Raw genomic sequence first — 55409 nt, 5'->3', positions numbered from 1 at the left:
CCGCTCGTGTGGACCATCGACCGGCGCGAGATCATCGAGCACCTGTACGTGCTGCGCGACGGCGCGCTGCATCTCGTTCCCGATTTTTATGACGTCGCAGGCTGGCCCGACGGCGAAGCCGACCACTACACGCCGATCCTGCTCGACTGCCACGATCGCGGCGGCTGGTGCATCGGCATGTTCGACGGCGCGCGGCTCGTCGCGGCGGTCATCGTCGACAGCCAGCCGCTCGGCCCGCACGGCGACATGCTGCAGTTGAAGTTCCTGCACGTGAGCCACGACTGGCGCGGCTGCGGGCTCGGCGAGCAGCTTTACCGCGCGGCCCGCGAGCAGGCGCGCGCGATGGGCGCTGCGCGCCTGTATGTGTCCGCGACGCCGTCGCAAAACACGATCGACTTCTACCTGCGGCTCGGCTTCACGGTCAGCACATCGCCCGACCCGGCGCTGTACGCGCTCGAGCCGGAAGACATTCACCTGGAAGGACCGACGGCCTGACGCACCGGCGCGCGGTTGAAGCGTGGAATTTCCCGCTTTGCCACGGCCGCTATCGGCCATCGCCGCATCACGGAGAGCGAAATTGCAGAACGAAGCGCGGCCGCAAGCCATGCCGAAGATCCTCGTCAGCATGTGCGTGATCGGTCATCCGGTCCGTTACAACGGCTCGGCCAAGACCGCCGCGCACGAGGCGCTCGAACGGTGGCAGCGCGAAGGGCGTCTCGTCCCCGTCTGCCCCGAACTGGCCGGCGGCTTCAGCGTGCCGCGCCCGCCCGCCGAAATCGCCGGCGGCGAATCGGGGCAGCGGGTGCTGGCTGGCGCCGCGCGCATCGTCGACGTGAACGGCACCGACGTGACGGCGCCGTTCGTGTTCGGCGCGCACACCGCGCTGGCCCTCGCGCGCACGCACGATTGCCGCTTCGCGATCCTGGCCGACGGCAGTCCGTCGTGCGGCAGCACGTTCATCTATGACGGAAGTTTCGAGAACCGGCGGCACGCGGGCGCCGGTGTCACGGCGGCGTTGCTGCGCGAGCACGGCATCGAAGTGTTCGCTGACACCGAGATCGACGCGCTCGATGCGCGCCTCAAGCAGTTGTCGCAGGCCGGTTAGCGACGATGCGCGGCACGAGAACCCTCGTGCCGCGCATCGATTCGGATAGCGCGAAGCGGCGCGTGCGCTGCCGCTTCGCCGTGTGACGCAGGTCAGACGCGCTCGATCGCGATCGCGATGCCCTGGCCGACGCCGATGCACATCGTGCACAGCGCAAAGCGGCCGTTCGTGCGATGCAGCTGATACATCGCGGTCGTCACGAGACGCGCGCCCGACGCGCCGAGCGGATGGCCCAGTGCGATCGCGCCGCCGTTCGGGTTCACGCGCGGATCGTCATCGGCCACGCCGAGCATGCGCAGCACCGCGAGACCTTGCGACGCGAACGCCTCGTTCAGCTCGATCACGTCGAACTGGTCGATCGTCATCCCGAGCCGGGCGAGCAGCTTCTGCGTGGCCGGCGCGGGGCCGATGCCCATCACGCGCGGCGCGACGCCGGCCGTCGCGATACCCAGCACACGAGCGCGCGGCGTCAGGCCGAAGCGCTTCGCGGTTTCCTCGTTCGCGAGCAGCAGCGCGGCGGCGCCGTCATTGACGCCCGACGCATTGCCGGCCGTCACCGAGCCGTCCGGGCGCACGACGCCCTTCAGCTTCGCCAGCGTTTCGAGCGACGTCTCGCGCGGATGCTCGTCGCGCGACACGACCAGCGGATCGCCCTTCTTCTGCGCAATCGTGACCGCGACGATTTCCTCGGCCAGCGTGCCGTCCTGCTGCGCCCGCGCGGCCTTCTGCTGGCTGCGCAGCGCGAACAGGTCCTGGTCGGCGCGGCTGATGTTGTAGTCGACCGCGACGTTCTCGGCCGTCTCGGGCATCGAATCGACGCCGTGCAGCTGTTTCATCAGCGGATTGACGAAGCGCCAGCCGATCGTCGTATCGTAGATGTCGGCCTGGCGCGCGAACGCGCTCGCGGCCTTGCCCATCACGAACGGCGCGCGCGTCATGCTCTCGACGCCGCCCGCGACCATCAGCGCGGCCTCGCCGGACTTGATCGCACGCGCGGCCACGCCGACCGCATCCATCCCGGAACCGCACAGGCGGTTGATCGTCGAACCCGGCACGCCCTGCGGCAGCCCTGCGAGCAGCGCCGACATGCGCGCGACGTTGCGGTTGTCCTCGCCGGCCTGGTTCGCGCAGCCGTAGATCACGTCGTCGATCGCCGTCCAGTCGACGTCGCGGTTGCGCTCGACGAGCGCCTTGAGCGGCACCGCGCCCAGATCGTCGGCGCGCACGCCGGACAGTGCACCGCCGTAACGCCCGATCGGCGTACGGATCGCATCACACAGAAAAGCTTCGGTCATCAGTGTCTCCGGTCCCAGGACAGGCTGGGGGAATGAACAGGGCGCGCCCCTTGCATTGCCCGTCGGGATGCGCTTAAATGTTCTATATACGAACATAAGATCGTGTATCGAACGTTCACCGCATCATAGGGAGTGCGGGGACGACCTGTCAAGCGCGCGGTCCGCCGCGCGGTTGGCGTGTCAGGCCCCATGCGCTATCTTCTCGGCTGCACGATATTCCAGGCGCTCATGACAACCGAAGACACTCAGACGAAACCCGGCGACTCCTATGTCCAGTCGTTCGCGCGCGGCCTCGCGGTGATCCGCGCATTCGACGCGGCCCGTCCCGAGCAGACGCTCACCGAGGTTGCCTCGGCCACCGGGCTCACGCGCGCGGGCGCGCGCCGGATCCTGCTCACGCTGCAGACGCTCGGCTACGTCGAGGCCGACGGCCGGCTGTTCCGGCTCACGCCGAAGATCCTCGAGCTCGGCTTCGCGTACCTCACGTCGATGCCGTTCTGGAATCTCGCCGATCCCGTGATGGAGCAGCTGTCCGCGCAGATCCACGAAAGCTGCTCGGCGGCCGTGCTCGACCGCACCGAGATCGTCTACGTGCTGCGCGTGCCAACCCGCAAGATCATGACGATCAACCTGTCGATCGGCAGCCGGCTGCCCGCGTACTGCACGTCGATGGGCCGCGTGCTGCTGTCCGCGCTCGATGACGCCGAGCTCGACGAGACGCTCGCGCAAAGCGGCATCCGCGCGCATACGCCGCGCACGATCACCGATCTCGGCGAACTGAAGGCGGCGATCGCGCAGGTGCGCCAGCAGGGCTGGGCGGTGGTCGACCAGGAACTCGAAGTGGGCCTGATGTCGTTGTCCGCGCCGATCCGCAACCGGCGCGGGCAGATCATCGCGGCGATGAACATCAGCGGCAACGCGCAGCGGCATACCGCGAAGCAGATGGTGAAGGAGTTTCTCGGGCCGCTGCAGCAGGCCGCGCAGACGGTGTCGGAGCTGGTGGCGCGGCGGGGGTGAGTACAAGCCGCCACGCACGGCGACGATGAAGCCGTTGCCGCCCTGCTGGTTCTTCGACATGGGCGGAGCGGCAACGCTGTGGGTATCGTCGTCAACACTGCGCCGGCGGAGATGGCGCTCCGATGCAGACCGAGACACTCCCGCCAAGCCGACGCGGCCGCCCGTATCGGCGTGCTCCGCTATCTTCGGAGCGGCTTGACGCGAGACTCCAGCATGCGCCGCGTGTTCTCCAACTCTCGTTGCAACAACTCCGCATCCGGTAGCACGGTTCGATAGTTTGCTGCCATGACCTTGGTGGGCAAACCCTCTAGCGCATACCGCGCAAGTGCGTGCCCCTTGTCGGCGCAAAGGATCAGACCCACCGGCGGGTTCTCGTCAGGAAGCGTCCAGTGCGCCTTGGCGTAGTTGCAATACAGATGCATCTGGCCCACGTCCGCGTGGGTCAGGCTGCCGAGCTTCAAGTCGACGATGACGAGACAGCGCAGCCGACGATGGAAGAACAGCAAGTCCACCCGATACCAGGTCTGGTCGATACGCAACCGGCGCTGACGCCCGACAAAAGCAAACTCCTCGCCGAGCTCGATCAGAAGATCTTCCAGCCGCTCGATCAGCGCAGCTTCGAGGTCCGACTCCGAGTACTCGTCCTTGAGGTCCAGAAACTCCAGCACATAAGGGGCCTTGATCGCGTCGTCGGGGGTAACGGCGTCCGCCGGCTTGCGTACCGCGCCCTTGACCAGCATCGCAGCCTTGTCCCGGGACAGCGCCGTGCGTTCGTAGAACTGGCTGCCGATCTGCCTGTCGAGCTGGCGCACGCTCCATCCACCACGCAGGGCTTCGGCCTCGTAGAACCGACGGGCCTGGTCGTCCTTGACCGACAGCAGCCGCACATAGGCCGACCACGGCAGCGTGAAGCACTGCGCCAGTTCGTCGAGCCGCCTCGGGTGTACCGGTGCCGGGGAAGATTCGCCAGACACTGTCTGGCGAATTGGCCAGGTCACGAAGAACGACCGCATTTGCTGCAAGTTCTGGCGACTGAACCCGCGACCGAACCGCCCGGTGAGATCGTTCGCGAGGCGCTCGATCAACTGCTCGCCATATCCTGCGCGCCGCCTTCCCTGCTGCTCAGCCTCGACGATACGGCGACCAATTTCCCAATAACTCGCCGTCATCAGCGCATTGACCTTGCGGGCCGCCGCATGGCGTGCGGCCTCGAGCAATTCGACGATGCCACTATGGATGCCGGCATAGCCGGCCGGCACGACAGATCTTTTCGCGGTTGTCATAGAAAGCGTCCTGTTGCCCATGCGATCCCCTCCGCGGAACACGGAGATGACCGCGCAACACAATTTAGTGACGGGGCAAGACTCGGTCTATCTGACACGAACGAAAATACGCTGCACCTGTACGCGAAGCAGATGGTGAAGGAGTTTCTCGGGCCGCTGCAGCAGGCCGCGCAGACGGTGTCGGAGCTGGTGGCGCGGCGGGGGTAAACAACGGGCCGGCATGACGTGCGGCTTCCCGAATGACCGGGGCAACGACGCATCCGGCTCGAATTGTCGTATCAGCAATACGACAACTCGAGCAAAAAAACGGGCAGCCCAGGGCTGCCCGTATCAACTCCACTTGGTTACAACGTTCTTCTCACGGAACACGGAGCAAACTCCGCGCCGCACAATTTAGTGACGCACGGAACCGCAGTCAATTTGACAAGAACGAAACCGCGTCGCACACGGGTAGGACACCGCGCCGCTCACGCGCCCAGCAACATCCCCTTGCGCACCGGCACCGTGCCTGTCACGCGGCCCAGCGGTGCGCCAGCCGTGACGAAACGAATCGCGCGGCGCATGTAGAACACACCATCAGTGCCGCTCGAGATCGTCGTGCTCGCATCCGTCAACGGATCAACGATGTCGAACAACGGATCGCCGGCGCGGATCGTCGCGCCGATCGCCGCGCGGTGCACGAGGATCCCGCTCACCGGCGCGTAGAACTGCTCGCTGCCCGCGAGCGGCGTGGCCGGTGAGGCGAGCGGCGGCAGGGGCGTGCGCTCGCCGCGTACCGCGCCGCGCCACACGAGATAGTCGACGAGCGCATCGGCATCGCGTTCCGCATATTCGTAGGTCACGTCGCGCTGGCCGCGGCACTCGACCGTCACGGCCACGGTGCCCGCCGCCATCGGCGTGCCTGCCGGCAAGTGCTGCCGCAATTGCGTCCACAGCAGGTGATGCGCATCGTCGAACGCGTGCCCGCCCGAATCCTCGGCGAGCAGCGACACGTCCGCACCGAGATAACGCGCGAGCGGCTCGACCTCCGGCCATGCGGTGTCGCTCGTGTACACATGCATCACCGCTTCAAGCGAACAATGCAGGTCGATCACCACATCGGCGTCGAGTGACAGCTTCAGCAGCGCGAGCTGCAGCGCATCGAACTCCGTGCGCGGCACGATCTCGTCGAGCGCCGCGCCGACGCATTCGCGCACGATCGCGCGATTGCGCTCGCCGTCGTCGCCGAGCCGGTCGCGCGCATGCGCCGCGATCTCCGCGAGCGGCAGGAAGCCGCGATTGAAGTTGCGGCCGCTCGCGAGATCGAAACGGCCGATGAACTGCCCGAGCAGATGATGATTGAGGCCGACCGGGTTCGCCACCGGCACGAGCACGATCTCGGCCGCGAGCCGGCCTTCGGCATCGAGCTGCGCGAGACGCTGCTTCAGTACGAACGCCGCGAGCATCGCGGGCGTCTCGTCCGCGTGCAGCGCGGCCTGCAGGTAGATCTTGCGGCCGGTGTCGGCCGGCCCGAAATGAAAGCTCGTCAGCGTGCGCTGCGTGCCGATCGACGGCGACAGGAGCGGCGTGGTGCGAATCTGCATCGATGGTCTCGAACGAAATGAAAACGAAGAAGCCGGCGAAACGTCGAGGTGACTCGGCGCTCAGTCGCCGTACGGGTTGAAGTCGAAATACTTCTTCGCGATCCGGTCGTACGTGCCGTCCTTCAGCATCGACGCGATCGCGCCGTCGATCGACGCCTTCAGCGCGGTATCCGACTGCCGCATGCCGATGCCGACGCCGCGATCGCCCAGGTCGAGCGGCGCGCCGACGAACGCGAAGCCCTTGCCCTTCGGCGTGCGCAGGAAGCCGTAGTCGGCTTCCACGGTGCCGAGCAACGCCGCGTCGAGGCGGCCGTTGACGAGATCGGCAAACACGTCGTCCTGGCTCTTGTACGGCATCACGCTGACGCCGGCCGGCGCCCAGTGCGCGAGCGCCCACGATTCGAACTGCGTGCCCGACTGCACGCCGACGCGCTTGCCCGCAAGCGACGAGGTCGTGCTGTCGACGCCGCTCCCGGGCCGGGCGACGAGCCGCGACTTGAAGCGGAACAGCTTCGACGAGAACAGGATCTGCTTCTCGCGCTTCTCGGTGATCGCCATCGACGACAGGATCGCGTCGATCTTGCGCGCCTGCAGCGCGGGAATCATCCCGGAGAATTCGAGCTCGACCCACTGGCAGCGCAACTGCGCGCGGCGGCAGATCTCGTTGCCGAGATCGACGTCGAAGCCCTTCAGGCTGCCGTCGGGCGCCTTCGAATCCATCGGCGGATAGGTCGGATCGATGCCGAGGCGCACGGGGCGCGCATCGAGTGCGTGCGCGGAACCAGCCGCGAGCGCAAGGCATAGGGAAACGAGCGGCAGGAAGGGACGTTTCATGGTCGACGAAGGCGGGACGATGGGCAAACGGCACGAGCCGGACTGCCTGCGATCGTAGTGCGCACACGCCGCCGCCGGAATCGCCCGCTGCCTTATCATGATCACTTTTCCCGATCACCGGCCCCGCGCTTGCCCATGGCGTTCACGCTCTCCCAGCTCCGCATCTTCCAGGCCGTCGTCGAGCACGGCAGCCTGCGCGCGGCCGCACGCGCGCTCGACCTCGCGCAGAGCGGCGTCACGCAGCAGCTGCAGAGCCTCGAGGCGACGCTCGGCGCGACGCTGTTCACGCGCACCAATCGCGGGATCGTGCCGACGGCCGTCGGCCAGCGGCTGCTCGCGCGCTCCGGGTCGATCCTCGGCGAATGCGAGCAGGTCGAGCGGGAAATCCGGCAACTGAGCGGCGCGTACGAGGGCACCGTCACGCTCGGCCTCGTGGCCGAACCGCTGATCGATGCGTTCGCGCCGGTGCTGAGCGCGTTCCGCGCGCGCTTCGACAAGGTCGACGTGCACCTGCGCACCGGCACGTCGCGGATGATGATTGGCTGGCTGCGGGAAAGCGCGGTCGATTTCGCGATCGCGCTGGTCGCGAAGCAGACCGACACGACCGATCTCGCGGTTACGCCGCTGCGTGCATCCGCGCCGGTGGTCGTGTGCCGCAACGGGCATCCGGCGATGCATGCGCAATCGCTCGCCGAACTGGCCGACTACGCGTGGGTGTCGACACGCTCGCCGAATCTCAGCGCCGATCCCGTCGTCAACCGGCTGCTCGCGTACTTCGACGTGCACGGCCTGCCGCCGCCGAAGATCCTCGCCACCGTCGAAGGAATGTTCGAGACGCTGCAGCTCGTCACGCAGACCGATTGCCTGTCGCTCGAAACCGAAGCCGTGACGCGGCACGGGCCGTTTGCCGGCGCGCTCGCGAAGGTGCCCGTGCGCGAACAGGCCGAATCGCAGGACATCTGCCTGCTGCAGCGCGCGGCCGTGCCGCTGACGCCGGCCGCGCAGGAACTCGCGACGATGCTCGCGTCGTACCTGAGGGTGGTGCGCGGGCGGTAAGCGCGTATTGCCGCCGGCCGCCCGTCGTGCTGCGCTGCGCCGCGAATCAGTCGATCGAATCCCCCGCCGTTTCGCGCAGCATCGCCACCGCGATCAGCGACAGCACCACGCATGCGGCCACGTAACCGGCCGGCGCGAGCTTGCTGCCGGTCGTCTTCACGAGCCAGGTCGCGATCAACTGCGCGGTGCCGCCGAAGATCGTTACCGCGAGCGCATACGCGATCGAGATGCCGGTCGCGCGCACGTGGCGCGGCAACGACTCGCACATCAGCGCCATTTCCGACGCCGAGCCGAGCGAATAGAACAGCAGCATCAGCGCGGTCAGCGGCAGGATCACCGACAGCGTCGGGTGATGGTTCATCAGCCAGAACGCCGGGAACAGCAAGGCGACCAGCACGCCGCGGCCGACGAAGATCGGCAGGCGCCGGCTGCCGAGCCTGTCCGACAGCCAGCCGAACAGCGGGCACGTGACCAGCATCACGCAGCCCGATGCGACGCCGACGAACATCGACAGCTTCATCGGCAGGCCGAGCGTGTGAATCGCGTAGGTCGGCATGTAGAACGTCAGGATGTAGGTCGACACCGTACCGCCCATCACCGTGAGCATCAGCAGCAGCACCGTGCGCGTGTGCTTCGAGAACAGCTCGTGCAGCACGCCGCGTTCGATGCCGTGATGGCTGTCGCCGGGCGCATCGTCGGCGAGCCGGCGGCGCAAGAACATCCCGACCGGCGCGATCAGCACGCCGACGAGAAACGGCAAGCGCCAGCCCCAGCCTTCCAGCGCATCCTTCGTCATCGTGTTCGACAGCAGCGCCGCGAAACCCGAGCCCATCAGCGCGGCGCCGCCCTGCGTCGCGAGCTGCCAGCTCGCGCGGAACGCGCGGCGCGACGTGCCGCCCTGTTCGAGCAGCGTCGACGTCGCCGCGCCGAATTCGCCGCCCTGCGAGAAGCCCTGCATCAGCCGCGCGAACACGACCAGCAGCGGCGCGGCCACGCCGACCTGCGCATACGTCGGCGCGATCGCGATCAGGCCCGTGCCGAGCGCCATCAGCATGATCGTCAGGTTCAGCGCGGCCTTGCGCCCCTTGCGGTCCGCGTAGACGCCGAGCACGACGCTGCCGAGCGGCCGCGTGAAGAAGCCGGCGGCGAACGTCGCGACCGACAGCAGCAGCGACGTGGTCGGGTCGCTCGACGGGAAGAACAGCTTGCCGATCAGCACCGCGAAGAAGCCGTACACGGTGAAATCGAAGAATTCCAGCCAGTTGCCGATCACGGCCGCGGCAATCGCACCGCGCCGCGTGACGGCCGGTGCGCCTGGCGCGGGACTGACTTCGGCCGCCCCCGTCGATGCGTGGTGCAGCGCGAGATGGTCTTTCTGCATCGCTATCCTCTCCTGTCAATGCACCGGAAGCGCCGGCCGCTCGCTCGCGCCGCCGCCGGCATCACTGCCCCAGGTAACGCTCCACGAGACGCGTCCAGTACGCCGCGCCGATCGGCAGGTTGCGATCGTTGAAGTCGTATTTCGGGTTGTGCACCATGCAGCCGTCCTCGCCTTCGCCGTTGCCGAGCCGCACGAACGAGCCCGGCCGCTGCTGCAGCATGAACGCGAAATCCTCGCTGCCCATCAGCAGGTCGGTCTGCTCGACCACATGCGCGTCGCCGACGAGTTCGCGCGCCACCTGCGCGGCGAAATCCGTTTCGGCATCCGTATTGACGACGACCGGATAACCTTCGATGTATTCGACGTGCGCGGTTGCGCCGTAGCTCGCGGCCTGCGTTTCGGCCAGCTCGGTGATGCGGCGCTTGAGCAGCGCGCGCACGTCGGGGCTGAACGAGCGCACGCTGAGTTCGAGGCGCGCGCCGTTCGGGATCACGTTGTTCGCGGTGCCCGCGTGCATCGAGCCGACCGTGACGACCGCCGGTTGCGACGGATCGACGTTGCGCGCGACGATCGTCTGCAGCGCCATCACGATGCTCGCCGCGACGACCACCGGATCGACCGTCAGGTGCGGCCGGGCCGCGTGGCCGCCGACGCCTTCGATCGTGATGATCGCCTTGTCGCCAGCCGACATGAACGGGCCGCGCCGCGTGAGGAACACGCCCGGTGCCGCGCCCGGATGGTTGTGCATGCCGAACACCGCGTCGCACGGGAAGCGCTCGAACAGGCCGTCGTCGATCATCTTCTTCGCGCCGCTGTCGACGCCATGCTCCTCCGCCGGCTGGAAATACAGGTGCACGGTGCCGGAGAAGTTGCGGGTCTTCGCGAGGTGCTGCGCGGCGCCGAGCAGCATCGTCGTGTGGCCGTCGTGGCCGCACGCGTGCATCTTGCCGTGCGTGCCGCTCGCATAGGGCAGCCCCGTCGCCTCGATGATCGGCAGCGCATCCATGTCGGCGCGAATGCCGATGCTGCGCGTGCCGTCGCCCACGCGCAGCGTGCCGACCACGCCCGTCTTGCCGACCCCGCGCGTCACCTGCCAGCCCCACTGTTCGAGCTTCTCGGCGACGAGCGCGGCCGTGTCGTGCTCCTCGTACGCGAGTTCGGGGTGGTGATGGATGTGGTGACGGATCTCGCGCAACCCGCCGGCGGCGGGCAACAGATCCTCGACTTCGGTGAATCGGGTATCGGTGGGCATCAAGAGGCTCCTGCTGTTGGTCTGCGCACGCAACGGTGCGTGCGGGAAAGCGAGCCACTATAGCGAGCCGATATCGGTTCAATAAGATGCGGAATTTTTCACCGCGATAAGGTTTTTTAATCAGGGTTAGTACGGACGACACACGACCCATTGATTTTCGAGACGAACGGTCTATTATTCCGCCATGGACGCTCGAATCGATCCGCCTCGCCGCCGCGGCAGGCCACCCAAGCAGCACGACGATCTCGTCGCCACGCGTGACATGCTGTTGCGCACCGGGCTCGAGATCCTCACCGAAAAGGGCTTTTCCGCCACCGGGCTCGACGAGATCCTCGGGCGCGCCGGCGTGCCGAAGGGCTCCTTCTATCACTACTTCGACAGCAAGGAAGCGTTCGGCCTTGAACTGATCGACCGTTACGCCGAGTTCTTCGCCCGCAAGCTGGATCGCCATTTCAGCCAGCCAGAACGCTCGCCGCTGGCGCGCGTGCGCGCGTTCGTCGACGACGCCCGCGACGGCATGGCCCGCTACGCGTACAGCCGCGGCTGCCTGATCGGCAACCTCGGGCAGGAAATGGGCACGCTGCCGGAAAGCTTCCGCGAACGCCTGCGCACCACGTTCGAGGACTGGCAACGGCGCCTCGCCGAATGCCTGGCCGCCGCGCAGCAAGCCGGCGAACTGGCGGGTTCGGCCGATCCCGCCGAGCTGGCCGCATTCTTCTGGATCGGCTGGGAAGGCGCCGTGCTGCGCGCGAAGCTGGAGCGCAGCGACGGGCCGCTCGTGCTGTTCGCGCAGTTTTTCTTCAATGGATTGCCTCGCCACTGAATTTTTTTACCATTTATTAGACGATCGGTCTAGAAAGGAGGACGCATGTTCCAAGGCATCGTGATCGACAAGGACGAAACCGGCCAGCACGCGCGGCTGCAGACGCTGGACGACGCGCAGTTGCCCGCGGGTAACGTGACGATCCGCGTCGCCTATTCGACGCTGAACTACAAGGACGGGCTGGCGATCACTGGCAAGAGCCCGGTGGTCCGCACGTTCCCGATGGTGCCCGGCATCGATCTGGTTGGCGAAGTCGAAGCGAGCACGCACCCGGACTATCGCCCCGGCGACCAGGTCGTGCTCAACGGTTGGGGCGTCGGCGAAACGCATTGGGGCGGCCTCGCGCAGAAGGCTCGCGTCGACGGCGACTGGCTGGTGCCGCTGCCGTCCGCCTTTTCGCCGCAACAGGCGATGGCCATCGGCACGGCGGGCTACACCGCGATGCTCTGCGTGATGGCGCTGGAGCGACACGGCGTGCGCCCGGACGACGGTGAGATCGTGGTGACCGGCGCGGCAGGCGGGGTGGGCAGCGTCGCCACCGCCATCCTCTCCAAGCTGGGATATCGCGTGGTCGCAGTGACGGGCCGCCCCGCCGATGCCGACTACCTGCGGCAGCTCGGCGCGGCGGAGATCCTCGAACGGTCGCAATTCAGCGAGCCCGGCAAGCCGCTGGGCAAGGAGCGCTGGGCCGGCGCGGTCGACGTGGCAGGCAGCCACGTGCTCGCCAACGTGTGCGCGACCACGCGCTACCGCGGCGTCGTGACCGCCTGCGGCCTGGCCGCGGGCTTCGATTTCCCCGCGACCGTCATGCCGTTCATCCTGCGCGGCGTCACGCTCGTCGGGATCGACAGCGTCATGTGCCCGCGCGCCGACCGCCTGGAAGCGTGGCGCCGGCTCGCGTCCGACCTCGACGTCGGGAAGCTGGGCGCGATCAGCCACCAGGTCGGCCTGGGCGACGTCATCCCGCTTGCCGAGGAATTGATCAACGGCAAGGTGCGCGGCCGCGTCGTCGTCGACGTCAACGCGTGACGCCGCTGACGATCACCCGCGCTGCTTCATCCGGGCGGCGGCTCGCGCAGCGAGTACGCCCGCGCCACGTTATCCAGGAGACCTCATGACCGCCGCACACACCGCCCCCATCAGCCGCTTTCCCGTGCCCGCGCTCGAAGACTTGCCCGAGGACATTCGCGAACGCATCTCGACCGTCCAGGAAAAATCGGGCTTCATCCCGAACGTATTCCTGACGCTGGCGCATCGTCCCGACGAGTTTCGCGCGTTCATGGCCTACCACGACGCGCTGATGGACAAGCCGGGCAACCTGAGCAAGGCCGAGCGCGAGATGATCGTCGTGGCCACCAGCAGCGCGAACCAGTGCCAGTACTGCGTGATCGCGCACGGGGCGATCCTGCGCATTCGCGCGAAGGATCCGCTGATCGCCGACCAGGTCGCCACCAACTACCGCAAGGCCGATATCACCGCCCGGCAGAAGGCGATGCTCGACTTCGCGATGAAGGTGTCGCAGGCCGCGCAGGGGGTGGGCGAAGCGGACTTCGACGCGCTCAAGTCGCACGGCTTCGTCGAAGAAGACGTGTGGGACATCATGGCGATCTCGGCTTTCTTCGGCATGTCCAACCGCATCGCGAACGTGACGAACATGCGGCCGAATGCGGAGTTCTACGCGCTGGGGCGCTGAGCGCACGCGACGCTCGGGGACGCGGCGCCCGCGCCCCGCCCCTAGCGACTGCGGTAAACGACGCCCTCGCCCGGCTTCGGCGCCGCATCGGCCGCCTCGTCGAAACGCTCGCGCGCTTGCGCGATCGGCTCCTTGTTTTGCTCCGCCCACCTGACGAGCGCCATGACGGGCTCCAGCAGCGTTGCGCCAAGCGGCGTGAGCGCATAGTCGACGCGCGGCGGAATCGTCGGGAACACCGTCCGCGTGACCAGCCCGTCGCGCTCCAGTCCGCGCAACGACAGCGTCAGCATGCGCTGCGAAATCCCTTCGATCTCGCGTTTCAGCTCGTTGAAGCGCCGCGAACCGTCGTTCAGCGTCGCGATGATGTAGAGGCTCCACTTGTCGCCGATCCGGTCGAGGATCTGGCGGGTCGCCTGGCAGCCGTCTTCGCTGGGTCGGGGCATGGTGGCAGGAACATCGATGTGACTGGGGCACAAGCCTGTGCGTTCTTGTAGGGCCCGGGCGCGAACCCTAGCATTCCACATGCTTTTCGGTAACTGAGTTATCAAAAGTTACCAGGTTCTCATCTTATCCCGAAAGGAACGCTCATGAGCCGCATCCTGCTGATCACCTCCAGCCCCCGCAGCACCGACAGCCTGTCCACGCGCGTCGCGCACGACCTCGCGCGGCAACTCGCGGCGCGCAACGCAAACAGCACCGTGACGTTGCGCGACCTCTCCACCGATCCGCTGCCGCATATCGACGATGCCTACATCGTCGGCCGCATGCTGCCGCCCGACGCGCGCAACGCCGAGCAAGTGCAGGCCGTCGAGCTGGCACAAGCGCTGGTCGACGAACTGCGCGCCGCCGACATCGTCGTGATCGGCTCCGCGATGACCAACTTCGGCCCGTCCACGCAGCTGCGCGCGTGGTTCGACCGCGTGATCTGGCCGCAGGTCACGTTTCGCTATGGCGAAAGCGGCGTCGCCGGCACGGTGGAAGGCAAGCAGGCCTATCTGGTCACCGCCAGCGGCGGCGTCTTTTCGGAAGGCCCGTATGCACCGTTCGACTACCAGTCCGGCTATCTGAAGCATCTGCTCGGGTTCATCGGGATCACCGACATCCGCGAAGTCCGCATGGAAGGCACCGTATTGGGCGCCGATGCGGTGCAAGCGGCCATCGCGAAGGCCGGGCAGGACGTGCAGGCGCTGGTGGAACAGGCGGGTTGAAACAACGGCAGCGCCCGTCGATCGCCGCACGCGGGCGGCGCCAGCCGACGCCCGCCCTCACGCGCTGGGGCCGAACGGCCGCTTGCCGCTCCCGGCGAGCCAACCCGATGTCAGCACTCACTCCTGTCCCTTCGACGGCACTACGCCCCCCGCCGCTTCGCGACCGTAAACGGACACGCACGCAATCCATCAAAAGCGTGCACTATTAGGGTTTTGCCGTACCGGCGCCCGACGCCTCCGACGTTCGTTTCACGTTCCCCGTTTCACACCGCGAACCTCCCATGACGAATCAGCCTACCCAGACCGGAGCCGACCGGCCCGTCGACATGATCATCTTCGGCGGCGGCGGCGACCTGGCCGCCCGCAAGCTGTTGCCCGCGCTGTACATGGCGCACCTGCACTGCAACCTTCCGCCCGAGACGCGCATCATCGCGGTCGGCCGCCGCGACTGGGGCATCGACGGCTATCGCAAGTTCATGGACGAGCAGTCGCGTCCGTTCATCGACGAAAAGGCGTTCGATCAAGCGGCCTGGAGCCGTTTCCTCGACCTGTTCAAGTACGTGCTGATCGACGTGAACGCGCCGGACGACTACCTGCGGCTCGCGGAAGCGGCGCGCGGCGATGCGATCCGCGTGTTCTACCTGTCGACGTCGCCGGAGCTGTTCACCACCATCTGCGACAACCTGTCGGCCGCGCATCTCGTCGACAAGCACTCGCGCGTCGTCCTCGAAAAGCCGCTCGGCCACGATCTCGCGTCCGCGAAGGCGATCAACGATGCGGTCGGCAAGCACTTCGAGGAATCGCAGATCTATCGGATCGACCACTATCTCGGCAAGGAAACCGTGCAGAACCTGATGGTGCTGCGCTTCGGTAACCCGATCTTCGGGCCGCTGTGGCAAGCGCCGAGCATCCGCAGCGTGCAGATCACGGTGGCGGAGACGGTCGGGGTCGGCAGCCGCGCGGGCTTCTACGACCATACCGGCGCGCTGCGCGACATGGTGCAGAACCACCTGCTGCAGCTGCTGTGCATCGTCGCGATGGAGCCGCCGGTGTCGCTCGACCCGGACGCGGTGCGCGACGAGAAGCTGAAGGTGCTGCGCTCGCTGCGACCGATGGCGGTGGCCGACGTCGCGCGCGACACGGTGCGCGGCCAGTACACGGCCGGCGCGGTCGACGGCCAGCCGGTGAAGGGTTATCTCGAGGAAGACAACGTGCCGGCGGACAGCCGCGCGGAAACCTTCGTCGCGCTGCGCGCGCACATCAACAACTGGCGCTGGGCGAACGTGCCGTTCTTCCTGCGCACCGGCAAGCGGCTGCAGCGCCGCCAGTCGGAAATCGTGATCGAGTTCGCGGACATGCCGTTCTCGATCATCCCGACCGGCCCGCGCCACTACAGCAACCGTCTCGTGATCCAGCTCCAGCCGGAAGAGTCGATCCAGCTGCAGATGCTCGCGAAGGAACCGGGCAGCGGGATGAACATGGTGCCCGTCAGCCTGAACCTCGACCTGCAGCAGGCGATTCCGGAGCGGCGCGCGGAAGCGTACGAGCGTCTGCTGATCGACGTGATCCGCGGCCGCCTCACGCACTTCATGCGCCGCGACGAGCTCGAAGCCGCGTGGTCGTGGGTCGAGCCGATCCTCGACGGCTGGAAGCAGCTCGGCGACCGGCCGCGCCTGTACACGGCCGGCACGTTCGGGCCCGCGGCTTCGTCGGCGCTGCTCGCGCGCGACGGGATGTCCTGGTCCGAAGAGGCGTAACCGCCATCCGACGGCGTGCCGGAGTACGGCACGCCGGATCGCACATCAAATCGCATGGGGCGTAACCCGCCCCGTCGTCCCGGCCGCCGCCTAGCGCGGCTCCATCCACGACGCCGCCTTGCGCCGCCCCGGCGCATCGTTGCCACTTCCGCTGCCGCCCAGCGCTTCGATCAGGTAATCGACGAACGACGCGATCCGCGACGAGATCGCGGTATTGCGGTAGTACACCGCGTGGATCGGCTGCTCGACCTCGAGCGTCTGGCGTGCGAGCACCTGCACGAGCCGGCCCGCGTCGCGATCCGGCGCGGTCATGAAATCCGACAGGCAGACGACCCCCGCGCCGTCGAGCGCAAGCTGCCGCAGCGTCTCGCCGCTCGACGAGCGGATGCCCGGCTCGATGCGGCACGGCTCGCCGTCGCTGCCGAGGATCGGCCACACGTTCAGCGATTCGGGCTGCGTGAAGCCGAGCAGCGTGTGCTTGTCGAGATCCTCCACCTTGCGCGGCTGGCCGTGCGCCGCCACATACGCGGGGCTCGCGAGCATGCGGATCCGGCTGGTGCCGATGCGGCGGCTGTGCAGCGTCGAATCCTTCAGCCGGCCGATCCGGAACGCGACGTCGGTGCGCCGCTCCAGCAGGTCGATGATGCCCTCGTTGCTGTTCAGCTCCAGCTCGACTTTCGGGAAGCGTTCGCGGTAACCGCGCACGAGCGGCACGATCACGTGCAGCATGAACGGCGTCGCCGCATCCACGCGCAGCCGCCCCGACGGCATCTCGCGCCGCGCGAGCATCTGCTCTTCCGCCGTCTCGACCGATTCGATGATCGCGCGCGCATCCTGCAGGAACGCGCGCCCTTCCTCGGTCAGCTCGAGCCGGCGCGTGGTCCGGCGCAGCAGCGTGGTCTTCAGCTTCTCCTCGAGCCGCCCGAGCGTGCGGCTCGTCGCCGACACCGTGAGGTCGAGCTGCTGCGCGGCTGCCGTGATCGAACCGGAATCGACCACGGCGGCAAAGGCCTGGAGTTCGTCGAGCGTAATCTTCATCGCTGCATTCTTGATTTCAAATCAAAACAATTTGGTTTATAGACCTGTTTTTCAGCAAAAGTAAAGTCGGCACACTGCGCTCCATCCTCACCGGACCCTGGAGCACCCGTCATGCCACTCGCCCTGCTTGCGCTGACCATCAGCGCATTTGCCATCGGTACCACCGAATTCGTGATCGTCGGGCTGATCCCGACGATCGGCGCCGACCTCGGCGTCAGCCTGCCGTCCGCCGGCCTGCTCGTCAGCCTTTACGCACTGAGCGTCGCGATCGGCGCGCCGCTCCTCACCGCGCTCACCGGCCGCGTGCCGCGCAAGACCCTGCTCGCCGCGCTGATGGCGCTGTTCACCGTCGGCAACCTCGTCGCGTGGCAGGCGCCCGGCTACGAATCGCTGATCGTCGCGCGCATTCTCACCGGCCTCGCGCACGGCGTGTTCTTCTCGGTCGGCTCGATCATCGCGACCACGCTCGTGCCGAAGGAGAAGGCCGCCAGCGCGATCGCGACGATGTTCAGCGGGATGACCGTCGCGTTCGTCGCCGGCATTCCGCTCGGCACCTTCATCGGCCAGCACTTCGGCTGGCGCGCGACGTTCCTGGTCGTCGCGCTGTTCGGCCTCGTCGCGTTCGTCGGCGCGGTGGCCTTCGTGCCGCGCGGCTTGCCGCAAACGGCGCCCGCGCCGCTCGCCCGCCAGTTCCGCGTGCTCGCGCAGCCGCGCCTGCTGCTGGTCTATGCGATGACGGCCGTCGGCTACGGCGGCTCGCTGATCGCGTTCACGTACATGGCCCCGCTGCTCGAGCAGATCGCCGGCTTCACACCGTCGCAAGTGAGCCTCGTGCTCGTCGGCTACGGCATGTCGGTCGCGTTCGGCAACGTGTGGGGCGGCAAGCTCGCGGACGCCGTCGGCCCCGTGAAGGCGCTCAAGCGGATCTTCCTGCTGCTCGCGATCGTGCTGCTCGCGCTCACCTTCACGATCCACGTCAAATGGCTCGCCGTGCTGACGATGCTCGCGTGGGGCGCGGTGGCATTCGGCAACGTGCCGGGCCTGCAGGTGTACGTCGTGAAGCAGGCACGGCACTTCGCGCCCGACGCCACCGACGTCGCATCCGGCTTCAACATCGCCGCGTTCAACCTCGGCGTCGCGGGCGGCTCGGCACTCGGCGGCGTGATCGTCGCGCACGTCGGCCTCGGCCATACGCCGTGGATCGCGGCAGCCGTCACGCTCGGCGCATTCGCGCTCACCGCACTGAGCGGTCGCCTCGACCGCAGCGCAGGCCTGCCGGAACGCACGGCGGAACCCGTCCAGCTCGCGCACTGAACGTCACTTTCTTGCAGGAGTGTGCACAAATGAACGCATCGCCCCCACGCCCGCCGTTCGCCGGCAAGACGTTCGAAGTGCGCTACGACGGCCTCACCGCGCTCAACGCGTACGACGACGACGGCCGCCACATGCGCTACGAGATCACCGAAGGCCCGTACGCGGGTGCGAAAGGCGAAGTCGCCTACACGTGGCTGCACATCGCCGGCGATACCTACGCGATCTCGTGGCAGGAAGCCGACCGCGCGACGGTCGTACATCTCGACGACTTCGCCGCCGGCACGTCGCGGTCTTTCTTCACCGCGTCGTCGCTCGATTTCTATCGGCTCGAAGGCAGCCTGCGCGCGATCTGAACGGAGCCCGACCATGTCCCCTTCCCTCACCGCACTCGACAAACTCGCCGACAGTGGCTTCAGCATCGGCATCGAACTGCCGCTCGACAACGACTGGTCGCCGGCCGGCAACGCGAAGCGCCAGCACGACCGTCGCTACCCCGGCGTCCCCGACCTCGCGCGCCACGCGACGCTCGCGCAACGGGCCGACACGCTCGGCTTCCGCGCGCTCTGGGTGCGCGACGTGCCGGTGTACGACCCCGCGTTCGGCGACGCCGCGCAGGTATTCGAAACCTTCTCGTATCTCGGCTACCTCGCCGGCATCACGAACGACATCCTGCTCGGCACGGCGGCCGTCGTGCTGCCGCTGCGCGAGCCGCTGCTCACGCTGAAATCGGCCGCGTCGATCCAGGAACTGAGCGGCGGCCGTCTGCTGCTCGGCGTCGCCAGCGGCGACCGGCCGGTCGAGTATCCGCTGTTCGGCCGCGACTTCGCATCGCGCGGCGCGAATTTCCGCGACCAGATCGCGCTGCTGCGCGCCGGCGCGCGCGGGCATCTGCCGCCCGGTCTCGACGTGCTGCCCGCCGCCCGTGCGCCGCTGCCGCTGCTCGTCGCGGGTCTCGCGCAGCAAACGCCCGCGTGGATCGGCGAACACATGGACGGCTGCCTCGCGTATCCCGGCACGCCGGAGGACCACCGGCAGCGCGCCGCGAACTGGCGCGCGGTGGCCGGCGACAAGCCGTACGTGAGCTTCCTCCACCTCGACCTCGCGGAAGATCCGCACGCGCCGCTGCAGCGTCACCGCTTCGGCGCCCGCGCGGGGCGTCTCGCGCTCATCGGGGAACTCGCGGCCATGCGCGACGCGGGCGTGCGGCACATCGGCCTGCATTTCCGCCGCAACCTGCGTCCGCTCGACGAGGCGATGGCCGAGATCGCGGCAGAGGTGCTGCCGGTGTTCCACGCGGATGAAAACGCACGGACGCGCGCTGCATGACACCGCCCCGAGCCGCTCCCGATACTTGATTCCAGATCAAATATTTTTGACCTGCAACGGCGTTTATCTCACCAATCCGAAACGCCAGAATGACTTCCATAGTGAACCCGTTCCACTCTCCCAGGAGCACCTGATGAGCAAGATTCCCGCATTCGGCCTCGGTACGTTCCGCCTGCAAGGCCAGACGGTCATCGACTCGGTCCGCAACGGCCTCGAAGTCGGCTACCGCGCGATCGACACCGCGCAGATCTACGGCAACGAAGCCGAAGTCGGCGAAGCGATCGCCGCGTCGGGCGTGCATCGCGACGAGCTGTTCCTCACGACCAAGATCTGTGTCGACCACTACGCGCCGGACAAGCTCGTGCCGAGCCTCGAGGAAAGCCTGCGCAAGCTGCGCACCGACCACGTCGACCTGACGCTGATCCACTGGCCGGCCCCCGACAACGGCGTCGCACTCGACACGTTCATGACCGCGCTCGCCGATGCGAAGGTGCAGGGCCTCACGCGCCGGATCGGGATCTCGAACTTCAACATCGCCCTGACGAAGGGAGCGATCGCGGCCGTCGGCAAGGACGCGATCGCGACGAACCAGATCGAGCTGAGCCCGTACCTGCAGAACCGCAAGCTCGTCGAATTCCTGAACGCCGAAGGCATCCACGTGACGTCGTACATGACGCTCGCATACGGCAAGGTGCTCGGCGATCCGGTGATCGGCGCGATCGCGCAGCGTCACGACGCGACGCCCGCCCAGGTCGCGCTCGCGTGGGCGTTGCAGCTCGGCTACTCGGTGATCCCGTCGTCGACGAAGCGCGAGAACCTCGCGAGCAATCTGCTCGCGCAGACGCTGCGCCTGACCGACGAAGACATGGCGCGGATCGCCGCGCTCGAACGCAACGGCCGCGAAGTCGACCCGGCCGGCCTCGCGCCGAAGTGGGACTGAACGCGCCGCCCGCCACTCACCCTTTGATTCGCCGTGGCCCGCCGGGCGCGGCACCGACAGGACATCAGCACCATGACCCAGGACCCGCTTTTCCAACCGCTGCGACTCGGCGCGCTGACGCTGCCGAACCGCATCGTGATGCCGCCGATGACGCGCTCGCGCGCCAGCCAGCCCGGCGACGAAGCCAACGAACTGATGGCCGCGTATTACGCACAGCGCGCAAGCGCGGGCCTGATCGTCAGCGAAGGCACCTATATCGCGCCGCTCGGCAAGGGCTACGCGTGGACGCCCGGCATTCACACGCCGTCGCAGGTCGCCGGCTGGCGCAAGGTGACGGACGCCGTGCATGCCGCGCACGGCCGGATCTTCGCGCAGCTGTGGCACGTCGGCCGGCTGAGCCACACGAGCCTGCTCGGTGGCCGGCAGCCGGTGTCGTCGTCGCCGCTCCAGGCGAAAGGCGTGAACGTGTTCATCGCCGGTGAAGACGGCAGCACGCCGGGCTTCGTGCAGGCGTCCGAGCCGCGCGCGCTGACGATCGACGAAATCGGCGAGATCGTCGATCAATACCGCGCCGCCGCGCGCCACGCGATCGAGGCCGGCTTCGACGGTGTCGAGCTGCACGGCGCGAACGGCTATCTCGTGAACCAGTTCATCGACTCGAATGCCAACACGCGCACCGACGCGTACGGCGGTTCGCTCGAAAACCGGCTGCGCTTCCTGCGCGACGTCACGCAGGCGCTGATCGACGGCACGGGCGACGCGTCGCGCGTCGGCATCCGCCTCGCGCCGCTGACGACGCTGAACGGCTGCGTCGACGCCGATCCGGAAACGACCTACCTCGCCGCTGCAACGCTGCTCGGCGAACTCGGCGTCGGCTACCTGCACATCGCGGAAGCCGACTGGGACGACGCGCCGTTGATGCCGGTCGAATTCAAGCGGCAACTGCGCGCCGCGTTCCCGGGCGTGCTGATCTATGCCGGCGCGTACACCGCCGAGCGCGCCCGCGAAGCGATCGCCGCCGGCTGGGCCGACCTCGTCGCATTCGGCCGCCCGTTCGTCGCGAACCCCGACCTGCCCGAGCGGCTGCGCACCGGTGCCGCGCTCACACCGCACGACCGCAATACGCTGTTCGGCGGCGGCGAGCGCGGGCTGACCGACTATCCGACGCTGGCCCAGGCCGCGGCCTGAATCGGCCTACCCGAGACTGCTCATGAGAATCACGCTCCCTTCCCGCCTGGGTTTCGGCACCGCGCCGCTGGGCAACATGTACCGCGACATCCCGCACGAAGAAGCGCTGGCCACGGTCGACGCAGCGTGGGAAAGCGGTATCCGCTACTTCGACGCCGCACCGCTGTATGGCGCCGGCCTCGCCGAGCTGCGCCTCGGCGAAGCGCTCGCGGGCCGCCCGCGCGACGCGTATTCGCTCGGCACCAAGGTCGGCCGGCTCGTCCTCGACGAACACGAGGACGCATCGCAACGCGATCTCGGCGAAAAAGGCGGCCTGTTCCGCCACGGGCTGCCGAACCGGATCGTCTACGACTACACCGAAGACGGCACGCTGCGCTCGATCGACGCGAGCCTGAAGCGGCTGCGCACCGACCGGCTCGACACCGTGTGGATTCACGACCCGGCCGTCGACTTTCACGGCGACGCGTGGCGCGACGTGTTCGACGTCGCGATGTCGGGCGCGGCCCGGGCGCTCACGCGGCTGCGCGACGAGAAGGTGATCCAGGGCTGGGGCCTCGGCGTGAACCGCGTCGAGCCGTGCGAACGCGCGCTCGAACGCGCGGACCCCGACGGCTTCCTGCTCGCCGGCCGCTACACGCTGCTCGACCATGCCGGCGCGCTCGAACGGCTGATGCCGGAAAGCGCCGCGCGCGGGCTCGGGATCATCGTCGGCGGCCCATACAACTCGGGCGTGCTGGCGGGCGGCACCCATTACGAGTATCAGCCGGCCACGCAGGCCATGCTCGACCGCGTCGCGCGCATCCGCCGGATCTGCGAACGATTCGGCGTCGATGTCCGCGCGGTGGCGCTGCAATTCTCGCTCGCGCACCCGGCCGTGGCGGCCGCGATTCCCGGCGCAAGCCGGCCCGATCGCATCGCCGACAACCTGCGTCTCGCGGCGATGTCGATCCCGGCCGAACTGTGGGATGTGCTGAAGGCCGAACGCCTGATTGCCGCGCAGGCACCGACGCCGGTTGGCTCGGATTGAGGTTGAATCGCGCAGGCGCGGCCGCGTCACCCTACGGCCGCGCATCCGGGGCCGCACGCAATCGCAACGGCTATCGGCACGATTGCCATTTGCGCATTGCAGCCGGTGCAATTGGCGTCTAGCGTTTACGGGTTCGTCGACGAATACCCGTCACCCGCCCTGAAAGGATGCCTCGCCATGCGAAGCCGCTTCCCGAAACGCCCCATGCTGCCGGCCGCCGCGGCCTGCGTTGCACTCGCCTTCTGCGCGTCGTCCGCCCGCGCCGACGACGCCGCCGGCCTCGCGCCGCCCCAGCCGGCCACGCCCGTGCTGTCGACGACCGCGGCTGGCCTACAGGTCTACACGTGCGACTACGATGCCGGACACAAGCTCGCGTGGGTGTTCCAGCACCCGGAAGCGATGCTGTTCGACGCGAGCGGCACGCTCGTCGTCCGGCACGGCACGGGGCCGTCATGGGAAGCGCTCGACGGTAGCCGCATCACCGGCAAGAAACTCGCGGAAGCGCCGAGCGCACGCCCGGGCAGCATTCCGCAACTCCTGCTCGCCGCGACGCCGGCCGCAACGGACGCGAAGGCCGCGGCCGGCACGCTCGCCGGCGTGCGCTTCGTGCAGCGGCTCGATACCGCGGGCGGCATGCCGCCGGATGCAGCGTGTTCGACCGAGCATGCGGTCGGCCGCTTTCCGTACTTCGCGCGCTACGTGTTCCTGAAATAACGCGCGACGGCGCCCGACGCGCCGGGCGCCGCTGCGGTATTGTCCGACTTTCTCATCACATTGATCAGTTATCCTATTCTTGACGGTCGGATGCCTGCCGTCGTTCAGCGTCCGTGAAGCTCAGCCGATCCGCATCGACAACTCGACATCGCCGCCGAACGACACCGACAGATAGCCGTTCTCCGGCGAGCGCACGTAAGCGAGATAGTCGGGGCTGAAATCGGCATTGTCGGCAACGACGAACGCGCCGGGCCGCAACCGCTGCTCGACGAGTGCGAGCACCTCCGGATACAGCGCCTTCGCACCGTCGAGCAGCAGCAGGTCGACCGAATCCGGCAGATCGGCGGCCAGCGTACGCAGCGCATCGCCCTCGCGAATCTCGACGAGATCGGCCAGCCCGGCTGCCGCCAGGTTCGCCCGCGCCCGCACGACCTTCGACGGCTCGAATTCGCTGGTGATCAGCCGGCCGCCGCCGTTGTCGCGCAGCGCAGCCGCGAGATGTAGCGTCGAAATGCCGAACGACGTGCCGAATTCGACGATCGACCGCGCGCCGCCGCTGCGCGCGAGCATGTACAGCAGCGTGCCGGTCTCGCGCGACACCGCGAGCGGATAGTCCTTCAGGCGCGCATACAAGTCGGTGTAGTCGGTCTTGCTGCGCATCAGCCGCGCTTGCTCGTCGCGCGACAGGCTGGCGAAGTCCGGGCTCGTCGCGGGCGACGAGGCGTCGGCTTCGTCGAACAGGCGTGCCAGCAGCGAGGCCAGCGGGTCGAGCGTCAGGGTGGTCATGCGTATCTCCGGGTTCAGGTTGAGTGCGTCGGTGCACCTGGTTAGAATATGACGAACTATTCAGGTTTTACTATTCGCATTGGCCAGCCACGCATGACCGACCGCCCGAACGCCCGGATTGCCACGCGCAAGCAGCCTCGGCAGGCTCGCTCGACCCAGCTCGTCGAGGCCGTCCTCCAGGCCGCTGTTCAGGTTTTGGCGAGCGAAGGCGCGCAGCGCTTCACGATGGCGCGCGTCGCCGAGCGCGCCGGCGTGAGCGTCGGCTCGCTGTACCAGTACTTCCCGAACAAGGCGGCCGTGCTGTTCCGGCTGCAGCATGAAGAGTGGCGGCAGACGGCCGAGATGCTGCGCGGGATGCTGGAGGACGCGAACCGGACACCGCCCGAGCGGCTGCGCACGGCCGTTCGCGCGTTCATCCGTTCGGAATGCGACGAGGCGCGGATGCGCATCGCGCTCGACGACGCCGCGCCGCTCTATCGCGACGCGCCCGAGGCACACGAAGCGAAGGCGGCCGGCAACCGCATCTTCCAGGCGTTCATGCGCGAGGCGCTGCCCGATGCACCGGACGCCACGCGCGAACTGGCCTGCGACCTGATCATCACCACGCTCACCGCGGCCGGCAAGGCGTTTTCGGAAAGCGAGCGCTCGCCCGATGAAATCGACGCGTATGCGAACGCGATGGCCGACATGTTCCGCGCCTACCTCAACCATCTCGCGCACAATTGAGGCCGAGGCGACGACGAAAACCGCCCCTGCGCGACGGCGCCATCGTCCGAATGCAGGTTGCGCGCGGCGGCGCGTCCCGTCACCGCCCCTGCTTCCACTGGCCTGCCCGGCCATCATGAAAGACATTTGTAATTTCCGATGCATCCCCCGCTTCCCCTTTGCCCGTCGACCCTGCATTCAAATAATCGCCTTAACGGATTCGAACTAGGCGTATACACGTGGGTCGACACGACGGAGCCCCGTTGCACGCCGATATAAGCGCTGAGACATGCGCTGCATGCTCTTCCCCCAATGGGACGTGATGGGCGGTTCGCCTAACCTTCGCTACGGCAAAGCACACGTGACGGGGTCGACACCACAACGCGTCGCACGACGCGACACCCACGCGATCGTTTCGATTCGCACGGAACGACACGGATCACGCGTCATTCGTCCCCACGACGTTGCCGACAATCCCAACTAGATACGAGACACCCTGACGACGGTTCGCTACGGGCCGTTTCAGCATGCTGATAAAGGAGCAAGCTCATGAGTGATACCCCGGTGCAGCCGACGGTCGGCGTCGGCGCGGAAGAAACTGACTTTGGCACCAAGGGAGTCATCGACCGGTACTTCGACATTTCGTCGCGCGGCAGCACGCAGCGCCGCGAGATCATTGCCGGCGTCACGACCTTCCTCGCGATGGTCTATTCCGTGTTCGTCGTGCCCGGCATGTTCGGCAAGGCCGGCTTCGACACGAGCGCCGTGTTCGTCGCGGTCTGCCTCACGACCGCGTTCGGTTCGCTGCTGATGGGCCTGTGGGCAAAGCTGCCGATCGCGATCGGCTGCGCGATCTCGCTGACCGCGTTCACCGCGTTCGGCCTCGTGCTCGGCAAGGGGCTGTCGCCGACGGTCGCGCTCGGCGCCGTGTTCCTGATGGGCCTCGTGTTCACCGGCATCTCGGTGACCGGCGTGCGTTCGTGGATCCTGCGCAACCTGCCCGCGGGCGTCGCGCACGGCACCGGGATCGGCATCGGCCTGTTCCTGCTGCTGATCGCATCGAACGACGTCGGCCTCGTGATCAAGAACCCGGGCGCCGGCCTGCCGGTCTCGCTCGGCCAGATCACCGCGTTCCCGGTCATCATGTCGATCATCGGCCTCGCCGCGATCTTCGGCCTCGAGAAGCGTCGCGTGCCGGGCGGCATCCTGCTCGTCGTGATCGCGATCTCGATCTTCGGCCTGATCTTCGATCCGGCCGTGAAGTACCACGGCATCTTCGCGCTGCCGTCGCTGAGCGCACCGGGTCATGCGTCGCTGATCGGCGCGATGGACATCAAGGGCGCGCTGTCGATGGCCGTGCTGCCGAGCGTGCTGGCGCTGGTGATGACCGCCGTGTTCGACGCGACCGGCACGATCCGCGCGGTCGCGGGCCAGGCCGGCCAGCTCGACGAGAACGGCCGCATCATCAATGGCGGCCGTGCGCTGACCGCCGATTCGCTCAGCTCGATCTTCTCCGGCTTCCTCGGCGGTGCGCCGGCGGCAGCCTACATCGAGTCGAGCGTCGGCGTGGCCGCCGGCGCGAAGACGGGCCTCGCGGCCGCCGTGGTCGGCCTGCTGTTCCTCGTCGTGATGTTCTTCTCGCCGCTCGCGGGCCTCGTGCCGTCGTACGCCACCGCACCGGCGCTGATGTACGTCGGCCTGCTGATGCTCGGCAGCGTGAGCAAGCTGCACATGGACGACATGGTCGACGCGATGTCGGGCCTCGTGTGCGCGGTGTTCATCGTGCTGACCGCGAACATCGTGACGGGCATCATGCTCGGCTTCTCGACGCTCGTGATCGGCCGCATCGCCAGCGGCGAATTCCGCAAGCTCAACGTCGGCACCGTGCTCATCGCGGCCGTGCTCGTCACGTTCTATCTCGGCGGCTGGGCGATCTGACCGCGAATCGTGCGCGACGTCGCCGGCAGAAGGACGGCGCGCATCGGGACGACATCGTCTCCTCCACCATCATCGTTGATGGTCTCCGAGCCTGGGAACGCAAGTTTCCAGGCTTTTTTTGTTGATGGGGCGCAGTGCGGCGCGCATCGCGGAAACGGTGCGGCGCGAATCCGCCCCCGGTGCTACGATCGGGCTTTGCCTTTGGGGGCCCCCATGAACGCGCTCGGCATCGTTTCCGAATCGAGCACCCGGACGCTGGCGCACAAGCCGCCGTTCATCCCGTCGTTCGGCTTCCACGAAGTGCACGAATCGAAGCCGATCGATGCCGCGCCGGCGCGCATCATCGACACGGTCGCCACGCTCGACATGCGCACGGATCCGATCGTCGACGCGCTGCTCAACGTCCGCGAATTCCCGGCAGCCGTTGCCGCATCGCTGCGCTCCGGCGCCACACGCGTCGAACGAGAACGCTTCGGCCTCCATGCGTTCACGCCGCTGCATCGCGACGAAACGTCGCTGTCGCTCGGCCTCGTCGGCCGCTTCTGGCGCCCGGATCTCGGCGTACTGAGGATCGCCGACGCGGCGGCGTTCGTGCGGCACGACGATCCGCGCGATGCGAAGCTGGTGCTCCGCTTCGAAGTCGTCGGGCTCGCGTCGGGTGCGCACCTGCTGCGCACCGAAACCTTCGTGCATTGCCCGACCGCCCGCACGCGGCTGCTGTTCATGCCGTACTGGCTCGCGATCCGGATGGCGAGCGGCTGGATTCGGCGCCGGACGCTGACGGCGGTGGAGATGGCGCTCGCGTAGTGCCTGTCTTTGTCACTGGTAGGCTCCGGCCTGCACTTCAAAACGGCTTGATCACGACCATCCCGGCGACGAACGCCGTCGCGCCCACGACCGCGCCCGCCGCCTGCCCGAGCCAGGGCGGCGTCAACCCATGCGCACGCAACCGTCAGGATTGCCATCAAATTCCGCTGCAAACCATCGCCCGCCGCAGCATCGCGCCAACCGGACCCGATCGATGACCCGCATCCGCAACCCCCTGAACCTCGCGCAGCTCCAGGCGTTCGTCTCCGCCGCGCATCACAAGAGCCTGCGCGCCGCCGCGCGCGAACTCGGCGTCACGCAGCCCGCGGTCACGCACACGATCCGCGAGCTCGAGACGGCGCTCAACGCGGAACTGCTCGCGCGCAGCGTACGCGGCGTCGAGCTGACCGCGTGCGGCCACGCGCTGCTGCCGCGCGCCGAGCAGCTGCTCGGCGATATCCGCCGCACGGTCGAGGCCGTCGAGCAGGTGAAAGGCGAGATGTCGGGGCGCGTGGCGGTCGGCACGATGCCGTCGATCGCGCTGACCGCGCTGCCGCACGCGGTGACGGCGTTCCGCCAGTCGATGCCGAACGTGAGCCTGCATCTCGAGGAAGTGACGGTGCCCGATGCGCTCGCGCAGTTGCGCAACGGCACGCTCGATATCGCTGCGATGCACCACGTGCCCGCGCTCGACCGCGATTTCACGCAATTGCCGCTGCTGTCGACCGAATTCACCGTCGTGATGCGCGAAGGCCACCCGCTTGCGCATGCACGCCGGTTAGAGGCATTGCTCGATGCCGAGTGGATCGTCACCGTCGGCGCCGAGCAGTTTCCGCACAGTGTGATGGTCGGGATGTTCGAGGCGCACGGGCTGCCGCTGCCCAAACGTTTGCTGCGCTCGCCGATGTCGTTCGCGGTGACGCTCGGGCTCGTCGCGCGCTCGGACGTGATTGGCTGCTTCACGCGCCCGCTCGCCGCGATGGTCGCGCCGCTGGGCATCCGCACGGCCGAACTCGACGAAGCCATGCCGCGCTTCGACCTGTCGATCATCGCGCGGCGCGACCTGCTGCCCACGCCCGCCGTCACGCAATTCGTCACGTGCCTGCAGCGCGCGGTCAACGAAACGCTCGGCTGAATCGTTCCTGTGTCTGAAACGGCGGCGCCCCTCATGCGCCGCCGCCGGGCCCGGTATCGGGGCTTGTCCTAGGCGCCCTGCCGGTATTTTGTCTTGATAATCTTCCGCACGTCGCGCGCCCGCATCGGGTGGGCGAAACGGACAGCCTGTCGCGAAGCCGCGCCGGGCCGAAGGCTTACGGCGCGGCACAACCGCGCACCCATCGAACAAAACGAGGAGTCACCGAGTGAAAAAGATTCTTGCGGCTGTGACCGTAGCCCTGCTCGCCGTATCGGCAGGCACCGCGTATGCGAAGGACTGGACGACCGTGCGGTTCGGCGTCGACGCAAGCTACCCGCCTTTCGAATCGAAAGGCGCCGACGGCAAGGTTGTGGGTTTCGACGTCGACCTCGGCAACGAAATCTGCCGCCGCATGAACGCGAAGTGCGTGTGGATCGAAAACGACTTCGACGGGATGATTCCGGCGCTGAAGGCCCGCAAGTTCGACGGTGTGCTGTCGTCGATGTCGATGACGCCGGCGCGTCAGGAACAGATCGCCTTCTCGGCGAAGCTGTTCAACACGCCGACGCGCCTCGTCACGAAGAAGGGCACCGGCCTGATGCCGACGGCCGAATCGCTGAAGGGCAAGTCGGTCGGCGTCGAGCAGGGCACGATCCAGGAAACCTATGCGAAGACGTACTGGGCCTCGAAGGGCGTGAACGTCGTGCCTTACCAGAACCAGGACCAGGTCTACGCCGACCTGATCTCGGGCCGTCTGGACGGCGCGCTGCAGGACGCGGTGCAAGCTGAAATCGGCTTCCTGAAGACGCCGCGCGGCGCGAACTTCGATTTCGCCGGCAAGGACATCGACGATCCGAAGACGCTCGGCAACGGCGCCGGCATCGGCCTGCGCAAGGAAGACACCGACCTGAAGGCGAAGATCGACGGCGCGATCGCCGGCATGCGCAAGGACGGCACGTACGACAAGATCGCGAAGAAGTACTTCGATTTCGACGTCTACGGCAAGTAATCCGCCCGGCAAGCGTACGCTTCGCCTCGGCACGAACGGGCTCCGCAAGGAGCCCGTTTTTTTGCGCGGGCCGTGCCGGCAGCGTTATTTTTTCCGCCCCAACCTGATGATTCTCAAAGGGAAACGGCGTGTTCTGGCGCCGGTTTGATGGCGGCGAGGAAGGCAACGTACAATCGATCTTCCACGCACACCGGATCATTCGCGGCTGCGCCGCACTCCCCCATCATGCAAACGCAGACCCATCCGCTGATTTCCCCCGCCGTCGGTACCGAACGCCAGATCACGAGCTTTCACTACGGCCCGCGCGGCGGCAAGAAGGTCTATATCCAGTCTTCGCTGCACGCGGACGAACTGCCCGGCATGCTGGTCGCCACGCTGCTGCGCCGCAAGATCGCCGCGCTCGAGACGGCCGGCAAGCTGCGCGGCGAAGTCGTCATCGTGCCCGTGCCGAACCCGATCGGCCTGTCGCAACACGTGTTCGGCGATCACCTCGGCCGCTTCGAGCTCGGCTCGATGCAGAACTTCAACCGCAATTTCTACGATCTCGCGGCGCTCGTGCTGCCGCGCGTCGAACACCGCCTGACCCACGACGCGCAGCACAACCTCGTCGCCGTGCGCGCCGCCATGCGCGAAGCGCTCGACGAGCAGAAGCCGCGCACCGAGCTCGACTCGCAGCGCCTCGCGCTGCAGAAGCTGTCGTTCGACGCCGATATCGTGCTCGACCTGCACTGCGACAGCGATGCGGTGATGCACCTCTACACGAATCCCGATCTGTGGCCGGACGTCGAGCCGCTGTCGCGCTACCTCGACGCGCAGGCGTCGCTGCTCGCGCTGAATTCGGTCGGCAACCCGTTCGACGAGATCCACAGCTTCTGCTGGTCGGATCTGCGCAGCCGCTTCGGCGACCGCTTCCCGATCCCGAACGGCGCGATTTCCGTCACGATCGAGCTGCGCAGCGAGCGCGACGTGTCGTACGAGTTCGCCGAAAAGGACGCACAGGCGATCGTCGAATACCTGACCGAGCGTGGGGTCGTCGACGGCACGCCGGCGCCGCTGCCGCCGCTCGCGCATCCGGCCACGCCGCTCGCGGGCACCGATCCGCTCGTCGCGCCGGTGTCGGGCGTGATCGTGTTCCGCACGCCGGTCGGCGTGATGATCGAGGCCGGCCAGGCCGTGGCCGACATCGTCGATCCGCTGACCGATCGCGTCGTCACGCTGAAGAGCAGCGTGTCGGGCGTGCTGTACGCGCGCCAGATCGTGCGCTTCGCCACGGCCGGCATGGAAGTCGCGCGGATTGCCGGCGCGACCGCGATCCGCACGGGTTCGCTGCTGTCGGCCTGAGCGGCCGGTGTGCGCGCCGGAGCACGGCGCGCACGTATCGCGCATACCCGCCCGCACCAACGAAATCGCCCGCTTGCGCGGGCGATTGGCTTTCCGGATCGTCGATCTTCGGCCATCCGGTACGTGAAAACGTTCAGAACGCCGGGATGATCGCGCCGCCGAACTTCTGGTCGATGAACTTGCGCACGTCGTCCGATTCATAGGCCGCGACGAGCTTCTTCACCCACGGCTTGTCCTTGTCCTGCGCGCGCACCGCGATCAGGTTCGCGTACGGCCCGCGCAGATCCTCGATCGCGATCGCATCCTTCACCGGCGTGAGCCCGGCCTTCACCGCATAGTCGGTGTTGATCGACGCGGCATCGACGTCAGGCAGCGCCCGCGGCAGCTGCGCGGAATCGAGCTCGACGATCTTGATCTTCTTCGGGTTCTCGGCGATGTCGAGCGGCGTCGCATTCACGCCGTTCGCGCCGACGCCCGGCTTCAGCTTGATCACCCCGTACTTCTGCAGCAGCAACAGCGCGCGGTTGCCGTTCGACGGATCGTTCTGGATCCCGACCTTCGCGCCCACCGGCAAGTCCTTCAGCGACTTGATCTTCTTCGAGTAGAAACCCATCGGCGCCGTGTACGTGAGCCCGACGTTGACGATCTTGTAGCCGCGCTGCTTGATCTGGCTGTCGAGGAACGGCTGGTGCTGGAAGCCGTTCGCGTCCAGATCGCCGGAATCGAGCGCCGCGTTCGGCTGCACGTAGTCGTTGAATTCGATGACCTTGATCGCGAGACCTTCGCGCGCGGCGACCTTCGTCACCTCGGTCCAGATCTGTGCGTCGGGGCCGCTCATCGTGCCGATTTTCAGCGTTTGCGGGTCGGCGTGCGCGCCGGGCGCCGCGAATGCCAGCGCGGCGGCGAGTGCGCCGAGGCCGGTCAGGAATGAACGTCGCATGGTGTCCTCTTGTCCCGTGTCGTTTGTTGGAACACGGATCGTGGCATGGGGCCGGAACGCCGCCAACCAAGCTTATTTCATGTACATATTCCTGATTTCGGACGAATCTCAGTCTGAATCGGTATAACCACCGACTATACAACCGGGCAGAATTCGGTGTCGCATCGACGCCACACATTCTTCATATGACAGTCGCTGTCATATTCATTACGTGGCCCCTCGATAAAGTTGCCGCCGGTCCGTGAAAGCGCCCATAGAGAGCGCCGGAACCGCAACTGGACACGCCATTTATTCGCTCGGAGAACCCTTTGAACAAGAAACTGTTGACCATCGCCGCTCTGGCAGCAACGGCCGGCACGGCGCACGCACAAAGCAGCGTGACCCTGTACGGCGTCATCGATGCCGGTATCAGCTACGTGAACCACAGCAAGACCGCCAACGGCGGTACGGGCAAGCTGTTCAAGTACGACGACGGCGTTGCCCAGGGCAGCCGTTGGGGCCTGCGCGGCACCGAAGACCTCGGTGGTGGCCTGAAGGCGATCTTCGTGCTCGAAAACGGCTTCAACAGCGGTAACGGCACGATCGGCCAGGGTGGCGCGATCTTCGGCCGCCAGGCTTACGTCGGCCTGAGCCAGTCGCAATACGGCACGGTCACGTTCGGCCGCCAGTACTCGTTCTCGACCGACATCCTCGGCTCGAACTACTCGACGGGCGGCAACACGGTCGCGGGTAACTACGCGTACCACGTGAACGACCTCGACCAGCTCACGTCGAGCCGCATCAACAACGCCGTGAAGTTCCAGAGCGCGAACTACTCGGGCTTCACGTTCGGCGCGTTGTACGGCTTCTCGAACTCGACGGACTTCGCAGGCGCACCGGCGACGACGACGGGCACGACGACGACGGCTGGCTCGTCGCGCGCATACAGCTTCGGCCTGAACTACGCGAACGGCCCGTTCTCGCTGGGCGCAGCGTACACGGACATCCGCTTCCCGAGCCAGTCGACGCCGGCTTTCTCGACGACGATCGCGAATATCGCAACGGGCAACGTCCGCGACCTGCGTACGTACGGCGTCGGTGGCCGCTACGTCTGGGGCCCGGCAACGGCATGGCTGCTGTGGACGCGTACGCAGTTCTCGACCGTGTCGGGCGCGGGCGGCACGTTCTACAACGCGTATGAAGCAGGCGCGAAGTACGCCTTCACGCCGGCGCTGTCGGGCGGCCTCGGCTACACGTACACGAACGCCACGCAGAGCGGCAACTCGTGGCACTGGAACCAGGTCAACGGTATCGCCGACTACGCACTCAGCAAGCGTACGGACGTGTACGGCCTGGTCGTGTACCAGCAGGCGTCGGGCAAGGGCGTGCAAGCGCAGATCGGCTCGAGCACGAGCTACTTCAATACGTCGGGCACGGGTTCGAAGAACCAGATCGCCGCACGTATCGGTATCCGTCACAAGTTCTAAAGCATCCGCTTAACACGCGGATCACGACGGCAAGAAGCGCCCCGCTCCACGCGGGGCGCTTTTTTATGGGCTTTTAAGTTTCGCTTAATTCTGGGCTGAGAGGATGCTCTCACCCCCCCTGTTGGCCGCCTGAACATCGGCGGCTTTTTTTTTGAACCGCCGACGGCGCCGCCATCGATTGCCCACAAGACAAGACAGGATCGGAGGCCATGATGATCGAAGATACCGTTTTCAGCCATCTGCACGCGATTCTGACGTGCCAACACTCGATGCCGGTCCAGAGCTGCCGCGTATCGGTCGAAATGCAGCGCCCGTGGGGCCGGCCGTATCGCCTCGTCGAATGGACGATGCATCTCGACGCGCCCGCGCGGCGCCAGATCGTGCCGGCCGAATCGACCGACGAAGAGATCGCCGAGGTCGTCGCCTCGCACGTGCCGGGCCGGCTTTACGGCGACGGCCGCCTGCAGTTCTGAACGCCTACCCGCTCCATCCGCTTGCCCGGTTTCACCCGCGCCGCACCCATCGTGCGGCAGTCGGTCTCGTTTGATGCCGCAACGAAACCTGCTACGCTGCGCGTTTTCGTCCACGCAACACACGATGGAAAACGCATTCAACGAACGTGGCGTGATGATCACGCGCAACGGCCTGTCGGCCGCCGGGCAGGTATTCGCACTCCGTGACATCCGCCAGGTCGATGTCGTCAAGATTCCGAAGAACCGCCTCGTGCCGTCGCTGATCTCGCTGATCGGCGCGGCCGTCGCCGTCGCAGGCGGCATCGCCGGATCGAGCGCCGCGCTCGTCGTCGGCGTGATGCTCGCCGTCGTCGGCTATCTCGCCTGGGCCACGCAGGACGTCACGTATCGCCTGATGGTGGAGATGCCCGACGGCAAGCGCGAAGCGCTGTCGAGCGTCGACGTCGAGTTCGTCGAACGCGTCGCGCAGGTCGTGCGCGATGCGCAGGCGGCGAAAGCGGCCGGCTGATTCCGTTCGCTTCCCTGTACGCTTCGATTGCGGTGCTTCGGGCACGCGTGGCGCGTTTCGCGCCGCGCAACGGCAGCGTCGATTACCGCGTCGAATCGCATTCCGCCGCCTCGTCGCCAACACCGCGCCTGCGCTGCGACCGCCGACCGCCTAGTATGGAAAGAGCGGCTCGCCGCCGCATCGTCCGATGGAGGCCAGCATGAACGTCCAGACGCTGTCCGGCACGCTTCGCGCGCAGGAACTGCTGATCGTGTCGATGATCCGCGCGCTTCCCCCTGACGCACGCCGAGCGCTCGTCGACCTCTACACCGAACAGATCGCGTTCGCCGAGCAGGCCGGCCTCGAAGGCCACGGCGATCGCGCGACGCATGACGCGTTCATCACGCATGCGCGCAACCTGCTGATCCGCATCGAAGCGCTGGCCTAGCCAGCGCCCGCGTTTTTCCCGAATTTCCCGCCGCGGCTCACCCGAGCCGCACAGGTAAGCGCTCACCCACGCGAGCCGCTTTCCTTTCTTGTATTGATAATAATTCTCATTTACACTGGCAAAATTATCAGTTGCCTTTCAATTCGCCGCTCGCCGCCTTCCGTGCGCGGGCGGGCCAGCCAGGTGAACGCGTCACCCAGCCAGCCTTCGGGCTTGTCATCATCAATGGGAGACCACCTGTGCATTGCTATACGCTGGCGCGGCGGCCGATCTGTGCCGCGCTGTTCGGCGCGTTCGGCCTGTCCGCCGCCACGGCTCACGCCGATTCGACGCCGCAAGGCGCCCACCCGCCTGCCGCCCTCCTCGTCGCCGCGTCCACGCGCGGCGATGCGGCGCTGCTCGATCCCGTCACCGTCACGGCCAACCGCACCGCCACGGCCGCGAGCCGCACGGCGGCGTCCGTGTCGGTGATCACCGACGAGGATCTGGAAGAACAGCAGGCCACCAACATCAAGGACGCGCTGCGCTACGAGCCGGGCGTCACCGTGCGCCGCACCGCGTACCGGCCCGGCAGCGCCGCGCTCGGCGGCGGCCGCGACGGCGATTCGAGCATCAACATCCGCGGCCTCGAAGGCAATCGCGTGCTGCTGATGGAAGACGGCATCCGCCTGCCGAACGCGTTTTCGTTCGGCCCGCTCGAAGCGGGGCGCGGCGACTACGCCGATCTCGACACGCTCAAGCGCATCGAGATCCTGCGCGGGCCGGCTTCGGCGCTGTACGGCAGCGACGGTCTGACCGGCGCGGTGAACTTCATCACGAAGGATCCGCGCGACCTGCTGTCGATCTACAACAAACCCTATTACTTCTCGTTCCGGCCGAGCTACGACTCGGCCGACCGCAGCGTCGGTGCGACCGTGTCGGCCGCGGGCGGCAACGATCGCGTGCAGGGGATGATCATCGCCGACGGCCGGCGCGGCCACGAGGTCGACACGCGCGGCAGCAACAACTCGGCGAGCACGCTGCGCACCACGTCGAACCCGCAGGACGTCTATTCGGAATCGCTGCTCGGCAAGCTCGTGCTGACGCCCACCACGCGCGACACGATCAAGTTCACCGCCGAAACGGTGCAGCGGCGCGTGAGCACCGACGTGCTGTCGGCGATCAGCCCGCCGACCACGCTCGGCCTCACGACCTACGACCGGCTCGAGCGCAACCGCTTCAGCGTCGACTACGATTTCCGCGATGACGCGTTCCGCTGGTTCCAGACCGCGCACGTGCAGTTCTACTACCAGGACGCGAAGCAGGACCAGTACGCGTTCGAGACGCGCGGCCGGGCGGCTTCGCGTTCGCGCGACAACCAGTACAAGGAGCGCACGTTCGGCGGCTCCGCGTTCGCCGAAAGCGGCTTCGCGACCGGCCCGTTCGCGCACAAGCTGCTTTACGGCGTCGACGGCAGCGTGTCGCGCGTGACCAACCTGCGCGACGGCACGGTGCCGGGCGTCGGCGAGGCGTTCCCGAACAAGGCGTTCCCCGACACCGACTACACGTTGTTCGGCGCGTTCGTGCAGGACCAGATCGGCTACGGCCGGCTGCTCGTCACGCCGGGCCTGCGCTTCGACACGTACCGGCTGAGCCCGACCGAGAACGATCCGTTGTTCACGGGCAAGGCCGTGTCGACGAGCGCGAACGAACTGTCGCCGCGCGTCGCCGTGCTCTACGAGATCACGCCCGCGGTCATCCCGTACGTGCAGTACGCGCACGGCTTCCGCGCGCCGACGCCCGACCAGGTGAACAGCAGCTTCTCGAACCCGGTGTACGGCTATACGTCGATCGGCAATCCGAACCTGAAGCCCGAGACGAGCGATACCTTCGAAGCCGGCTTGCGCGGCAAGGCCGGCACCGGCTACGGCGTCGTGCGCTACAGCGCCGCCGCGTTCACGGGCCGCTACCGCAACTTCATCTCGCGCACGACGATCGCCGGCAGCGGCCGGCCAGCCGACCCGTTCGTGTTCCAGTACGTGAACTTCGCCGACGCGCGCATTCACGGCCTCGAAGGCCGCGCCGAATGGGTGATGCCGAACGGCATCACGCTGAAGACGGCGATGGCGTTCACGAAGGGCTCGACGCAGAACGACGGCGCGGCCAGCCAGCCGCTGAACACCGTCAACCCGTTCTCGGCCGTGTTCGGCGTGCGCTACGAGCCGTCCGAGCGCTGGTACGTGCAGACCGACCTGCTGTTTCAGGCCGCGAAACGCGACAAGGACATCGACAAGTCCGACTGCTCGAACAAGGCGTGCTTCTCGCCGCCGTCGTCGTTCGTCGTCGACCTGCGCGGCGGTTATCGCTTCAACAAGCACGTGAGCGCGACGATCGGCATCCGCAACCTGTTCGACCGCAAGTACTGGAACTGGTCGGACGTGCGCGGCATCGCCGCCGATTCGCAGGTGCTCGACGCCTATACGTCGTCCGGTCGCACGGTCGCCGTCAGCATGAAAGTGGATTTCTGATGCGCGCCGCCCGCGCTGCCACCCCAACCGTTACTTGAAGGAGTCCGACATGATGCAATCCGCCCTTCCCGGTCAACCGGCCACGCCGGCCCGCGCAGCCGCCGCGCTGCGCGACGCGTTCATCCAGCTCAAGACCGAGCGCCAGCTGCGCAACCGCGACGTCGCGCAGGCGCTCGGCGTCAGCGAAGGCGAGGCGCTCGCCGCGTTCGTCGGCGAGCACGTCGTGCGGCTCGACGCGCGCTTTCCGGCGATGTTCGAGGAAATGCCGCGCCTCGGCCGCGTGATGGCGCTCACGCGCAACGACACGGCCGTCCACGAAAAGGATGGCGAATACGCGCAGATGAGCCACGACGGTCCCGTCGGCCTCGCGCTCGGCGATATCGACTTGCGCATCTTCTATCGTCATTGGGTATCGGCATTCGCGGTGCGCGACGAGACCGCGCACGGCCCGCTGAAGAGCCTGCAGTTCTTCGACGCGCAGGGTCATGCGATCCACAAGGTCTACCTGCGCGCGCACAGCGACCACGCCGCGTACGACGCGTTCGTCGAGCGCTGGCGTGCGCCGTCGCAAGAGCCGGGCCTCGAGGTTGCGCCCGCCGCGCCGAAAACGCCCGAGCGCGCCGACACCGAGATCGACGTCGCGGGCTTCCGCGCCGCGTGGGACGCGATGACCGACACACACCAGTTCTTCGGCATCACGCAGCGCTTCGGCGTGAGCCGCATGCAGGCGCTGCGGCTCGCCGATCCGCAATACGCGTATCCGGTCGAAACCACGCATGCGCTGCGCCACGTGCTCCAGCAGGCCGCTCGGAGCGGCCAGCCGATCATGGTGTTCGTCGGCAACGCGGGGATGATCCAGATCCATACCGGCCCCGTCGCGAACGTGCGCGAGGTCGGCGCGTGGATCAACGTGCTCGACCCGGGCTTCAACCTGCACGTGCGCGAAGACCTGATCGCCGCCGCGTGGGTCGTGAAGAAGCCGACGAGCGACGGCATCGTCACGTCGCTCGAACTGTTCGACCGGCAGGGCGACCACGTCGCGCTGCTGTTCGGCGAGCGCAAGCCCGGCAAGGTCGAACGCGACGACTGGCGTGCGCTCGTCGCGACGCTGCCGGCCGCGGCACGCGGAGGCGCGCGGTGAGCGCGCGACCGTTCGATCCGCGCCGCCGCGCGGTGCTGGCGAGCGCGGCGGCCGGCGCGCTCGCGGGCGCGCTGCCCGGCAGCGTGCTCGCCCAGGGTGCGCAGGCCGCGCCGAAACGCGTGGTCGTGATCGGCGGTGCGCTCGCGGAAACCGCGTTCGCGCTCGGCGGCGCGGAAACGCCGCGCTACCGGCTCGTCGGCGCCGACACGACCTGCACGTACCCCGACGCCGCGAAGCGGCTGCCGAAAGTCGGCTACCAGCGCGCGCTGTCGGCCGAGGGGCTGCTGTCGCTGCGGCCCGATCTCGTGCTCGCATCGGCCGAAGCCGGCCCGCCCACCGCGATCGCGCAAGTCAAGCACGCCGGCGTTGCCGTCACGACGTTCGATGAACGTCACGACGTCGAATCGGTGCGCGCGAAGATCACCGGCGTCGCGCAGGCGCTCGACGTGCGCGACGCGGGCACCGCGCTGCTGCAACGTTTCGACCGCGACTGGCAGGCCGCGCGCGAGGCGGTCGCCGCCCGTGCGCCCGGCGGCGCGCAGCCGCCGCGCGTGCTGTTCGTGCTGAACCATACCGGCAACCAGGCGCTCGTCGCCGGCCAGCGCACGGCCGCCGACGCGATGATCCGCTACGCGGGCGCGCGCAACGCGATGCAGGGCTTCGATCACTACAAGCCGCTGACGACCGAGGCGCTGGCCGCCGCCGCGCCCGACGTCGTGCTGATCTCCGACGAAGGGCTCGCGGCCGTCGGCGGCCGCGCCGCGCTGCTCGCGACGCCCGGCTTCGGCGCGACGCCGGCCGGCCGCGCGCAGCGCGTGGTGGCGCTCGACGCGCTGTTCCTGCTCGGCTTCGGCCCGCGCCTGCCGCTCGCCGTCACGACCCTGCACCGACGCCTGTCGGATGCGCTCGCCTGATTCCGGACTGCCCCGATGCCCGCTCACGCTTCGCCTTTCCCCGCATCGTCGCCCGCGTCAAGCGCCGGTGCCGCGCGCATCGGCACGTCGCGCCGTTTCGCCCCGTTCGCGCTGGCCGCGCTCGCCTGCCTCGTATGCGCGATGTCCGTCGTCGCGCTGTGCGTCGGCGCCTATCGCATTCCGCTCGCGGAAGCCTGGGCCGCGCTGACCGGCGATGCGGCCGCGCAGCAGGCGCGCGCGGTGCTGTTCGACATCCGCGCGCCGCGCGTCGCGCTCGCGTTGCTGGTCGGCGGCGGCTTCGGCGCGACCGGCGCCGCGATGCAGGCGCTGTTCCGCAACCCGCTCGCCGATCCGGGGCTCGTCGGCGTGTCGAGCGGCGCCGCGCTCGGCGCGACGACGATGATCGTGCTCGGCCCCGCGCTCTTTGCCGCGCACGTAAGCGCGGCCGCGTTGCCCGTCGCCGCGTTCGCGGGTGCGCTCGCGGTTGCCACGCTCGTCTACCGGCTCGCCGCGTCGCGCGGGCGGCTCGCGCTGCCGCTGCTGCTGCTCGCCGGCATCGCGATCAACGCGCTGGTCGGCGCGGCGATCGGGCTCCTCACGTTCGTCGCCGACGACGCGCAATTGCGCTCGCTGACCTTCTGGAGCCTCGGCAGCCTCGGCGGCGCGCAATGGTCCGCGCTGGCGGCCGTCGCGCCGTGCGTCGCGATCGGCTGCGTGCTGCTCGCGCGTGAACGCGACGCGCTGAATGCGTTGCAGCTCGGCGAAACCGAGGCGCTGCACCTCGGCGTGCCCGTGCAGCGGCTGAAGCGGCGCGTGCTCGTCGCGGTCGCGCTCGCGGTCGGCGCGCTGGTGTCGTGCGCGGGCATCATCGGCTTCATCGGGCTCGTCGCGCCGCATTGCGTGCGGCTCGCGTGTGGCCCCGACCAGCGCGTCGTGCTGCCCGGCGCCGCGCTGCTCGGCGCGCTGCTGACGCTCGCCGCCGATCTCGCCGCGCGCACCGTTGCCGCGCCCGCCGAAATTCCGCTCGGCGTGCTGACCGCGCTGCTCGGCGCACCGTTCTTTCTCGCGCTGCTGTGGAAGAGCCGCGGCGCGCTCGGCGGCTAACCCTTCTTTCACGACGATCATGCTGACCGCCCATCATCTCGACGTCGCCCGTCGACACAACGCGATCCTGCGCGACCTGTCGCTGTCGATCGAACCCGGCCGCGTGACCGCGCTGCTCGGCCGCAACGGCGCGGGCAAGAGCACGCTGCTGAAGACCTTCGCCGGCGAACTCACCGGCGGCGTCGCGCCGAACGGCGTGCGCGTGACCGGCGACATCACGCTGAACGGGGAACCGCTCGCACGCATCGACGCACCGCGGCTCGCGTGCCTGCGCGCGGTGCTGCCGCAGGCCGCGCAGCCGGCGTTCCCGTTCAGCGTCGACGAAATCGTGCTGCTCGGCCGCTATCCGCATGCGCGGCGCAGCGGTGCGACGTCGCATCGCGATCGCGACATCGCATGGTGCGCGCTCGAACGCGCGGGCGCCGATGCGCTCGTCGGCCGCGACGTCACGACGCTGTCGGGCGGCGAACTCGCGCGCGTGCAGTTCGCCCGTGTACTCGCGCAGCTGTGGCCGGACGACGATGCGATGGAGAGCGGCCCGCGCTACCTGCTGCTCGACGAGCCGACCGCCGCGCTCGATCTCGCACATCAGCACCGCCTGCTCGAAACCGTGCGCGCCGTTGCCAGCGAATGGCAGCTCGGCGTGCTCGCGATCGTGCACGACCCGAACCTCGCCGCGCGGCATGCGGATACGATCGCGATGCTCGCCGACGGCACGATCGTCGCGCACGGCACGCCGCGCGACGTGATGACGCCGGCCCATATCGCGCGGTGCTACGGATTCGCGGTGAAGATGGTGGAAACCGGCGACGGTGCGCCGCCGGTGATGGTGCCGGCGTAACGCGGGCGTGTGCCGCAGGTCGCATGAGCGTTGCGTCGCGCGATGTCCTGCTTGAACGATGGCAACGACTGTCACGACGCATCATTCGCGCTTCGCGAATCCCCTTCGAGGAGACCCACGTGCCGCTTCCGATGACCCGCATCATCCTGTACGCCCAGGACGTCGCAACACTGAAGACGTTCTACCAACGGTATTTCGATCTACCCGTCATCGAGGAAATCGAAAACGAGTGGGTCGTGCTCGGCGCAGGCGCCATCGAGCTTGCGCTGCATCTCGCCGGCCCGGCGTTCCGCCACGCGGTGTCGGCTCACACGGAAGCGCGCGCGGAAACCAGCCACGTGAAGTTCGTGTTCTCGATCGGCCAGGACATCGGCACGCATCGCGACCGGCTGGCCGGAAGCGGCGTGACGGTGCGCGATCTCAAGCGCTACGACGGGTTCGCGTACACGATGTACGACGGCATCGATCCGGAAGGCAACGTCTTCCAGGTGATGCAGGCCGACTGACGTTCCGTTCGGACTGGGCGCTCACTCAAACGCCCCGGCCGGCATCGCCGTCGCCCAGCGCCGCGCGACCGGCGCGCCCCCGCTCAATGCTCGAGATCCGCCGCGCCGAACGTCCGCATCTTCCACCCGAGCCGCACGGCGAGCATCCGCATCGAGAAGCCGGCCGCCAGCGCGACGACCGTCGCGATGCCCGCATCGACGCCCAGATGCTGCATCCCGACATAGAGCCCGCCCGTAACGAACGCGACGCTCGCATACAGCTCCTCGCGCAGGATCAGCGGCATCTCGTTGCACAGCAGGTCGCGCAGCATCCCGCCGCAGACACCCGTGATCGCGCCGGCCAGCACGACGATGATCGGCGCGGTGCCCGTCGACGCGCCGACGTCGCAGCCGATGATCGTGAACGCCGCGAGGCCGATCGCATCGACGGTGACGAACAGCGTCTTCATTCGCGTGACATGCCGTGCGACCCACGACGCGGCGGTCGCCGCGACGAGCGTGATCACCAGGTACTCGGGATGCGCGATCCAGCCGAGCGGATAGTGGCCGAGCAGCACGTCGCGCACGGTGCCGCCGCCGAGCGCCGTCACCGCACCGACGAGCGCGAGCCCGAAGCGGTCCATCCCGCGGCGCATGCCCATCAGCGCCCCCGACATCGCTTCCGCGACGATCGCAATCAGATAAAGCGTATGCATGGTGCGCGTCAGTCATCCGTCCGGAACAGGTCGAGCACGCGTTCGCGCTCGGCCGCATCGACCGCGGCAGGCATCGGCTCGGCGGGCTTGCCGTTGCTGCCCGGCGCGTCGGACGCACCGCCCACCGCCGCCGGCCCGCCGCACGCGAAGCGGCTGCGGATGTAGGACGGCACGTCGGCCGTGCACGTGCCGCGCGTGTATTCGGCGTAGACGAAGTCGCCGTCGACGAGCGCGACGTCCTGCGGCGGCGTTGCCTCGACCGGCGTACGCCCGTCGACGGCCGTCTTCATGTAATCGAGCCAGACCGGCAGCGCCAGCGACGCGCCGGTCGCGCGCCCCATCGGGCGCGGCGTGTCGTAGCCGAGCCACGCAACGGCGACGATGCCCGACGAGTAGCCGGCGAACCATACGTCCTTCGAGCCGTTCGACGTGCCCGTCTTGCCGGCCGCGTCGTCGCGGCGCAGCGCGAGCGCGCCGCGCGCGGTGCCGGACTTCACGACGTCGCGCAGCATGCTGTCCATCACGAACGCGTTGCGCGCCGACACGACGCGCTCACCCGACGGCGCCGTCGCCTCGTATATCGCGCCGCCATGACGCTGCTTCACCGACAGGATCAGGCGCGGCTCCATCCGCGTGCCGCCGTTCGCGAACACGCTGTACGCGCTCGCCAGTTCGAGCGGCGTCACGGCGCCCGCGCCGAGCGCGAGCGGCAGCGACGCCGGATTGCGCTGCGCGTCGAAGCCGAAGTGCACCGCGTGCTGCTGCACGTAGCGCGCGTCGGTGGCCTGCATCAGGCTGACCGCCACCAGGTTCTTCGAGCGCATGAGCCCGCGCCGCACCGGAATGAAGCCCTCGTAGTTGTTGGCGAAATTGCGCGGGCGCCATGGACGCGCGCCGGTTTCCTCATGCGTGAGCGTGCGCTGCGTATCGTCGACGAGCACGCCCGGGAAGTAGCCCTTTTCCAGCGCCGCCGAATAGACGAACGGCTTGAAGCTCGACCCCGGCTGACGATACGCCTGCAGCGCATGGTCGAACACGTTGCGGTTGAAATCCGCGCCGCCGACGAGCGCGAGCATGTCGCCCGTTGCCGCGTCGAGCGATACCAGTGCGCCCTCGAGCCCGTTGCGCGCATCGCGCTGCGCGCGCGGCTGGCGGCTCAGCGTGCGGGCGAGCGACGATTCGGCCGCGCGCTGGTCGCGCATCGAGATCGTCGTCGTCACGTCGAGGCCGAGCGTATAGGCGTCGTCATGGAAACGCTCGACCATCATCCGGCGCGCGCGCTCGGCGACGTACGGCGCTGCCATGATCCCCGGCGGCGGCGTGGTTGCCAGCACGATCGGCGCGTCGACGGCCGCGTGATACGTCGCGTCGTCGAGCTGGCCGAGCGCATGCATCCGGCCGAGCACGTAGTTGCGCCGCGCGGTCGCGCGTGCCGGATTGACGACCGGGTTGAACGCGGACGGCGCCTTTGGCAGCCCCGCGAGCACGGCCGCCTCGCCCGCGCTCAGCGCGTCGAGCGGCTTGCCGAAATACACGTTCGCGGCCGCCGCGAAACCGTAGGCCCGCTCGCCGAGATAGATCTCGTTCATGTACAGCTCGAGCAGCTTGTCCTTGCTGTATTCGCGTTCGAGCTTGGTCGCCATCAGGATCTCGGCGAGCTTGCGGCTCAGCACCTTGTCGCGTGTCAGGTAGAAGTTGCGCGCAACCTGCATCGTGATCGTGCTGCCGCCCTGCCCCGGCTGCCCCGTCAAGACGTTCGCGAACGTCGCGCGCGCGAGGCCGTTGAAATCGACCGCGCCGTGCTGGTAGAACTTCGCGTCCTCGGCCGCGAGCAGCGCCTGCCGCATCAGCGGCGGGATGCGTTCGAGCGGCACGAACTCGCGCCGCTCGACGCCGTATTCGGCCAGCAGGTCGCCGTCGCGCGAGAAGATCCGCAGCGGCAGCGCGGGACGGTACACGGCGAGGTGCTCGACGGACGGCAATTGTGTCCAGATCCGCTGGATCGTCCATGCGCCGATGCCCGCGCAGGCGACCGTCAGGCCGAGCAGCGCGCCCGCGAGCGTGCGCCACATACGGCGACGGCGTGGCGGGGGCGCCGATGGCGGCGGCGGAGATGCGATGTGGTCGGTCATGTCGGGCTCCTTCTTCGATGCTGTGACGGGCTGCGTTCAAGAGACGCCGACCGTCACGAAAGGCGCGCATTGTCGAAGGGATGGCACGAAACCGGAACATTCTTTAGCCAAAGTTTGGCTGGCTAAATTTTATTTAGGAAAGTGCGCCGGGCCGTTCACGTCGTATCTGCGACCGCGTGACGCATCGTTGGACGAACCGTGCTGCGCGCGAGCCGGTTCGGCGGTAGCATCGTGTGATGTTCGATCGATACCTTGGCCTGTGGGGCCTCGTTCCTGACGGCGGCCCGATCGTGACCGCTAGCGGCGGCCTGTTGCCCGTCGTCTGGCAATCGCGGCCGGCGATGTTGAAAGTCGCTACCTGCGACGAAGAACGTCGCGGCAATGCGCTGATGACCTGGTGGAACGGGCAAGGCGCCGCGCAGGTGTGGCTGCACGACGGCGATGCGATTCTGCTCGAACGGGCGCAGCCGGAACCGACGCTGGCCGGCTTTTCGGCATCGGGGCATGATGACGATGCGATGCGCATCGCGTGCGATGTCGTCGCGCGGCTGCATGCGTATCGTGCTTCGGAGCCGCCTTCGGTCGTGCCGCTGCATGACTGGTTTCAGGCGCTGCTGTCCGACGCTTCAGCCAGTGTCGTGCTTCGTTGCTCGGGAACGGTCGCGCGCCAGCTGCTGGACGGGCCGCCCGTCGACGAAGTCGTCCTGCACGGCGACATCCATCACGGCAACATTCTCCATTTCGGCGATCGCGGCTGGCGTGCGATCGATCCAAAAGGGCTGCGCGGCGATCGCGCATTCGACTACGCGAACCTGTTCTGCAATCCTTCACACGACGTTGCGGTCGATCCGGTGCGGTTCGAACAGCGTGTCATGGTCGTGGCCGATGCTGCACGGCTCGATAGGCGCCGGTTGCTGCAGTGGATTCTCGCGTGGTCGGGTTTGTCGGCCGTGTGGCTGATCGAGGACGGCCTGTCGCCCGATACACGGCTGCAGGTCGCGACGCTCGCGGCGGCTGCGCTCGGCCTGTAGCCACACGCATCGCCCGTGAAAACGGGTTCGTCGCGAATTTCCGGGAAACGCGGGGAAGACCAGCGGCTCTCGGCCAGCCGGGGATGTTCGACAAGGGTGCGGGAATCGTCGACAATCAAGCCCGCTTATATAACCATTCCAACAAAGGCAAAACAATGATGACTTCCAGCGATGGCCTGACCAGTCCGGCACGTCTCCTGCGGCTCGCCTCGTGGGTAATTGCGATCATCTTCGCTGTCTTTCTGAACATGCTCGGCAGTCTCGTGATTCGCGACATGGCCTTCGCTCCGAGGGGCGGGCCGCCCGTCGTCGAGCAATTCGCGGATGCGCCATTGAAGGCGCGGCTGGATGCAGCCCGACGCGATCTGCAGGCACGGCACGACGCGCTTGCCGAGAAGGCCGACGCAATGGAGGTGGCTCGCGGACGCGCCGCGAAGGAGTACGCGGCCGAGAAAGAAAGTTTCCGCAACTGGCTGGCAACCCGCTCAGTGACGGGAGACAGTGCGAGGGACCCGGACATTCTGGCGAGAACTCGCAAGCTGGATACGCTCCAGGCCGTGGTCGTCAACTGGCAGCATCAGATCGATGCGGTCGGCGACCAGCAACGGGCCCTGGCGTCGCAGCAGGCTCAAGTCGACACGCAAATCGCCGACGCGGACGCGGCAGCCCAACAGCGCTTCGAAAAGGCGGACCGGCATTACGAGTTGCAGGTGTTCGGACTGCGGCTTGCGCTCACGCTGCCGATTCTGCTGATGGCGATCTGGCTGTTCGTGCGCTATCGCAAGATGCGCTACTGGCCTTTCGTATATGGCTTCGGCCTGTTTTCACTGAGCGCATTTTTCATCGAACTGGTCCCGTACTTGCCGAATTTTGGCGGCTATGTCCGGGTCCTGGTCGGCATTGCGCTCACGGTGTTCGCCGGCCTTTACATGATGAAGGCCTTTCAGCGCTATGCCGAACGCAAGCGGCTCGAATTGCAGCAGGATCAGGGAGAACGTGCGCGCACGATCGGATACGAAAAGGCTGTTCGCTCACTCGAAAAAAAGCGCTGCCCGTCCTGCGACAAACAATGGAATCTCGGCGGCGACGACTCCACGTTCTGCGTGCATTGCGGATTGAGGCTCTTCAACGTATGCGGATGCGGTGGCCGGAATTTCTTCTTCTTCCCCCATTGCCATCAATGTGGCGCGACGCAGGGTAATGAGTCGCCGGCGGCATCCGACTGACGGTCGGTGTGTTCGCAACACGCACCGGCTGGATTCCGTCGATGCCGGGTTGAATCCGCAGCTGACATCTGCCGTTGGAACCGCGGCCACTCGACCGTCGGAAACGGGGCGTCAAACGGCTCCCCCGGAAACCCACGAAGAAGCCGAAAAAAAGCCCGCCGGCATCCGCCGGCGGGCTTTCACATCCAACTGCCTGAACGACGCTTACCGCGCCGGATTCAGCAACAGGTTCATGTGACGGTTCACATCTTTGTACAGCAGGTAACGGAAGCGCCCAGGCCCACCCGAATAACACGCCTGCGGGCAGAACGCGCGCAACCACATGAAGTCACCGGCTTCGACCTCGACCCAATCCTGGTTCAGTCGATAAACCGCCTTCCCTTCCAGCACATACAACCCGTGCTCCATCACGTGCGTTTCAGCGAACGGAATCACGCCGCCCGGCTCGAACGTCACGATGTTCACGTGCATGTCGTGGCGCATGTCGCTCATGTCGACGAAGCGCGTCGTCACCCATGCGCCGTTGGTGCCCGGCATCGGGATCGGCTCGACGTCCTGCTCGTTGGTCACGAAGGCTTCCGGCAGCGGAATGCCGTCGACGGCCTGATAGTGCTTGCGCACCCAGTGGAAACGCACCGCGGCATCGCTGACGTTGTGCAGCGTCCAGTCCGCGCCCGGCGGAATGAACGCGTAGCCGCCCGGCTTCAGCACGTGCTTCGTGCCTTGCAGCGTCAGCTCGGCCTCGCCTTCGACGACGAACAGCACCGCTTCGGCGTTCTTGTCCTGCTCGGGCTTGTCGCTGCCGCCGCCCGGGTTCACTTCGACGATGTACTGCGAGAAGGTTTCCGCGAAACCCGACAGCGGGCGGGCGATCACCCACAGACGCGTGTTCGTCCAGAACGGCAGCCAGCTCGTGACGATGTCGCGCATCACACCCTTCGGGATCACCGCGTACGCCTCGGTGAACATCGCGCGATCGGTCAGCAGATCGGTCTGCGGCGGGTGGCCGCCGTGCGGCGCGTAATACGTTGTCTTAGACATAGTGCATCCAGGCAATGGGTTGGTCCGGCCCCGGGTGCCAACGGCATCGGGCGGCACGTACGCGCGTGGGGCACGCATGCGGCGGCGGGACATCGTTGCCGGGGTGGCTTGAAGGCGCATGCGCCTTCGTTCGGTCGGCCAGGCTTCGCGACGGGTTCGTCCGGTTCTTCGGACGTAGCGGCCCGTGCTTGTGGGGCCGGCGACCGGGCCGTGGCGCTCGCGATCATGCGGCGAGGCGCGGCCAGCGGCACGGTGCGATGCCGTACGCGAGCATCGCCGACGATAGCGAAGTCGTTCGCAATCGACCAATTAAATGTTGCGATGGATTGCATTCGATTTCCCACTACCAGCCGGCAGCCGTGATACGCGGTGAGGAAGTGCGAAGCGGCGGTCTGGCTATCAGGGAAATCCTGACGGGCGGGGCAACGCCACGTTCGCCGGAACGCTACAGGACAGGTGAAAAGCCGCAGCCGCTGTCGCGACACACGCGGTTCGCGACACATCCGGTTACGCAGACTGGAGCGCGACGACGTGCGCACGGCGGCAAGCCGCACCGCGCCAGTCATGAGCCGCCGTCGGGCCGCAGAACGGGGGCCAACGGAAATCGAATGGAACGCGAATGGTATCGGCGCTACTCGGACGCATTCAGTCACGAGAGTCGATGGAGTCGGAAAGCGGGGAAATACAGCGAGGAGGGAAACTTGCCGGCCCGTCGATCGGGCATCTGGCCGCGGCTGAGGGAGCCGGAAGGTATTCGCCGGTCTGGCCGGCGATGACGGCCCGGCAGGCTGCCGGGCCGAATCTCGCGTCGGGTGCCGACGCCGTCGGCGCGCCGGTGCGCGGTTCACGCACCGAGCCGCGCCAGCGACGATCAGTCCCAGTCGCGGTGATGGTGATGCTTGCGGTGGCGGTAGCCACGATCGCCGCGACCACCGTAATCGCGCTCGTACGAGCTGCGCGACATGTTGCCGCCGAGCGCCGCGCCGGCGCCGCCGCCGACCGCCGCACCCAGCAGGCCGCCCGTGCGGCCGCCCATCGCGTTGCCTGCCGCGGTACCTGCGCCGCCGCCGAGGGCGCCGCCGATGATCGCGCCGGTGCGCTCGTGACGGTTCGACGTCACCGCGCCACCCGCGCCGCCGCCGATGGCGCCGCCGATCACCGAGCCCGTGCTGCCGCCGAGCGCACCGCCGACCGCTGCGCCGGCTACCCCGCCGAGCGCGCCGCCAAGCGCGTTGTTCATGTCACCTGCCATGGCCGGCAGTGCAGTCGCGCCGGTCAAAGCGGCGACGACGAGAGCGGGGGCGATTTTCTTCCACATTCCCGTATTCTTCCTTGTTCGCAATCTGGTTATTGAAGGTCCGCTCGGTACGACGATCTGAATCGATCGACGTCGTGTCAGGCATTGTGCCGAACCGCGGACCAATTCATTTCATTGAGCTTGCGGCGAAGAATAGCACCGGTCCCGCATCCTTGCCGTGGACATTCTGGTAACAAGTTGTTTACGAATAAGCGCGTTCGAACGGCTGCACCCGAATGCCCGCAAACCCGCGCCAGCATTGGCTTCGCCGAGGGCTCGGCCGTGCGGAACGACAGGCCGGCGATAGGCGGCGTCGCACGTTTGCGACACACGTGGCAACACATCGGGAACGAATCGTGGGCGGCGCCTGAAACGGCGGCGCGGAAGAAATGAAGAGGGTCAGTACACGCCCGGCAGCAGACGCCAGGTCCGCGCGCAATACGCGTCGTATTCGGCTCCGAATTGCTCGCGCAGCAGCGCCTCTTCGGAGCGAATACGCGCGACGAGCGGCACCATCGTCAGCACGACGAGCAGCAAGCCGACTCCCGAGCGGAATGCCAGCGCCCACCCGACCGAATTGACGACCAGGCCGAGATAGCTCGGATTGCGGATGCGGCGGTAGATGCCGTCGGTCACGAGCGTATGGCCCGGCTGGATCGCGACGAGCCCGCTGAAGCGCTTGCCGAGCACGAATACGGGCCAGATGCGCAGCACACCGCCCACGATGTACAACACGACGCCGATCCAGCGCACCGCCTCGCCGCCGAAAGTCCAGAAGTCGAGCCGGTCGGTCAGCGCGGGCAGGTATGCGAGCAGGAACCCGCTCACCCCGAACGCCGCGAGCACCCAGCGGTTGTCGCGGTTCTCGCGCTCGCCGCTGCTGAGGTTGCCTTCGGTGAACAGCGCGGCGACGGCCATCGCGAGCGTCGCGACGACGACGACGGTCAGCTGTGGATGCGAGAAAAAGGCCGCGAACCCGCCGCTGCCGAGCACCGCGAGCCCGAGATAGACGAGCGTGGAGAGGGCCGACGCGACTGCGATCTTGCGGGTGACTGCCATGGCTGCCTCACAGGAACGCGGAATGCGCTTTCCTGTGAAGTATAGGAAGCGCGCGCACGCCGCGCAGCGCACCGCCGTCATGCGATACGCGAATCCGCGCGAGTCCCCGGCGCCACGCGTCGGCGCTGACCGATGCGGCCAGCACTTGCGCCCGATGCCGGATCAGCGGATGCGGAAGTTGCCGCCGATCCCGACGCTGACGGGCGGCGCGTAATACGCCGGCGCATAGCCGTAGTAGGCCGGCGCGGGCGCGTAGCCGTACGGCGGCGCGACGTAGCAGCCGGACAGGCCGCCGATCAGGGCAAGCGTGATGAGAAGTCTGGTCATGGCTCGATTCCCGGCGCGAAAGACGAATGGCACCTCGCGAAAGCCGTGCCGCCGTGAAGGGCGGCGGCCGGCACGAAGAGGCGATCCGCCCTTCCTGTCGCTCGGTGAAGCAATGCGCGGAGTCTAGCGCCGGGTGGGCCTGGCCGAGTTTCGTCGGCGGTTACACGTGTTACCTCGCATGACCGCTGAAACAGGCGTTTGCACGGCGGCGGGCCGGTACGCGATGCCGTGCCGTCGCCGCGTGCAATCGACGCGTTACACGAAACGCGCGCGAATGCGCTGCGCGAGCGCTTCGAGCGTCGCCGCGTCGGCGATCTCGCGCGCATGCATCCGCAACTCGGCGCCTTCCCAGCGCGGAATCACGTGGAAGTGCACATGCGGCACCGTCTGGCCGGCGGCCGCGCCGTTGAACTGGCCGATGAATACACCGTCCGGTTCGAGCGCCGCGCGCACCGCCGCCGCGACGCGCTGCGTCATGCGAATGCCGGCCGCGGCTGCATCGCCGGACAACTCGAAGATCTGCGCGGCCGGCTCCTTCGGGATCACGAGCACGTGGCCGTCGGCCTGCGGCATCAGATCCATGATCGCGAGGGTTGCGTCGTCTTCCGCGACTTTCACGCACGGCAGTTCGCCGCGCAGGATCTTGGCGAACGGGTTGTTGTTGTCGTAGGACATGGCGTTTTCCGATAACGGTTGGACTGGGAGAGGGAGAAAGCGATGCCGGACGATTATCGGCCGACGGCCGGTCGGATTTCAACTTGTCAGGCCGCATCGCCCTTGCGGCGAACAATGGCCGCCGGCTCGCCTGCAGCATCGGTAACGGAATGGAATATCCGGCCGTCGCCATCCGTTTGTTTCGAGCGTGGGTTCACGCGGCAACAGCACGATCGCGAACCTGCGCCGGACACCCGTCGGCTGCGCAGGCCGGCAGCCGGGATGACTGCTCGCGATCATCAACCGGAGTCATGCCATGGACCCTCTTCCCTCCTGTCGTTCTCCCGCCGCGCCCATCCTTGCGGTTGATCCGCCGGTCGTCGCGCACGTCCGGCGCACGCTTGCGCACTCGCTATGCCGCGCGGCATGCGGCGCCGGGCTGGTCGCGTTGTCGTCGGCGTTCGCCTGGGCCGGCGGCAGCGACATCATCTTGCCGATTCCATCGTTTACCGCGTCGACCGTGCCCGCCAACGGCGATGTCAATCCGTACGGCATCGCGTTCGTGCCGCGCGGCGTGCCGAGCTGGAGCACGCTGAAACCCGGCGACGTCGTCGTGTCCAACTTCAACGCGGCGTCGAACACGCAAGGCACCGGCACGACGATCGTGAAGCTGACACCCGGCAAGACGCCGGCGGCCTTCTTCCAGGGCAGCAATCTCGGCCTGACGACCGCGCTCGCGGTGCTGCGCAGCGGCTTCGTGCTGGTCGGCAACGTCCCGGCGCCGGACGGCAAGACCGTCGTGCCGCCAGGGTCGCTGCTCGTCATCGGTCCGCAAGGCAATCTCGTCACGCAACTCAGCAGTGCGGCGCTGCTCGACGGGCCGTGGGACATGACCGTGATCGATCGCGGCCAGCGCGTGACCGCGTTCGTGTCGAACGTGCTGAACGGGACGGTCTCGCGCATCGAACTCGCGATCGGCGACAACGGCGTCACGATGCTGCCGGGCTCGCGCGTCATCGCGTCGGGCTACGTGAATCGAACCGATCCCAGTGCACTCGTCGTCGGCCCGACCGGCCTCGCTTACGACCCGAACATCGACGTGCTGTATGTCGCGTCCACCGGCGACAACGCCGTGTTCGCGATCCAGAACGCGGCGTCGACGAATCGCAACGGCGGCGTCGGACGGATGATCTACTTCGACGTGGCACACCTGCACGGCCCGCTCGCGCTGGCGCTCGCGCCGAACGGCCATCTCGTGACCGCGAACGGCGATGCGGTCAACGCCGACCCGCAGCAGCCGAGCGAGATCGTCGAATTCACGGTGGACGGGCGCTTCGTCGCGCAAATGCAGGTCGACACCGTGCCGGGGGCCGCGTTCGGCCTCGCGTTCGGGCACGGCAGCAAAGGCCAACTGGAATTCGCAGCCGTCGACGACAACACGAATACCGCGACGGTCTGGACCCTGCGCTCCGACCACAACAACGCGCAGTAACGCGCCGCCTGGACGGGCCGCATGCGGCCCGTTCGCTCCAGACGATCGACACATGCGAGTCACACACGCCGGGCACCTTGCGCGCGGTCGGCGCCGCCCGGCGTCGCACCCACCCGCGATTGCCACCGCCAGCCCGAACCTGCGACACTGCCGGTTCAGGTTCTGCCTCCCGACAATCGAGGACGCTCGCGCATGACGATCCCCTTCAAGAAGCTGATCCTGCGCGGCGTCGCGCTTGCCGTCGTCGCCGCGGTCGGCTACACGGGCCATATGTTGTCCCGGCTCGCGCCGATCGCGACCGGCTATGCGGCGAAGGCGCTGTGTTCCGGCGTGTACGTGTCGGGCCGCCCGGCGGCGTCCGTGATCGACGTCGACATCATGGCCGGCGTGCATCCGCTGCTGAAACTGGTACACCCGTCGATCGACCCCGATCATCATCGCGCGACGGCGACCTTCGCCGGCTTCGCCGAACGCGAAGCCGACTTCCGGCCCGGGCTCGGCTGCACGCTCGCGCTCGGGACGTCGCCCGGCGCGTTGCCGGCCGCGCTGCCGCCTCTCCCCGACCCGCCGTCCACCCAGCCGGCACCGGCCACGCTGCCGGCCGGCATCGACGCGCAGAAGCTGCAGACCGCGCTCGACCGCGCGTTCGACGAGCCCGATCCGGCGCGGCCGCGGCGCACGCGCGCGGTCGTCGTGATGTGGCGCGGCCAGGTGATCGCCGAACGCTATGCGCCCGGCTTCACGGCCGACACGCCGCTACCCGGCTGGTCGATGACGAAGACCGTCACGGCCGCACTGGTCGGCACGCTCGTCGCGCAGCACAAGCTGTCGCCCGATGCGTCGGCGCTGCTGCCCGAATGGCGCGGCGGCGGCGATCCGCGCGCGGCCATCACGCTCGACGAGCTGCTGCGCATGACGAGCGGCCTGCAATTCAACGAGGACTACGACGACCCGCTGTCCGACGTCGCATTGATGCTGTACGCGCAACCCGATACCGCGCGGTTCGCGTCGGCGAAGCCGCTCGCCGCGACACCCGGCACGCGGTGGTCCTACTCGAGCGGCACGAGCGCGATCCTCGCGCGCGTGATGCGCGAGGCACTGGGCGGCAACGACGCCGACTACCTCGCGTTACCGCGCCGCGCGCTGTTCGCGCCGCTCGGGATGCGCAGCGCGGTGTTCGAACCCGATGCGTCCGGCACGCTCGTCAGCCCGTCGTACATGTATGCGAGCGCGCGCGACTGGGCGCGCTTCGGGCAGTTGCTGCTGCAGGACGGCGTGTGGGACGGGCAGCGGCTGCTGCCGGAAGGCTGGGTACGCTACCTGACGCGCACGACGCCGCAGTCGGAGCGACAGGAGTATGGCGCGCAGCTGTGGGTCAAGGTGCCGGAGCCGTTCAACGATCGCGATCCGCATGCGGTCGCGATGCCGGCCGACGCGTTTCATGCGGTCGGCCATGAAGGCCAGTTCGTGAGCGTGGTGCCGAGCCGGCAACTGGTGGTCGTGCGGCTCGGGCTGTCGCGGCCGGAATCCGCGTGGAATCACGAGGCGTTTCTTGCGCGCGTGCTCGACGCGGTGCCGGCGCCGGGCGCATGAAAACGGGCCCGCGGGCCCGTGCATATCGATCGTGACGCGAACGCGGTGGCGCTTGCCACGCCGCCACACCGCACACGACCTGCGACGCATCACGGGTTCGCGCTGCCCGCGTATTTCTGGAAGCCTTCGCGCGTCGCGAGACGTTCGATATAGCGCGACACCGCCGGGAAATCCGGATGCTCGAACGGCGTGCCGAACCAGCGGTTCACCGACAGGCCGATCGGAATGTCCGCGAGCGTGAAGCCGTTGCCGGCCACGTACGCACCGGTCGCTTCGAGCTGCGCGTTCAGCACCTGCATGTGCTTCGTCCAGCCCGCGATCGACTGTGCGATGCCGGCCGGGTCCTGGTGATCGGGCGATTTGCGCACGAGGCCGAGGAACGCGCCGACCCACGAGCGGTTCAGGTCCGCGCCCTGCCAGTCGATCCATTGATCGACCCGCCCGCGCGCCTGCGGCTCGGCCGGATACAGCGCATCGCCG

55 protein-coding genes and 1 pseudogene (2 of these 56 running past the window's edge) are annotated in these 55409 nt (G+C 67.6%); 38 read left to right on the top strand and 18 right to left on the bottom strand.

What is annotated here, in order from left to right:
• Positions 1-495: the 3' portion of a GNAT family N-acetyltransferase gene (locus tag LGM56_RS28140; protein ID WP_226207331.1), read on the top strand. The gene continues 66 nt to the left of window position 1, outside the view; 495 of the gene's 561 nt are visible here — the last part of the coding sequence; its start codon lies beyond the left edge, outside the window; its stop codon occupies positions 493-495.
• Between the two features lie 109 nt (positions 496-604).
• Positions 605-1105, top strand: a complete 501-nt coding sequence (locus LGM56_RS28135; protein ID WP_413226805.1) for a DUF523 domain-containing protein — start codon at positions 605-607, stop codon at positions 1103-1105.
• A gap of 92 nt (positions 1106-1197) precedes the next feature.
• On the opposite strand, the gene pcaF is transcribed toward LGM56_RS28135, so the two are convergent.
• Positions 1198-2400 carry a 3-oxoadipyl-CoA thiolase gene (pcaF, locus tag LGM56_RS28130; protein ID WP_071331902.1) on the bottom strand — a complete coding sequence of 401 codons (1203 nt, stop codon included), beginning with the start codon at positions 2398-2400 and terminating at the stop codon, positions 1198-1200.
• Positions 2401-2628: 228 nt separating this feature from the next.
• Between pcaF and LGM56_RS28125 the strand changes: the two genes are divergently transcribed.
• Positions 2629-3417 carry an IclR family transcriptional regulator gene (locus tag LGM56_RS28125; RefSeq protein ID WP_039367952.1) on the top strand — a complete coding sequence of 263 codons (789 nt, stop codon included), beginning with the start codon at positions 2629-2631 and terminating at the stop codon, positions 3415-3417.
• A 179-nt stretch (positions 3418-3596) separates the two neighbouring features.
• Here LGM56_RS28125 and LGM56_RS28120 read toward each other — a convergent pair whose 3' ends face one another.
• Positions 3597-4721, bottom strand: a complete 1125-nt coding sequence (locus tag LGM56_RS28120) for a PDDEXK nuclease domain-containing protein (RefSeq protein WP_226207329.1) — start codon at positions 4719-4721, stop codon at positions 3597-3599.
• Between the two features lie 102 nt (positions 4722-4823).
• Here LGM56_RS28120 and LGM56_RS28115 point away from each other — a divergent pair.
• Positions 4824-4907, top strand: a pseudogene (locus LGM56_RS28115) (IclR family transcriptional regulator); the annotation flags it as partial.
• A gap of 260 nt (positions 4908-5167) precedes the next feature.
• On the opposite strand, the gene LGM56_RS28110 reads toward LGM56_RS28115, so the two are convergent.
• Both LGM56_RS28110 and LGM56_RS28105 read right to left on the bottom strand, forming a co-directional pair.
• Positions 5168-6283 carry a succinylglutamate desuccinylase/aspartoacylase family protein gene (locus LGM56_RS28110; protein WP_226207328.1) on the bottom strand — a complete coding sequence of 372 codons (1116 nt, stop codon included), beginning with the start codon at positions 6281-6283 and terminating at the stop codon, positions 5168-5170.
• Positions 6284-6343: 60 nt separating this feature from the next.
• A complete protein-coding gene (locus LGM56_RS28105; protein ID WP_226207327.1) occupies positions 6344-7117 on the bottom strand; it encodes a transporter substrate-binding domain-containing protein in 774 nt (257 codons plus the stop codon).
• A 135-nt stretch (positions 7118-7252) separates the two neighbouring features.
• Here LGM56_RS28105 and LGM56_RS28100 point away from each other — a divergent pair, with 135 nt between their 5' ends.
• A complete protein-coding gene (locus LGM56_RS28100; RefSeq protein ID WP_089428962.1) occupies positions 7253-8173 on the top strand; it encodes a LysR family transcriptional regulator in 921 nt (306 codons plus the stop codon).
• Between the two features lie 46 nt (positions 8174-8219).
• Here LGM56_RS28100 and LGM56_RS28095 read toward each other — a convergent pair whose 3' ends face one another.
• Together LGM56_RS28095 and LGM56_RS28090 are read right to left on the bottom strand one after the other, a co-directional pair.
• Complete coding sequence (locus LGM56_RS28095) at positions 8220-9554, bottom strand: MFS transporter (protein ID WP_226207326.1); 1335 nt, start codon at positions 9552-9554, stop codon at positions 8220-8222.
• Positions 9555-9615: 61 nt separating this feature from the next.
• Positions 9616-10806, bottom strand: coding sequence for a M20 aminoacylase family protein (locus LGM56_RS28090; protein WP_226207325.1), 1191 nt, complete (start codon positions 10804-10806; stop codon positions 9616-9618).
• Positions 10807-10990: 184 nt separating this feature from the next.
• Here LGM56_RS28090 and LGM56_RS28085 point away from each other — a divergent pair, with 184 nt between their 5' ends.
• The 3 genes from LGM56_RS28085 (at position 10991) to LGM56_RS28075 (ending at position 13322) form a co-directional block, all read left to right on the top strand.
• On the top strand, positions 10991-11629 hold the full coding sequence (locus LGM56_RS28085) for a TetR/AcrR family transcriptional regulator (protein ID WP_226207324.1): 639 nt from the start codon (positions 10991-10993) through the stop codon (positions 11627-11629).
• 45 nt (positions 11630-11674) lie between these two features.
• Positions 11675-12658: an MDR family oxidoreductase gene (locus LGM56_RS28080; protein ID WP_226207323.1), complete on the top strand. Its 984-nt coding sequence runs from the start codon at positions 11675-11677 to the stop codon at positions 12656-12658.
• A gap of 85 nt (positions 12659-12743) precedes the next feature.
• Positions 12744-13322, top strand: coding sequence for a peroxidase-related enzyme (locus tag LGM56_RS28075; protein WP_226207322.1), 579 nt, complete (start codon positions 12744-12746; stop codon positions 13320-13322).
• A 41-nt stretch (positions 13323-13363) separates the two neighbouring features.
• Here the strand turns inward: LGM56_RS28075 and LGM56_RS28070 are convergent, their stop codons facing one another.
• Positions 13364-13798, bottom strand: coding sequence for a winged helix-turn-helix transcriptional regulator (locus LGM56_RS28070; RefSeq protein ID WP_089496100.1), 435 nt, complete (start codon positions 13796-13798; stop codon positions 13364-13366).
• A gap of 111 nt (positions 13799-13909) precedes the next feature.
• Between LGM56_RS28070 and LGM56_RS28065 the strand changes: the two genes are divergently transcribed.
• Together LGM56_RS28065 and zwf are read left to right on the top strand one after the other, a co-directional pair.
• Positions 13910-14530 carry an FMN-dependent NADH-azoreductase gene (locus tag LGM56_RS28065; RefSeq protein WP_226207321.1) on the top strand — a complete coding sequence of 207 codons (621 nt, stop codon included), beginning with the start codon at positions 13910-13912 and terminating at the stop codon, positions 14528-14530.
• A 281-nt stretch (positions 14531-14811) separates the two neighbouring features.
• On the top strand, positions 14812-16287 hold the full coding sequence (gene zwf, locus LGM56_RS28060) for a glucose-6-phosphate dehydrogenase (protein ID WP_089428943.1): 1476 nt from the start codon (positions 14812-14814) through the stop codon (positions 16285-16287).
• A gap of 90 nt (positions 16288-16377) precedes the next feature.
• On the opposite strand, the gene LGM56_RS28055 is transcribed toward zwf, so the two are convergent.
• Complete coding sequence (locus LGM56_RS28055; protein WP_226207320.1) at positions 16378-17325, bottom strand: LysR family transcriptional regulator; 948 nt, start codon at positions 17323-17325, stop codon at positions 16378-16380.
• Positions 17326-17436: 111 nt separating this feature from the next.
• Between LGM56_RS28055 and LGM56_RS28050 the strand changes: the two genes are divergently transcribed.
• The 7 genes from LGM56_RS28050 to LGM56_RS28020 all read left to right on the top strand — a co-directional run bounded on the left by LGM56_RS28050 (position 17437) and on the right by LGM56_RS28020 (position 23834).
• The gene (locus LGM56_RS28050; protein WP_226207319.1) at positions 17437-18639 is read left to right on the top strand and encodes an MFS transporter; all 1203 of its coding nucleotides are present in this window, start codon (positions 17437-17439) and stop codon (positions 18637-18639) included.
• Between the two features lie 29 nt (positions 18640-18668).
• Positions 18669-18992 (top strand): MoaF-related domain-containing protein, encoded by a 324-nt coding sequence (locus LGM56_RS28045; RefSeq protein WP_226207318.1) that lies wholly within the window; start codon positions 18669-18671, stop codon positions 18990-18992.
• Between the two features lie 13 nt (positions 18993-19005).
• Positions 19006-19965, top strand: coding sequence for a TIGR03571 family LLM class oxidoreductase (locus tag LGM56_RS28040; protein ID WP_226207317.1), 960 nt, complete (start codon positions 19006-19008; stop codon positions 19963-19965).
• A 133-nt stretch (positions 19966-20098) separates the two neighbouring features.
• Positions 20099-20905, top strand: coding sequence for a 2,5-didehydrogluconate reductase DkgB (gene dkgB / locus LGM56_RS28035; RefSeq protein ID WP_226207316.1), 807 nt, complete (start codon positions 20099-20101; stop codon positions 20903-20905).
• A 72-nt stretch (positions 20906-20977) separates the two neighbouring features.
• Positions 20978-22093, top strand: coding sequence for an alkene reductase (locus LGM56_RS28030; protein ID WP_226207315.1), 1116 nt, complete (start codon positions 20978-20980; stop codon positions 22091-22093).
• 22 nt (positions 22094-22115) lie between these two features.
• Positions 22116-23120, top strand: coding sequence for an aldo/keto reductase (locus LGM56_RS28025; RefSeq protein ID WP_226207314.1), 1005 nt, complete (start codon positions 22116-22118; stop codon positions 23118-23120).
• 177 nt (positions 23121-23297) lie between these two features.
• Positions 23298-23834: a DUF3455 domain-containing protein gene (locus LGM56_RS28020; protein WP_226207313.1), complete on the top strand. Its 537-nt coding sequence runs from the start codon at positions 23298-23300 to the stop codon at positions 23832-23834.
• 120 nt (positions 23835-23954) lie between these two features.
• Here LGM56_RS28020 and LGM56_RS28015 read toward each other — a convergent pair whose 3' ends face one another.
• The gene (locus LGM56_RS28015; RefSeq protein WP_226207312.1) at positions 23955-24620 is read right to left on the bottom strand and encodes an O-methyltransferase; all 666 of its coding nucleotides are present in this window, start codon (positions 24618-24620) and stop codon (positions 23955-23957) included.
• Positions 24621-24668: 48 nt separating this feature from the next.
• Here LGM56_RS28015 and LGM56_RS28010 point away from each other — a divergent pair, with 48 nt between their 5' ends.
• From LGM56_RS28010 to LGM56_RS27985, 6 genes are all read left to right on the top strand, one after another.
• Positions 24669-25346 carry a TetR family transcriptional regulator gene (locus LGM56_RS28010; protein WP_226207311.1) on the top strand — a complete coding sequence of 226 codons (678 nt, stop codon included), beginning with the start codon at positions 24669-24671 and terminating at the stop codon, positions 25344-25346.
• Positions 25347-25874: 528 nt separating this feature from the next.
• Positions 25875-27263, top strand: a complete 1389-nt coding sequence (locus LGM56_RS28005) for an NCS2 family permease (protein WP_226207310.1) — start codon at positions 25875-25877, stop codon at positions 27261-27263.
• A 213-nt stretch (positions 27264-27476) separates the two neighbouring features.
• Positions 27477-28070: a hypothetical protein gene (locus LGM56_RS28000; protein ID WP_226207309.1), complete on the top strand. Its 594-nt coding sequence runs from the start codon at positions 27477-27479 to the stop codon at positions 28068-28070.
• Between the two features lie 214 nt (positions 28071-28284).
• Positions 28285-29205 (top strand): LysR family transcriptional regulator, encoded by a 921-nt coding sequence (locus LGM56_RS27995; protein WP_179254853.1) that lies wholly within the window; start codon positions 28285-28287, stop codon positions 29203-29205.
• Between the two features lie 226 nt (positions 29206-29431).
• A complete protein-coding gene (locus LGM56_RS27990) occupies positions 29432-30214 on the top strand; it encodes an ABC transporter substrate-binding protein (RefSeq protein ID WP_089428931.1) in 783 nt (260 codons plus the stop codon).
• Between the two features lie 225 nt (positions 30215-30439).
• Entirely contained in the window at positions 30440-31555 is a 1116-nt protein-coding gene (locus tag LGM56_RS27985) for a succinylglutamate desuccinylase/aspartoacylase family protein (RefSeq protein ID WP_089496086.1), read from the top strand.
• Between the two features lie 133 nt (positions 31556-31688).
• On the opposite strand, the gene LGM56_RS27980 is transcribed toward LGM56_RS27985, so the two are convergent.
• Positions 31689-32495, bottom strand: a complete 807-nt coding sequence (locus tag LGM56_RS27980; RefSeq protein WP_175238760.1) for a MetQ/NlpA family ABC transporter substrate-binding protein — start codon at positions 32493-32495, stop codon at positions 31689-31691.
• A gap of 308 nt (positions 32496-32803) precedes the next feature.
• On the opposite strand from LGM56_RS27980, the gene LGM56_RS27975 reads away from it, so the two are divergent.
• The 10 genes from LGM56_RS27975 (at position 32804) to LGM56_RS27930 (ending at position 42382) form a co-directional block, all read left to right on the top strand.
• Positions 32804-33961, top strand: a complete 1158-nt coding sequence (locus LGM56_RS27975; RefSeq protein WP_089428929.1) for a porin — start codon at positions 32804-32806, stop codon at positions 33959-33961.
• A gap of 212 nt (positions 33962-34173) precedes the next feature.
• Positions 34174-34434, top strand: a complete 261-nt coding sequence (locus LGM56_RS27970; RefSeq protein WP_011353838.1) for a DUF2866 domain-containing protein — start codon at positions 34174-34176, stop codon at positions 34432-34434.
• A 124-nt stretch (positions 34435-34558) separates the two neighbouring features.
• Complete coding sequence (locus LGM56_RS27965) at positions 34559-34942, top strand: DUF6232 family protein (RefSeq protein WP_226207308.1); 384 nt, start codon at positions 34559-34561, stop codon at positions 34940-34942.
• A 199-nt stretch (positions 34943-35141) separates the two neighbouring features.
• Positions 35142-35369 carry a hypothetical protein gene (locus LGM56_RS27960; protein WP_021156479.1) on the top strand — a complete coding sequence of 76 codons (228 nt, stop codon included), beginning with the start codon at positions 35142-35144 and terminating at the stop codon, positions 35367-35369.
• 239 nt (positions 35370-35608) lie between these two features.
• Positions 35609-37876, top strand: coding sequence for a TonB-dependent hemoglobin/transferrin/lactoferrin family receptor (locus LGM56_RS27955; protein WP_226207307.1), 2268 nt, complete (start codon positions 35609-35611; stop codon positions 37874-37876).
• A gap of 49 nt (positions 37877-37925) precedes the next feature.
• The gene (locus LGM56_RS27950) at positions 37926-39017 is read left to right on the top strand and encodes a hemin-degrading factor (RefSeq protein ID WP_089496082.1); all 1092 of its coding nucleotides are present in this window, start codon (positions 37926-37928) and stop codon (positions 39015-39017) included.
• Positions 39014-39931, top strand: a complete 918-nt coding sequence (locus LGM56_RS27945) for a heme/hemin ABC transporter substrate-binding protein (RefSeq protein ID WP_226207306.1) — start codon at positions 39014-39016, stop codon at positions 39929-39931. Before LGM56_RS27950 ends, LGM56_RS27945 begins: the two co-directional genes overlap by 4 nt.
• A gap of 15 nt (positions 39932-39946) precedes the next feature.
• Positions 39947-41035 (top strand): FecCD family ABC transporter permease, encoded by a 1089-nt coding sequence (locus tag LGM56_RS27940; protein WP_226207305.1) that lies wholly within the window; start codon positions 39947-39949, stop codon positions 41033-41035.
• A 19-nt stretch (positions 41036-41054) separates the two neighbouring features.
• Positions 41055-41876: a heme ABC transporter ATP-binding protein gene (locus LGM56_RS27935; protein WP_226207304.1), complete on the top strand. Its 822-nt coding sequence runs from the start codon at positions 41055-41057 to the stop codon at positions 41874-41876.
• A 119-nt stretch (positions 41877-41995) separates the two neighbouring features.
• Positions 41996-42382, top strand: coding sequence for a VOC family protein (locus LGM56_RS27930; RefSeq protein WP_226207303.1), 387 nt, complete (start codon positions 41996-41998; stop codon positions 42380-42382).
• An 83-nt stretch (positions 42383-42465) separates the two neighbouring features.
• Here the strand turns inward: LGM56_RS27930 and LGM56_RS27925 are convergent, their stop codons facing one another.
• Both LGM56_RS27925 and LGM56_RS27920 read right to left on the bottom strand, forming a co-directional pair.
• Positions 42466-43077 carry a trimeric intracellular cation channel family protein gene (locus tag LGM56_RS27925; protein ID WP_226207302.1) on the bottom strand — a complete coding sequence of 204 codons (612 nt, stop codon included), beginning with the start codon at positions 43075-43077 and terminating at the stop codon, positions 42466-42468.
• An 8-nt stretch (positions 43078-43085) separates the two neighbouring features.
• Complete coding sequence (locus LGM56_RS27920) at positions 43086-45209, bottom strand: penicillin-binding protein 1A (protein ID WP_226207301.1); 2124 nt, start codon at positions 45207-45209, stop codon at positions 43086-43088.
• 236 nt (positions 45210-45445) lie between these two features.
• On the opposite strand from LGM56_RS27920, the gene LGM56_RS27915 reads away from it, so the two are divergent.
• Positions 45446-46240 carry an aminoglycoside phosphotransferase family protein gene (locus tag LGM56_RS27915; RefSeq protein ID WP_226207300.1) on the top strand — a complete coding sequence of 265 codons (795 nt, stop codon included), beginning with the start codon at positions 45446-45448 and terminating at the stop codon, positions 46238-46240.
• Between the two features lie 158 nt (positions 46241-46398).
• The gene (locus tag LGM56_RS27910) at positions 46399-47466 is read left to right on the top strand and encodes a zinc ribbon domain-containing protein (RefSeq protein WP_179254860.1); all 1068 of its coding nucleotides are present in this window, start codon (positions 46399-46401) and stop codon (positions 47464-47466) included.
• A 204-nt stretch (positions 47467-47670) separates the two neighbouring features.
• On the opposite strand, the gene LGM56_RS27905 is transcribed toward LGM56_RS27910, so the two are convergent.
• Complete coding sequence (locus tag LGM56_RS27905; protein WP_039349877.1) at positions 47671-48507, bottom strand: bifunctional allantoicase/(S)-ureidoglycine aminohydrolase; 837 nt, start codon at positions 48505-48507, stop codon at positions 47671-47673.
• A gap of 871 nt (positions 48508-49378) precedes the next feature.
• Entirely contained in the window at positions 49379-49786 is a 408-nt protein-coding gene (locus LGM56_RS27900) for a hypothetical protein (RefSeq protein WP_226207387.1), read from the bottom strand.
• On the opposite strand from LGM56_RS27900, the gene LGM56_RS27895 reads away from it, so the two are divergent.
• On the top strand, positions 49746-49886 hold the full coding sequence (locus LGM56_RS27895; RefSeq protein WP_226207388.1) for a hypothetical protein: 141 nt from the start codon (positions 49746-49748) through the stop codon (positions 49884-49886). The genes LGM56_RS27900 and LGM56_RS27895 overlap by 41 nt on opposite strands.
• Positions 49887-50203: 317 nt before the next feature.
• Here the strand turns inward: LGM56_RS27895 and LGM56_RS27890 are convergent, their stop codons facing one another.
• The 3 genes from LGM56_RS27890 to LGM56_RS27880 all read right to left on the bottom strand — a co-directional run bounded on the left by LGM56_RS27890 (position 50204) and on the right by LGM56_RS27880 (position 51865).
• The gene (locus tag LGM56_RS27890) at positions 50204-50863 is read right to left on the bottom strand and encodes a methyltransferase family protein (RefSeq protein WP_089496073.1); all 660 of its coding nucleotides are present in this window, start codon (positions 50861-50863) and stop codon (positions 50204-50206) included.
• A 162-nt stretch (positions 50864-51025) separates the two neighbouring features.
• A complete protein-coding gene (locus LGM56_RS27885; protein ID WP_011353821.1) occupies positions 51026-51190 on the bottom strand; it encodes a hypothetical protein in 165 nt (54 codons plus the stop codon).
• 255 nt (positions 51191-51445) lie between these two features.
• Entirely contained in the window at positions 51446-51865 is a 420-nt protein-coding gene (locus LGM56_RS27880; protein WP_043181059.1) for an HIT family protein, read from the bottom strand.
• 295 nt (positions 51866-52160) lie between these two features.
• On the opposite strand from LGM56_RS27880, the gene LGM56_RS27875 reads away from it, so the two are divergent.
• Both LGM56_RS27875 and LGM56_RS27870 read left to right on the top strand, forming a co-directional pair.
• Positions 52161-53336, top strand: coding sequence for a hypothetical protein (locus LGM56_RS27875; protein WP_226207299.1), 1176 nt, complete (start codon positions 52161-52163; stop codon positions 53334-53336).
• Between the two features lie 192 nt (positions 53337-53528).
• Positions 53529-54929: a serine hydrolase domain-containing protein gene (locus tag LGM56_RS27870; RefSeq protein ID WP_226207298.1), complete on the top strand. Its 1401-nt coding sequence runs from the start codon at positions 53529-53531 to the stop codon at positions 54927-54929.
• 89 nt (positions 54930-55018) lie between these two features.
• Here LGM56_RS27870 and LGM56_RS27865 read toward each other — a convergent pair whose 3' ends face one another.
• On the bottom strand, positions 55019-55409 hold the 3' portion of the coding sequence (locus LGM56_RS27865) for a glutathione S-transferase family protein (protein WP_226207297.1). It continues 233 nt past the right edge of the window; 391 of the gene's 624 nt are visible here — the last part of the coding sequence; its start codon lies beyond the right edge, outside the window — the gene reads right to left on this strand; the stop codon is at positions 55019-55021.

This window comes from Burkholderia sp. AU38729 (assembly GCF_020419725.1).
In the GTDB taxonomy this organism is placed as follows: domain Bacteria; phylum Pseudomonadota; class Gammaproteobacteria; order Burkholderiales; family Burkholderiaceae; genus Burkholderia.
The sequence above is the reverse complement of the archived record's forward strand: the minus strand, read 5'-3'. Positions and strand labels throughout refer to the sequence as shown.

What these genes read in the sequence shown, in the direction of transcription:
- LGM56_RS28135 (WP_413226805.1), top strand. Translation starts at nt 605, where the DNA reads ATGCCGAAGATCCTCGTCAGCATGTGCGTGATCGGTCATCCGGTCCGT.
- pcaF (WP_071331902.1), bottom strand. Translation starts at nt 2,400, where the DNA reads ATGACCGAAGCTTTTCTGTGTGATGCGATCCGTACGCCGATCGGGCGT.
- LGM56_RS28125 (WP_039367952.1), top strand. Translation starts at nt 2,629, where the DNA reads ATGACAACCGAAGACACTCAGACGAAACCCGGCGACTCCTATGTCCAG.
- LGM56_RS28120 (WP_226207329.1), bottom strand. Translation starts at nt 4,721, where the DNA reads ATGGGCAACAGGACGCTTTCTATGACAACCGCGAAAAGATCTGTCGTG.
- LGM56_RS28110 (WP_226207328.1), bottom strand. Translation starts at nt 6,283, where the DNA reads ATGCAGATTCGCACCACGCCGCTCCTGTCGCCGTCGATCGGCACGCAG.
- LGM56_RS28105 (WP_226207327.1), bottom strand. Translation starts at nt 7,117, where the DNA reads ATGAAACGTCCCTTCCTGCCGCTCGTTTCCCTATGCCTTGCGCTCGCG.
- LGM56_RS28100 (WP_089428962.1), top strand. Translation starts at nt 7,253, where the DNA reads ATGGCGTTCACGCTCTCCCAGCTCCGCATCTTCCAGGCCGTCGTCGAG.
- LGM56_RS28095 (WP_226207326.1), bottom strand. Translation starts at nt 9,554, where the DNA reads ATGCAGAAAGACCATCTCGCGCTGCACCACGCATCGACGGGGGCGGCC.
- LGM56_RS28090 (WP_226207325.1), bottom strand. Translation starts at nt 10,806, where the DNA reads ATGCCCACCGATACCCGATTCACCGAAGTCGAGGATCTGTTGCCCGCC.
- LGM56_RS28085 (WP_226207324.1), top strand. Translation starts at nt 10,991, where the DNA reads ATGGACGCTCGAATCGATCCGCCTCGCCGCCGCGGCAGGCCACCCAAG.
- LGM56_RS28080 (WP_226207323.1), top strand. Translation starts at nt 11,675, where the DNA reads ATGTTCCAAGGCATCGTGATCGACAAGGACGAAACCGGCCAGCACGCG.
- LGM56_RS28075 (WP_226207322.1), top strand. Translation starts at nt 12,744, where the DNA reads ATGACCGCCGCACACACCGCCCCCATCAGCCGCTTTCCCGTGCCCGCG.
- LGM56_RS28065 (WP_226207321.1), top strand. Translation starts at nt 13,910, where the DNA reads ATGAGCCGCATCCTGCTGATCACCTCCAGCCCCCGCAGCACCGACAGC.
- zwf (WP_089428943.1), top strand. Translation starts at nt 14,812, where the DNA reads ATGACGAATCAGCCTACCCAGACCGGAGCCGACCGGCCCGTCGACATG.
- LGM56_RS28055 (WP_226207320.1), bottom strand. Translation starts at nt 17,325, where the DNA reads ATGAAGATTACGCTCGACGAACTCCAGGCCTTTGCCGCCGTGGTCGAT.
- LGM56_RS28050 (WP_226207319.1), top strand. Translation starts at nt 17,437, where the DNA reads ATGCCACTCGCCCTGCTTGCGCTGACCATCAGCGCATTTGCCATCGGT.
- LGM56_RS28045 (WP_226207318.1), top strand. Translation starts at nt 18,669, where the DNA reads ATGAACGCATCGCCCCCACGCCCGCCGTTCGCCGGCAAGACGTTCGAA.
- LGM56_RS28040 (WP_226207317.1), top strand. Translation starts at nt 19,006, where the DNA reads ATGTCCCCTTCCCTCACCGCACTCGACAAACTCGCCGACAGTGGCTTC.
- dkgB (WP_226207316.1), top strand. Translation starts at nt 20,099, where the DNA reads ATGAGCAAGATTCCCGCATTCGGCCTCGGTACGTTCCGCCTGCAAGGC.
- LGM56_RS28030 (WP_226207315.1), top strand. Translation starts at nt 20,978, where the DNA reads ATGACCCAGGACCCGCTTTTCCAACCGCTGCGACTCGGCGCGCTGACG.
- LGM56_RS28025 (WP_226207314.1), top strand. Translation starts at nt 22,116, where the DNA reads ATGAGAATCACGCTCCCTTCCCGCCTGGGTTTCGGCACCGCGCCGCTG.
- LGM56_RS28020 (WP_226207313.1), top strand. Translation starts at nt 23,298, where the DNA reads ATGCGAAGCCGCTTCCCGAAACGCCCCATGCTGCCGGCCGCCGCGGCC.
- LGM56_RS28015 (WP_226207312.1), bottom strand. Translation starts at nt 24,620, where the DNA reads ATGACCACCCTGACGCTCGACCCGCTGGCCTCGCTGCTGGCACGCCTG.
- LGM56_RS28010 (WP_226207311.1), top strand. Translation starts at nt 24,669, where the DNA reads ATGACGAACTATTCAGGTTTTACTATTCGCATTGGCCAGCCACGCATG.
- LGM56_RS28005 (WP_226207310.1), top strand. Translation starts at nt 25,875, where the DNA reads ATGAGTGATACCCCGGTGCAGCCGACGGTCGGCGTCGGCGCGGAAGAA.
- LGM56_RS28000 (WP_226207309.1), top strand. Translation starts at nt 27,477, where the DNA reads ATGAACGCGCTCGGCATCGTTTCCGAATCGAGCACCCGGACGCTGGCG.
- LGM56_RS27995 (WP_179254853.1), top strand. Translation starts at nt 28,285, where the DNA reads ATGACCCGCATCCGCAACCCCCTGAACCTCGCGCAGCTCCAGGCGTTC.
- LGM56_RS27985 (WP_089496086.1), top strand. Translation starts at nt 30,440, where the DNA reads ATGCAAACGCAGACCCATCCGCTGATTTCCCCCGCCGTCGGTACCGAA.
- LGM56_RS27980 (WP_175238760.1), bottom strand. Translation starts at nt 32,495, where the DNA reads ATGCGACGTTCATTCCTGACCGGCCTCGGCGCACTCGCCGCCGCGCTG.
- LGM56_RS27970 (WP_011353838.1), top strand. Translation starts at nt 34,174, where the DNA reads ATGATCGAAGATACCGTTTTCAGCCATCTGCACGCGATTCTGACGTGC.
- LGM56_RS27965 (WP_226207308.1), top strand. Translation starts at nt 34,559, where the DNA reads ATGGAAAACGCATTCAACGAACGTGGCGTGATGATCACGCGCAACGGC.
- LGM56_RS27960 (WP_021156479.1), top strand. Translation starts at nt 35,142, where the DNA reads ATGAACGTCCAGACGCTGTCCGGCACGCTTCGCGCGCAGGAACTGCTG.
- LGM56_RS27950 (WP_089496082.1), top strand. Translation starts at nt 37,926, where the DNA reads ATGATGCAATCCGCCCTTCCCGGTCAACCGGCCACGCCGGCCCGCGCA.
- LGM56_RS27940 (WP_226207305.1), top strand. Translation starts at nt 39,947, where the DNA reads ATGCCCGCTCACGCTTCGCCTTTCCCCGCATCGTCGCCCGCGTCAAGC.
- LGM56_RS27935 (WP_226207304.1), top strand. Translation starts at nt 41,055, where the DNA reads ATGCTGACCGCCCATCATCTCGACGTCGCCCGTCGACACAACGCGATC.
- LGM56_RS27925 (WP_226207302.1), bottom strand. Translation starts at nt 43,077, where the DNA reads ATGCATACGCTTTATCTGATTGCGATCGTCGCGGAAGCGATGTCGGGG.
- LGM56_RS27920 (WP_226207301.1), bottom strand. Translation starts at nt 45,209, where the DNA reads ATGACCGACCACATCGCATCTCCGCCGCCGCCATCGGCGCCCCCGCCA.
- LGM56_RS27915 (WP_226207300.1), top strand. Translation starts at nt 45,446, where the DNA reads ATGTTCGATCGATACCTTGGCCTGTGGGGCCTCGTTCCTGACGGCGGC.
- LGM56_RS27910 (WP_179254860.1), top strand. Translation starts at nt 46,399, where the DNA reads ATGACTTCCAGCGATGGCCTGACCAGTCCGGCACGTCTCCTGCGGCTC.
- LGM56_RS27905 (WP_039349877.1), bottom strand. Translation starts at nt 48,507, where the DNA reads ATGTCTAAGACAACGTATTACGCGCCGCACGGCGGCCACCCGCCGCAG.
- LGM56_RS27895 (WP_226207388.1), top strand. Translation starts at nt 49,746, where the DNA reads ATGTCACCTGCCATGGCCGGCAGTGCAGTCGCGCCGGTCAAAGCGGCG.
- LGM56_RS27890 (WP_089496073.1), bottom strand. Translation starts at nt 50,863, where the DNA reads ATGGCAGTCACCCGCAAGATCGCAGTCGCGTCGGCCCTCTCCACGCTC.
- LGM56_RS27885 (WP_011353821.1), bottom strand. Translation starts at nt 51,190, where the DNA reads ATGACCAGACTTCTCATCACGCTTGCCCTGATCGGCGGCCTGTCCGGC.
- LGM56_RS27880 (WP_043181059.1), bottom strand. Translation starts at nt 51,865, where the DNA reads ATGTCCTACGACAACAACAACCCGTTCGCCAAGATCCTGCGCGGCGAA.
- LGM56_RS27875 (WP_226207299.1), top strand. Translation starts at nt 52,161, where the DNA reads ATGGACCCTCTTCCCTCCTGTCGTTCTCCCGCCGCGCCCATCCTTGCG.
- LGM56_RS27870 (WP_226207298.1), top strand. Translation starts at nt 53,529, where the DNA reads ATGACGATCCCCTTCAAGAAGCTGATCCTGCGCGGCGTCGCGCTTGCC.